Source organism: Pedococcus sp. P3_C7 (assembly GCF_056402615.1).
On record NZ_JBFUHC010000006.1, the window covers coordinates 396,722 to 452,353 of the forward strand.

At 71.2% G+C, this 55,632-nt stretch carries 54 protein-coding genes and 1 pseudogene (2 of these 55 only partly in view); 22 read left to right on the forward strand and 33 right to left on the reverse strand.

What is annotated here, in order from left to right; genetic code table 11:
• The 8 genes from AC1DS4_RS10195 to AC1DS4_RS10230 form a co-directional block, all read right to left on the reverse strand.
• On the reverse strand, positions 1-171 hold the 5' portion of the coding sequence (locus AC1DS4_RS10195) for a hypothetical protein (protein ID WP_477615690.1). 24 nt of this gene lie to the left of the window's left edge; only the first 171 of its 195 coding nucleotides appear in the window; its start codon is at positions 169-171; the stop codon falls past the left edge of the window.
• Between the two features lie 5 nt (positions 172-176).
• On the reverse strand, positions 177-770 hold the full coding sequence (locus tag AC1DS4_RS10200; protein ID WP_477632399.1) for an HhH-GPD-type base excision DNA repair protein: 594 nt from the start codon (positions 768-770) through the stop codon (positions 177-179).
• A gap of 25 nt (positions 771-795) precedes the next feature.
• Positions 796-2,277 (reverse strand): alkaline phosphatase family protein, encoded by a 1,482-nt coding sequence (locus AC1DS4_RS10205; RefSeq protein ID WP_477632398.1) that lies wholly within the window; start codon positions 2,275-2,277, stop codon positions 796-798.
• A gap of 150 nt (positions 2,278-2,427) precedes the next feature.
• Positions 2,428-2,559 carry a hypothetical protein gene (locus tag AC1DS4_RS10210; protein ID WP_477615687.1) on the reverse strand — a complete coding sequence of 44 codons (132 nt, stop codon included), beginning with the start codon at positions 2,557-2,559 and terminating at the stop codon, positions 2,428-2,430.
• 68 nt (positions 2,560-2,627) lie between these two features.
• The gene (locus AC1DS4_RS10215) at positions 2,628-2,915 is read right to left on the reverse strand and encodes a WhiB family transcriptional regulator (protein ID WP_477615686.1); all 288 of its coding nucleotides are present in this window, start codon (positions 2,913-2,915) and stop codon (positions 2,628-2,630) included.
• A 264-nt stretch (positions 2,916-3,179) separates the two neighbouring features.
• Positions 3,180-3,419 (reverse strand): hypothetical protein, encoded by a 240-nt coding sequence (locus tag AC1DS4_RS10220; RefSeq protein ID WP_477615685.1) that lies wholly within the window; start codon positions 3,417-3,419, stop codon positions 3,180-3,182.
• Between the two features lie 148 nt (positions 3,420-3,567).
• On the reverse strand, positions 3,568-5,775 hold the full coding sequence (locus AC1DS4_RS10225; RefSeq protein WP_477632397.1) for an ATP-dependent DNA helicase UvrD2: 2,208 nt from the start codon (positions 5,773-5,775) through the stop codon (positions 3,568-3,570).
• 36 nt (positions 5,776-5,811) lie between these two features.
• Positions 5,812-6,297 (reverse strand): PPOX class F420-dependent oxidoreductase, encoded by a 486-nt coding sequence (locus AC1DS4_RS10230; RefSeq protein WP_477632396.1) that lies wholly within the window; start codon positions 6,295-6,297, stop codon positions 5,812-5,814.
• Positions 6,298-6,433: 136 nt separating this feature from the next.
• On the opposite strand from AC1DS4_RS10230, the gene AC1DS4_RS10235 reads away from it, so the two are divergent.
• Positions 6,434-6,703 (forward strand): glutaredoxin domain-containing protein, encoded by a 270-nt coding sequence (locus AC1DS4_RS10235; RefSeq protein ID WP_477615682.1) that lies wholly within the window; start codon positions 6,434-6,436, stop codon positions 6,701-6,703.
• Between the two features lie 24 nt (positions 6,704-6,727).
• Here AC1DS4_RS10235 and nudC read toward each other — a convergent pair whose 3' ends face one another.
• The gene (gene nudC, locus AC1DS4_RS10240) at positions 6,728-7,690 is read right to left on the reverse strand and encodes an NAD(+) diphosphatase (RefSeq protein ID WP_477632395.1); all 963 of its coding nucleotides are present in this window, start codon (positions 7,688-7,690) and stop codon (positions 6,728-6,730) included.
• A 41-nt stretch (positions 7,691-7,731) separates the two neighbouring features.
• Here nudC and AC1DS4_RS10245 point away from each other — a divergent pair, with 41 nt between their 5' ends.
• On the forward strand, positions 7,732-9,078 hold the full coding sequence (locus tag AC1DS4_RS10245) for a phosphotransferase (protein WP_477632394.1): 1,347 nt from the start codon (positions 7,732-7,734) through the stop codon (positions 9,076-9,078).
• Here the strand turns inward: AC1DS4_RS10245 and AC1DS4_RS10250 are convergent.
• The 4 genes from AC1DS4_RS10250 to moeB are packed head-to-tail and all read right to left on the reverse strand — an operon-like array spanning position 9,075 to position 17,389.
• Positions 9,075-12,524, reverse strand: coding sequence for an ATP-dependent helicase (locus AC1DS4_RS10250; protein WP_477632393.1), 3,450 nt, complete (start codon positions 12,522-12,524; stop codon positions 9,075-9,077). The genes AC1DS4_RS10245 and AC1DS4_RS10250 overlap by 4 nt on opposite strands.
• Positions 12,524-15,733, reverse strand: a complete 3,210-nt coding sequence (locus AC1DS4_RS10255; protein WP_477632392.1) for an ATP-dependent helicase — start codon at positions 15,731-15,733, stop codon at positions 12,524-12,526. The genes AC1DS4_RS10250 and AC1DS4_RS10255 overlap by 1 nt, the downstream gene beginning before the upstream one ends.
• 56 nt (positions 15,734-15,789) lie before the next feature.
• The gene (locus AC1DS4_RS10260; protein ID WP_477632391.1) at positions 15,790-16,152 is read right to left on the reverse strand and encodes an MGMT family protein; all 363 of its coding nucleotides are present in this window, start codon (positions 16,150-16,152) and stop codon (positions 15,790-15,792) included.
• A 10-nt stretch (positions 16,153-16,162) separates the two neighbouring features.
• A complete protein-coding gene (gene moeB, locus AC1DS4_RS10265) occupies positions 16,163-17,389 on the reverse strand; it encodes a molybdopterin-synthase adenylyltransferase MoeB (protein WP_477632390.1) in 1,227 nt (408 codons plus the stop codon).
• A gap of 91 nt (positions 17,390-17,480) precedes the next feature.
• Between moeB and AC1DS4_RS10270 the strand changes: the two genes are divergently transcribed.
• The 3 genes from AC1DS4_RS10270 (at position 17,481) to AC1DS4_RS10280 (ending at position 18,864) form a co-directional block, all read left to right on the forward strand.
• On the forward strand, positions 17,481-18,122 hold the full coding sequence (locus tag AC1DS4_RS10270) for a TetR/AcrR family transcriptional regulator (RefSeq protein ID WP_477615675.1): 642 nt from the start codon (positions 17,481-17,483) through the stop codon (positions 18,120-18,122).
• A 79-nt stretch (positions 18,123-18,201) separates the two neighbouring features.
• Positions 18,202-18,423 carry a DUF3107 domain-containing protein gene (locus AC1DS4_RS10275; protein ID WP_477615674.1) on the forward strand — a complete coding sequence of 74 codons (222 nt, stop codon included), beginning with the start codon at positions 18,202-18,204 and terminating at the stop codon, positions 18,421-18,423.
• 174 nt (positions 18,424-18,597) lie between these two features.
• Positions 18,598-18,864 carry a GlsB/YeaQ/YmgE family stress response membrane protein gene (locus tag AC1DS4_RS10280; protein ID WP_477615673.1) on the forward strand — a complete coding sequence of 89 codons (267 nt, stop codon included), beginning with the start codon at positions 18,598-18,600 and terminating at the stop codon, positions 18,862-18,864.
• 64 nt (positions 18,865-18,928) lie between these two features.
• Here the strand turns inward: AC1DS4_RS10280 and AC1DS4_RS10285 are convergent, their stop codons facing one another.
• Positions 18,929-19,621 carry a ferritin-like fold-containing protein gene (locus AC1DS4_RS10285; protein WP_477615672.1) on the reverse strand — a complete coding sequence of 231 codons (693 nt, stop codon included), beginning with the start codon at positions 19,619-19,621 and terminating at the stop codon, positions 18,929-18,931.
• Positions 19,622-19,829: 208 nt separating this feature from the next.
• On the opposite strand from AC1DS4_RS10285, the gene AC1DS4_RS10290 reads away from it, so the two are divergent.
• On the forward strand, positions 19,830-21,464 hold the full coding sequence (locus AC1DS4_RS10290; protein ID WP_477624177.1) for a DEAD/DEAH box helicase: 1,635 nt from the start codon (positions 19,830-19,832) through the stop codon (positions 21,462-21,464).
• A 113-nt stretch (positions 21,465-21,577) separates the two neighbouring features.
• On the opposite strand, the pseudogene AC1DS4_RS10295 reads toward AC1DS4_RS10290, so the two are convergent.
• The 7 genes and pseudogenes from AC1DS4_RS10295 to AC1DS4_RS10325 form a co-directional block, all read right to left on the reverse strand.
• Positions 21,578-22,018: pseudogene (locus tag AC1DS4_RS10295) on the reverse strand (GNAT family N-acetyltransferase); the annotation flags it as partial.
• 25 nt (positions 22,019-22,043) lie between these two features.
• Entirely contained in the window at positions 22,044-23,090 is a 1,047-nt protein-coding gene (locus AC1DS4_RS10300; protein ID WP_477624175.1) for an NAD(P)-dependent alcohol dehydrogenase, read from the reverse strand.
• Positions 23,091-23,191: 101 nt separating this feature from the next.
• Complete coding sequence (locus AC1DS4_RS10305; RefSeq protein ID WP_477624174.1) at positions 23,192-23,932, reverse strand: ParA family protein; 741 nt, start codon at positions 23,930-23,932, stop codon at positions 23,192-23,194.
• A gap of 99 nt (positions 23,933-24,031) precedes the next feature.
• Positions 24,032-24,892 (reverse strand): RecB family exonuclease, encoded by an 861-nt coding sequence (locus AC1DS4_RS10310; protein ID WP_477624173.1) that lies wholly within the window; start codon positions 24,890-24,892, stop codon positions 24,032-24,034.
• A 10-nt stretch (positions 24,893-24,902) separates the two neighbouring features.
• A complete protein-coding gene (locus AC1DS4_RS10315) occupies positions 24,903-25,520 on the reverse strand; it encodes a MarC family protein (RefSeq protein ID WP_477615666.1) in 618 nt (205 codons plus the stop codon).
• A complete protein-coding gene (locus tag AC1DS4_RS10320) occupies positions 25,517-26,377 on the reverse strand; it encodes a PHP domain-containing protein (RefSeq protein ID WP_477624172.1) in 861 nt (286 codons plus the stop codon). Before AC1DS4_RS10320 ends, AC1DS4_RS10315 begins: the two co-directional genes overlap by 4 nt.
• Positions 26,378-26,426: 49 nt before the next feature.
• Entirely contained in the window at positions 26,427-26,801 is a 375-nt protein-coding gene (locus AC1DS4_RS10325; protein WP_477624171.1) for a YciI family protein, read from the reverse strand.
• A 182-nt stretch (positions 26,802-26,983) separates the two neighbouring features.
• On the opposite strand from AC1DS4_RS10325, the gene AC1DS4_RS10330 reads away from it, so the two are divergent.
• Positions 26,984-27,502: a MaoC family dehydratase gene (locus AC1DS4_RS10330; RefSeq protein ID WP_477624170.1), complete on the forward strand. Its 519-nt coding sequence runs from the start codon at positions 26,984-26,986 to the stop codon at positions 27,500-27,502.
• A gap of 46 nt (positions 27,503-27,548) precedes the next feature.
• Here AC1DS4_RS10330 and AC1DS4_RS10335 read toward each other — a convergent pair whose 3' ends face one another.
• Positions 27,549-28,088, reverse strand: a complete 540-nt coding sequence (locus AC1DS4_RS10335) for a MarR family winged helix-turn-helix transcriptional regulator (protein WP_477624169.1) — start codon at positions 28,086-28,088, stop codon at positions 27,549-27,551.
• A 197-nt stretch (positions 28,089-28,285) separates the two neighbouring features.
• Here AC1DS4_RS10335 and glpK point away from each other — a divergent pair, with 197 nt between their 5' ends.
• From glpK to AC1DS4_RS10375, 8 genes are all read left to right on the forward strand, one after another.
• Positions 28,286-29,809 carry a glycerol kinase GlpK gene (glpK, locus tag AC1DS4_RS10340; RefSeq protein WP_477624168.1) on the forward strand — a complete coding sequence of 508 codons (1,524 nt, stop codon included), beginning with the start codon at positions 28,286-28,288 and terminating at the stop codon, positions 29,807-29,809.
• Complete coding sequence (locus tag AC1DS4_RS10345) at positions 29,793-31,532, forward strand: glycerol-3-phosphate dehydrogenase/oxidase (protein ID WP_477632389.1); 1,740 nt, start codon at positions 29,793-29,795, stop codon at positions 31,530-31,532. Before glpK ends, AC1DS4_RS10345 begins: the two co-directional genes overlap by 17 nt.
• 94 nt (positions 31,533-31,626) lie before the next feature.
• Entirely contained in the window at positions 31,627-33,042 is a 1,416-nt protein-coding gene (locus AC1DS4_RS10350; protein ID WP_477646032.1) for a cryptochrome/photolyase family protein, read from the forward strand.
• Positions 33,039-33,797: a CPBP family intramembrane glutamic endopeptidase gene (locus AC1DS4_RS10355; protein ID WP_477632387.1), complete on the forward strand. Its 759-nt coding sequence runs from the start codon at positions 33,039-33,041 to the stop codon at positions 33,795-33,797. The genes AC1DS4_RS10350 and AC1DS4_RS10355 overlap by 4 nt, the downstream gene beginning before the upstream one ends.
• 4 nt (positions 33,798-33,801) lie before the next feature.
• Positions 33,802-34,842, forward strand: a complete 1,041-nt coding sequence (locus tag AC1DS4_RS10360; protein ID WP_477632386.1) for an NAD(P)H-binding protein — start codon at positions 33,802-33,804, stop codon at positions 34,840-34,842.
• A complete protein-coding gene (locus AC1DS4_RS10365; RefSeq protein ID WP_477615656.1) occupies positions 34,842-35,270 on the forward strand; it encodes an SRPBCC family protein in 429 nt (142 codons plus the stop codon). Before AC1DS4_RS10360 ends, AC1DS4_RS10365 begins: the two co-directional genes overlap by 1 nt.
• Before the next feature lie 24 nt (positions 35,271-35,294).
• Entirely contained in the window at positions 35,295-36,278 is a 984-nt protein-coding gene (locus tag AC1DS4_RS10370) for a DNA topoisomerase IB (protein WP_477632385.1), read from the forward strand.
• Positions 36,279-36,379: 101 nt separating this feature from the next.
• Positions 36,380-37,870: an aminopeptidase P family protein gene (locus AC1DS4_RS10375; RefSeq protein WP_477624161.1), complete on the forward strand. Its 1,491-nt coding sequence runs from the start codon at positions 36,380-36,382 to the stop codon at positions 37,868-37,870.
• Positions 37,871-37,888: 18 nt separating this feature from the next.
• On the opposite strand, the gene AC1DS4_RS10380 is transcribed toward AC1DS4_RS10375, so the two are convergent.
• Both AC1DS4_RS10380 and AC1DS4_RS10385 read right to left on the reverse strand, forming a co-directional pair.
• Positions 37,889-38,632, reverse strand: coding sequence for a PIG-L deacetylase family protein (locus AC1DS4_RS10380; protein ID WP_477624160.1), 744 nt, complete (start codon positions 38,630-38,632; stop codon positions 37,889-37,891).
• A gap of 50 nt (positions 38,633-38,682) precedes the next feature.
• A complete protein-coding gene (locus tag AC1DS4_RS10385) occupies positions 38,683-39,351 on the reverse strand; it encodes a Crp/Fnr family transcriptional regulator (RefSeq protein ID WP_477624159.1) in 669 nt (222 codons plus the stop codon).
• Positions 39,352-39,552: 201 nt separating this feature from the next.
• Here AC1DS4_RS10385 and AC1DS4_RS10390 point away from each other — a divergent pair, with 201 nt between their 5' ends.
• Positions 39,553-39,738 carry a hypothetical protein gene (locus tag AC1DS4_RS10390; protein WP_477615651.1) on the forward strand — a complete coding sequence of 62 codons (186 nt, stop codon included), beginning with the start codon at positions 39,553-39,555 and terminating at the stop codon, positions 39,736-39,738.
• Positions 39,739-39,883: 145 nt separating this feature from the next.
• Here AC1DS4_RS10390 and AC1DS4_RS10395 read toward each other — a convergent pair whose 3' ends face one another.
• From AC1DS4_RS10395 to AC1DS4_RS10420, 6 genes are all read right to left on the reverse strand, one after another.
• Complete coding sequence (locus tag AC1DS4_RS10395) at positions 39,884-41,464, reverse strand: peptide ligase PGM1-related protein (RefSeq protein ID WP_477624158.1); 1,581 nt, start codon at positions 41,462-41,464, stop codon at positions 39,884-39,886.
• Positions 41,461-42,591, reverse strand: coding sequence for a response regulator (locus AC1DS4_RS10400; protein WP_477624157.1), 1,131 nt, complete (start codon positions 42,589-42,591; stop codon positions 41,461-41,463). The genes AC1DS4_RS10395 and AC1DS4_RS10400 overlap by 4 nt, the downstream gene beginning before the upstream one ends.
• Entirely contained in the window at positions 42,584-42,979 is a 396-nt protein-coding gene (locus tag AC1DS4_RS10405) for a response regulator (protein ID WP_477624156.1), read from the reverse strand. The genes AC1DS4_RS10400 and AC1DS4_RS10405 overlap by 8 nt, the downstream gene beginning before the upstream one ends.
• A complete protein-coding gene (locus AC1DS4_RS10410; protein ID WP_477632384.1) occupies positions 42,976-45,684 on the reverse strand; it encodes a response regulator in 2,709 nt (902 codons plus the stop codon). The genes AC1DS4_RS10405 and AC1DS4_RS10410 overlap by 4 nt, the downstream gene beginning before the upstream one ends.
• Before the next feature lie 138 nt (positions 45,685-45,822).
• The gene (locus AC1DS4_RS10415; RefSeq protein ID WP_477615646.1) at positions 45,823-46,404 is read right to left on the reverse strand and encodes a YflT domain-containing protein; all 582 of its coding nucleotides are present in this window, start codon (positions 46,402-46,404) and stop codon (positions 45,823-45,825) included.
• A 12-nt stretch (positions 46,405-46,416) separates the two neighbouring features.
• Entirely contained in the window at positions 46,417-47,601 is a 1,185-nt protein-coding gene (locus AC1DS4_RS10420) for an acyl-CoA dehydrogenase family protein (RefSeq protein ID WP_477646033.1), read from the reverse strand.
• 395 nt (positions 47,602-47,996) lie between these two features.
• Between AC1DS4_RS10420 and AC1DS4_RS10425 the strand changes: the two genes are divergently transcribed.
• Together AC1DS4_RS10425 and AC1DS4_RS10430 are read left to right on the forward strand one after the other, a co-directional pair.
• Positions 47,997-48,833 (forward strand): serine protein kinase RIO, encoded by an 837-nt coding sequence (locus tag AC1DS4_RS10425; RefSeq protein WP_477632383.1) that lies wholly within the window; start codon positions 47,997-47,999, stop codon positions 48,831-48,833.
• 52 nt (positions 48,834-48,885) lie between these two features.
• Complete coding sequence (locus tag AC1DS4_RS10430; RefSeq protein WP_477632382.1) at positions 48,886-49,674, forward strand: alpha/beta fold hydrolase; 789 nt, start codon at positions 48,886-48,888, stop codon at positions 49,672-49,674.
• Here the strand turns inward: AC1DS4_RS10430 and AC1DS4_RS10435 are convergent.
• The 3 genes from AC1DS4_RS10435 to AC1DS4_RS10445 all read right to left on the reverse strand — a co-directional run bounded on the left by AC1DS4_RS10435 (position 49,668) and on the right by AC1DS4_RS10445 (position 52,778).
• A complete protein-coding gene (locus tag AC1DS4_RS10435) occupies positions 49,668-50,549 on the reverse strand; it encodes a L,D-transpeptidase family protein (protein ID WP_477624151.1) in 882 nt (293 codons plus the stop codon). The two genes, AC1DS4_RS10430 and AC1DS4_RS10435, sit on opposite strands and share 7 nt — an antisense overlap.
• 233 nt (positions 50,550-50,782) lie before the next feature.
• Positions 50,783-51,685: an HpcH/HpaI aldolase/citrate lyase family protein gene (locus tag AC1DS4_RS10440; protein ID WP_477624150.1), complete on the reverse strand. Its 903-nt coding sequence runs from the start codon at positions 51,683-51,685 to the stop codon at positions 50,783-50,785.
• Position 51,686: 1 nt separating this feature from the next.
• A complete protein-coding gene (locus tag AC1DS4_RS10445; protein WP_477632381.1) occupies positions 51,687-52,778 on the reverse strand; it encodes an HpcH/HpaI aldolase/citrate lyase family protein in 1,092 nt (363 codons plus the stop codon).
• A 51-nt stretch (positions 52,779-52,829) separates the two neighbouring features.
• Between AC1DS4_RS10445 and AC1DS4_RS10450 the strand changes: the two genes are divergently transcribed.
• The 4 genes in view from AC1DS4_RS10450 to AC1DS4_RS10465 are tightly spaced (at most 22 nt apart) and all read left to right on the forward strand, a layout consistent with a single transcriptional unit that may run on beyond the window.
• Positions 52,830-53,411, forward strand: coding sequence for a hypothetical protein (locus AC1DS4_RS10450; RefSeq protein WP_477632380.1), 582 nt, complete (start codon positions 52,830-52,832; stop codon positions 53,409-53,411).
• Positions 53,412-53,433: 22 nt separating this feature from the next.
• Positions 53,434-54,708: a magnesium transporter MgtE N-terminal domain-containing protein gene (locus tag AC1DS4_RS10455; protein WP_477615638.1), complete on the forward strand. Its 1,275-nt coding sequence runs from the start codon at positions 53,434-53,436 to the stop codon at positions 54,706-54,708.
• Complete coding sequence (locus tag AC1DS4_RS10460) at positions 54,701-55,270, forward strand: DUF1003 domain-containing protein (protein WP_477615637.1); 570 nt, start codon at positions 54,701-54,703, stop codon at positions 55,268-55,270. Before AC1DS4_RS10455 ends, AC1DS4_RS10460 begins: the two co-directional genes overlap by 8 nt.
• A 9-nt stretch (positions 55,271-55,279) precedes the next feature.
• Positions 55,280-55,632, forward strand: partial view of an Mrp/NBP35 family ATP-binding protein gene (locus AC1DS4_RS10465; protein ID WP_477615636.1) — the start only. 805 nt of this gene lie beyond the right edge of the window; 353 of the gene's 1,158 nt are visible here — the first part of the coding sequence; it begins with the start codon at positions 55,280-55,282; its stop codon lies off the right edge, out of view.

Genomic DNA, 55,632 nt, shown 5'->3' on the forward strand with positions numbered 1-55,632 from the left:
GCCCTCGATGCTGCGCAGGTGCTCGCGACTGCAACGGTCGCAGGTCCAGGTGTCCCTGCCGTTCTCGACGCCGCGGGTCCAGGTGATCGCGGCCAGCGACGCGTCAGGCGCCACCGTGCCGCAGGTCGCGCAGACCGGTGGCTGCAGGGTCGGTCCCGCGGACTCGGCCACGGCTACTACTTCTTCGTGACGGTGGCGGCTTTGGCCTTGGCCGCTGCCTTGGCGGCCTGCTTGAACTCGCGCACCTTGGCCAGGGACGACGCGTCGACGACGTCGGCCACCGACCGGTAGGAGCCGTCCTCGGCGTACGGGCCGATCGCCTCCTGCCAGCCCGCCGGTCGCACGTCGAGCTGCTTGGCCACCAGTGCCGCAAAGATGCGGGCCTTCTGGTCGCCGAAACCGGGCAGCGCCTTGAGCCGGTCCAGCAGGTCGCGGGCATCCTTTGCGTCGGTCCAGATCGTCTCGGCGCGGCCGTCGTACTGGTCGCGCACGACGGTCGCCAGCTGCTGGACACGCCCCGCCATCGACCGGCCGTAGCGGTGGATGGCAGGCGGCGTCGCGCACAGGTCGGCGAAGGCCTCGGCCTCGGCCGCTGCGATCGCATCGGGCGCCAGCGTGCCGAACCGGTCGAGGATCTTCCACGGCCCCCGGAACGCGTGCTCCATCGGGTACTGCTGGTCGAGCAGCATGCCGATCAGCAGGGCGAAGGGGTCGTTGCTCAGCACCTCGTCAGCGGCCTCGTCCTGGGCGATCCGGATCTGCGTAGCCATGCGCGCCAGCCTAACTGGGCGATGCTCAGAGGAGATAGACGAAGCCGGGGCCCTCGTCCCGATAGGGGATGCCGAGCGCGTCCAGCGCGGGTTTCCACGAACCGGTGACGCTCTGGTCAGCCCCTTCGAACCCATGGTCGGCCGTCAACAGGAAGGTCACCTCAGCGAGTACCCCCAAGGACTCCAGGTGGTCGAGGAACGCCACCAGCCGGGCATCGCTCTGCCGCAACGAGTCGCGCGCCATCTGCGAGCGCGGGCCGCCCGCGTGGTGCCCTGCGTCGGTCACGACGTGCGCCCACCAGGTCAGGGTCGGCGCCCCTTCGGCGTCCTCCCAGAGCTGGAGCATCTGTTGCAGCCCCATGTCGTCGACCTGCACCCCCCAGCGGAAGTAGGCGTCCTCGAGGTCCTCGGCGCGCTGCACGAACGGCGAAGCATCCGGGTCCGGAAGGAGGTCGCCCATGCCGTTCGTCGCCGCCTCGAACCCGCCCGCCGCCCGCAACAACGCCATCGTGCCGTAGTCGGCTCCCCGGTCGATCGCCTCGTCCACACTCGCCGTTCGCGGCGAGTCCCCTTGCTGCACATGGTCGTTCACCATCTCGAACACCGTGCGCACACCCGGGCGCAGCCACTCTGCACTGCGGTGCCAGGTCTCGGCATTGTTCGGCACGACCTGCTCGTCCAACGCTCGGTCGTAGTAGACGTTCCCCAGCACGCCGTGCCGCCCCGGTCCGACTCCGGTCAGGATCGACGTGTGGTTGGTGAGGGTCACGCTGGGGAACTCCGCCACCGCACCGCCCCGCAGTGCCAGTCCGCGAGACACAAGTCTGGCCACCCCGGGCAAGTCGCCGGCCTGGGCGAGCTGCAGCAGGTCGCCGCAGTGCGCACCGTCCCACAGGATCCCCACGACCCTGCGCCGCTGCCCTGCGGGCAGTGGTTCGAGGTATGCCGTGAGCGGCCGACCGTCCAGTGCCTCACCTCGGCCGTCGCGCAGGTCCGCCTCCGGCACCCCGGACATCACGGCCAGGGTCGGGGCCACGTCGACCAGCCGGGCGTGGTCGTCGACGAGACCGAGTCGTGCGACGCCTGGTCCGGACATGACCAACGGCGCTCGTGACTGGATCACGTCGAGCGAACCGTGCTCGCCGAGGTGGCCGCCCTCGTCGGGGAAGTAGTGCCTCGGTGAGTGCACGATCGCGACGTCGGGACTGCGGTCAGCGTCGCCGAACAACGACAGGATCCGTTGCGCGGCATACGGGTAGGCGTTGTCGGTGGACACCCGCGGACCGGCGGCCGCGATCTCCGCGTCGTAGGGCAGGAACGCCATCGGGTCCTCGCTCGCCACGGGATCGAGGCCCGCCAGCACCTCGTGGCTGCCGTCCTCGTGCAACCGCACCACTCCCAGGTGGTTGGCGGCGTGGGCGACCCCCTCGTCCACCCAGAGAACGAGGTCGACCACGGCGGACAGTTCGGGGGCGGTCAGCGCCGTGACGACGGCTTCGCGGGACATGCCCGGACGATAACGAGTCGAGAGTGCACGACACGCTGACGACGCGGGCCGGCCGTCAGCGTGTCGTGCACTCTCGACGGCCCCCGGACATGAAGAACCCGCCGGGACGACCTCCAGAGCGGAAGGTCCCGGCGGGTTCGGGCACGGGGGTCACCGGGCCAGCATGCGAGGCAGGGCGAGCAGCATGTCGTGCTGCGCCTGCGCCTCGAGCCGGCGCTGGTACTCCCGTTGACGGCGCTTTCGATGAGCGCGCGCCAGGTCGGCGTACAAGGCCTGGAACATGGTGAAGCTCCTGGTGGGTGAGAACTGGAAATGGGTGATGTGGTCGGCACCGTGCGTCGTGGACGACATCAGGCGGCGACCGGGTTCTTCCGCGGCCGGCCCCGCGGCCGCTTGCGTGCGACGACAGCTCCCTGGACGAAGAGCTCACCGCCCCACACGCCCCACGGCTCCGACCGCTCGAGGGCACCCGCAAGGCAGGCGGCCAGGGCCGGACACGTGTGGCACAGCGCCTTGGCGAACTCGACGTCGGCCGGGCTCTCGGCGAACCACATCTCGGCGTCGTTGTCTCGACACGGGATGCCGGCGCCAACGCTCGCGGCCTGCTCGTTCAGGTCGTGGAGTGCGCTCAGATGCATCGGGTGTCACCTCCCTCTCGTCGTCCCGCCACGGTGGTGGCGAGTTCTGGTTCCGTCTGGCCGGCTGGTCCCCGGTGGGGGGCCGACCCGTTCTCTTCGGTGTCGAACTTCATCTGGTGGTGCTTCTTCCTGCTTGCGGTGGTGCGGAAGAAATCTGTGCTGCTGCCTGACCGGCTGGGCGACCAGCCGTCGGGACAAACAGAAAGGCCGCGGATCCCGGATATCGGGTTCCGCGGCCTTGGAGAGGGCCTGCTGGCTGGTGGCCTAGACAGGTGGTTCTCCGAAGGGACGGAACTCGAGATCCTTGGTGGTGGCGCCGAAGCTGCCGACGTAGAACGTCGGAACCGGGGCATCGGTGATCACACGGGCGGCGACGGGCGCGGGCACAGTGGTCCCCTGGACCCATCCACGGTTGCCTGCGAGGAGGACACGGCCGACCTCGGGGCACACGGAACGGACGCGGGACATGTGAGTCGCGTCGATCGTCATCGTGATGTTCTCCATTGGGACCTTCCCTCCTTCGGCTGCTCGTGGACGCCGGCGCATCGCGCGCGACCCCCTGGGCTGGTGTGTTCATCCAGAGTAGGGGACGCCCTGCGGCGGCAGCAACGCATTTAACGAGATTTCCCGCAAAGAATTGGTGAACGAACGCCTAGTCGTCGGAATCCGTTGCGGTAGAACGACTTTCGAGCACGGATTCGACGTCTTCGCCACCGATGAGGGCCAGCACCTGCGCGCCGTAGAGTCCGAGCTTGCGGGCGCCGACACCCGAGATCTGGGTCAGCTCCCCCTCGGAGGTGGGCTCGCGCTCCGCGATCGCCGTGAGCGTGGCGTCAGTGAAGACGACGTATGCCGGCACGCTGGTCTCGCGCGCGACGGCCAGTCGCCAGGCACGCAGGCGCTCGAACGTCTCCTCGGAGTAGGTCGGTGGGCAGGTGTCACACCGGCCGGTCTTGCGCTGTGCGGCCGTCGTCAGCTCCGTGCCGCACGTGCGGCAGTGCACTGGGAGGGCGGCCTTGAGCTGCTTGCCCCGGCCTCCCCTGCCGGACCCGCCCGACCCGGACCCGCCGACCTTTCCGGAGCCCTTGGGGGTCGACCGGGCGCCGTCGCCGAGGATGCTCGCCGCGCCGTCGAGGAACCGGGACGGGCGGCGGCTTGCCCGGGCCCCCGGCGTCCGCGCGCCCGACCAGGACAGCCGCAGCTCGCGCCGGGCACGGGTCACCCCGACGTAGGTGAGGCGCCGCTCCTCCTCGATCGCCTCGGGGGTCTCGGCCATCATGATCGGCAGGTAGCCGTCGGAGACTCCCGCGAGGAAGACGACGTCCCACTCCAGCCCCTTCGCCGCGTGCAGGGAGGCCAGCGTGACGCCCTGGACAGCCGGCGCGTGCTGGGCAGAGGCGCGCTCGTCGAGCTCACGCACGAAGTCGGGCAGGCGGGCTTCGGGCGTCGCCACCACCAGGTCGTCGGACAGGGCGGCGAGCGCACTCAGGGACTCCCACCGCTCGCGGCCGGCGCCACCCGAAGCCGGCGCCTCCCGGGTCCAGCCAGCCCCGAGCAGCACGTCGCGGACCAGCTCGGGCAGCGGCTTCGACGCGTCGTCCGAGCGGGCCGCCCCGCGCAGCAGCAGGATCGCGTCGCGGACCTCCCTGCGCGAGAAGAACCGTTCCCCTCCCCGGACGAGGTAGGGGATCTCCTGCTCGGCCAGCGCTGACTCGAACGCCTCGGACTGCCCGTTGGTGCGAAAGAGCACGGCGATCTCGGCCGGGGACACTCCGTCGGCCACCCGCTTGGCGATCTCGCCGGCCACCGCCGCCGCCTCGGCCGGGTCGTCCGGATGGGAGCTCAGCACCGGTGTCGGGCCGTCGGCGCCCTGGGCCTGCAGCTGCACGGCGTTGCTCCGCATCGAGCCCGACGGCCCACGCACGACGAGGTTGGCCAGCCCCACGATCTGGGGGGTCGACCGGTAGTTGCGGACCAGTCGGACCACCTGGGCCTTGGGGTGCCGGGCCTGGAAGCCCAGCAGGTGCGCCGGGCTCGCCCCGGTGAAGGAGTAGATCGTCTGTGCCGGGTCGCCCACGACGCACAGGTCGTCGCGCTGTCCCACCCACAGGTCGAGGAGCCGTTGCTGCAGCGCGTTGACGTCCTGGTACTCGTCCACCACGAAGTGGCGGTACTGCGAGCGCACCGCACGGGCGATGTCCTCGCGCTCCGCGAGGATCCCGACCGTCAGCAGGAGCACGTCCTCGAAGTCGATCACGCCGCGCTGGGTCTTCACCTGCTCGTACGCCTCGAGCACCCGCGCCATCGCGGTCGCGTCCAGACCGGGAGGCTCGCGGCGCGCGGCCCGCGCCCCCGCGGCATACGTCTCCGGGGTGAGCATCGAGACCTTGGCCCACTCCACCTCGGCGGCGAGGTCGCGGATGGCGGTGCGGTCTCGGGCGAGGTCGAGCCGCAGCGACGCGGCGGCCTGGGCCACTGCCGCGGCCTTCTGGCTCATCACCTCGGGAGCTGCGCCGCCGATCGCCTGCGGCCAGAAGTAGTGCAGCTGCCGCAGGGCGGCCGCGTGGAAGGTGCGTGCCTGCACGCCGGCGACGCCGAGCGTCCGAAGACGGGTGCGCATCTCACCGGCTGCGCGCGCGGTGAAGGTCACCGCCAGCACGCGCTGGCCCTGGTAGGCGCCGGAGTGCACGCCGTAGGCGATGCGGTGGGTGATCGCCCGCGTCTTGCCCGTGCCGGCACCGGCCAGCACCACCATGGGCCCCAGGGGGTGCGCGGCCACCTCGCGCTGCTCGGGGTCGAGAGCGTCGAGGATGTCGTCTGCGGAGGCGTGCACGGGTATGCCGCGGGGCTGGATAGGCATCGGCGCGATCCTGTCATGGGCGACCGACGCCCGTCGTCACTGGATCAGGCCGTAGACCCGGGTCACGCGCAGCCGCAGGATCCGCCGGTGGTCCTGCACCATCGCGCGCCGGTAGTCGTCCCAGTCCGAGTGCTCCTCTCCCCGGATCGTGCGGAACAGCTCGACCAGCTCCTCCACGGTCTCGTCGTCCCGCGCCCTCGCCACGGGCGAGAACTCGACGTCACCCTCGAGCACGGCATACGACCAGCCGTCGGGTGAGGTGACCAGGAGCGAACCCCTCGGGTCGCGCAGCAGGTTGGCCACCTTGGCCCGGCCGTCGACCACGGACACCCGAACGGTGGGGTCGGTGGGGCTGGTGAGGTCAGCAGGGCTGGTGGGGCTAGTGGGGTGGGCCTGGTGCAGGGCGAAGTTGACCATCGAGAGCTGGGGCCGGCCGTCCCGCTTGAGGGCGGCGAGGGTGCCCAGGTTGCGCCCCGCAGCCAGGGCGAGCAGGGCGGGGTCGTGCGCGGAAGTCTGCGGCATGGGACATCATGGTCACAGAGATCACACTCCGGCACGGAAGGTCAGCGGCCCGGTCGGTGTTGACCAACGCGTAGACCCCCGGTCCGTACGACCGCCCCCACCTGCGACCCCACCTTCGAAAGAGACGACGCGACGCATGAGCGCCACCGCCCTGAAGTCCCCTGCCCCCGGCTCCGTGACGATGTTCAGCACGTCCTGGTGCGGGTACTGCAACCGCCTCAAGGCCCAGATGGGTCGCGAGGGCATTGCCTTCACCGAGGTGAACATCGAGGACGTGCCGGAGGCCGTGAAGTTCGTGATGGACGCCAACGACGGCAACCAGACGGTCCCCACGCTGCTCTTCCCGGACGGCTCCTCGGCAACCAACCCCTCGATCCACGAGGTCAAGAAGAAGCTCGCGTCCTGACGCGCTGAGCCCCCCGGACACCCCTCAGCCGGGTGTCACGTCCTCGAGGTCGTGGCCCAGCCAACGCTCGATGATCCGGCGGGCGATCGACAACCGGGTCGACGCGCTGACGTGACCCGCGGCCAGGATCTCGCGGTACTCGTCCCGGGTGAACCACCGGGCCTCGGCGATCTCGGACTCCTGCAGCCGCAGCTCGCTGGAGGCCGCGCGCGCGGTGAACCCCACCATGATCGAGTTCGGGAACGGCCACGGCTGGTCCCCCAGGTACTCGACGTCGCTGACCACCAGGCCGACCTCCTCGTACACCTCTCGCGCGACCGCCGCGGCCAGGCTCTCGCCCGGCTCGAGGAAGCCCGCCAGCACCGAGAACCGCCCTGTCCCCCAGCCCGCGCCCCGGGCCAGCAGGATCCGGTCGCGGTCGTCGATGACGGACATGATGACCGCGACATCGGTCCGCGGGTAGTGCTCGCTGCCGTCCCGCTCGCACCGGCGCAGCCACCCTCCCTGGACAGGCGCGGTCGGGGCGCCGCAGCGCGGACAGTGGGTGTGGGTGGCGTGCCAGTTCGCCAGCGCCAGCGCGGTGGCGAAGATCGTCGCGTCGCGGTCGGACAGGTCCGCGCCGACCTGACGCAGCGAGCGCCAGTGGTCGCCCTCACCCTCCGGCACCTCACCCTCCGCAGGGACCGGCTCCGCCACCGCGAGGTATGCCGTGCCCTCGCCGTCCTGCCCCAGGTAGAGGACCAGCGCGGCCGAGTCGGACGCGATGGGAGGTCGCAGCAGCAGTGCCGGATCGTCCGAGGCCGCGTCACCCGAGCCGACCACGGAGGTGACCACGGGGACCTTGTCGCCGCGGACCACGAGCACCCGGGTGGCGGGCTGGGCCAGCAGCTGTGGCACGAGGTCCGGATCAGCCCGGCGCTCCGCGTGACGGTCCAGGCCGGGACGGGCGAGCGAGACATTCGCGAGAGTTTCGGTCAGGAGGCCCACGCCTCCACCCTAGGCGCGCCCGCACGGCATACGGTGACGGTGTGGACCGCAGCCCCCTCTTCCTCGCCGCTCTCGCGAGTGCTGCCGTGCCGGGCCTCGACCCCGCGAGCGTCGAGGCCCTCCCGGGTGCGCACGAGCACCCCGAGCGCGCCAACAGCTACGACGTGGCGTTCGTGCAGGACACCCAGCACCGACGGTGGGTCGTGCGCGTTCCGCGCAGCCAGGCGGCCGCCGCCCAGATGGAGTCGACCTTCGGGCTGCTGGCCCTGCTGGCGCGACGGCTGCCGTTCAGCGTGCCGACGCCCAAGGGTTTCGCCGCGCTGAAGGAGGGCGGTCGGGCCGCGATCTACCCCTACCTGCCGGGGCAGAACATCGACTTCTCCCAGCTGTCGGGCGGTCCCGGGCTCGCCGCCGAGCTCGGGCGGGCCATCGCGGCCCTGCACAACGCTGACCACGGGCTGTTCGACGAAGCCGGGCTCCCGGCCTACGACGCCGACACCTACCGCACTCGGCGACTCAGCGAGCTGGACCGGGCGGCGGCCACCGGACACGTGCCGACGGGGCTCCTGGCGCGCTGGGAGAAGCTGCTGGAGGACGTCACCCTGTGGCGGTTCGCGCCGACCCCGACCCACGGGGACCTCACCGGCGACCAGGTGCTGGTGGTCTTCGACGACGAGGACGACGCCTCGACCGGCCGGGTCAAGGCGCTCACCGGCTGGGAGGACGCCAAGGTCGCGGATCCCGCGGACGACTTCTTCGCACTGGTCACCCAGGCGTCGCCGAGGGCCATGGAGACGTTGATGGAGGCCTATGCCCACGCCCGCGCCGAACGCCCTGACGTCCACCTGTTGACCCGGGCCCGGCTGTGCGCCCAGATGCGGACCCTGTCACAGCTCATGTCCGCCGTGACCGGAGGCGACCGGTTGGAGGTCGAGCGCCACGCCTCGGCGCTGCGCCGACTGGACGCGCGGGTGCATGCCGAGGAAGAGGAAGCCAACGACTACCGGCGCGCGGGTCTGACGCCTGCTCGGCCCAAGAGCCCGGTGCTCGTGCCGCCGACGGTCGTCGACGACGAGGACGACGAAGAGGACGACGTCGAGGTGATGTTCGGCCGGACCGCTGACCCTGACCCGGGCCCTGGAGACGGCGAGGACAGCCGCGACAGCGACGACGAAGCGCTGGCGGCGCCGGACGAGGAGGACAGCGATCTCGAGGACGACGGGTCGCCCCAGCTCGGGCTGGCCGAGAACGACGTCACGGCGGAGATCGACGTGTCCGAGCTGCGCGCTCCCGAGCCGATCGAGGGCGAGGACCCCGGACCGGAGTTCGAGCCCGGCTACAGCCCGCGGTCCTCGCAGCGCGGCCCAGTCGGGCACGCCGACTCCTAGTCGGGCACGCCCGCCAGCAGCTGTGCCAGGGCGTCGGCGTCGGGCAGGTCCGGCCAGACGGTCTCGCCCGTGGCGGCGTAGTAGAACGCCGCATCGACGGAGTCCAGCTCGAGGCCGCGAAGGCGCGCAAAGGCGACGCGGTAGGCCGCGAGCTGAAGGGCACGTGCCGCCCCGGAACCACCCCGCGGCGTGGCACCGGTCTTCCAGTCGACGATGGTGAAGCCACCGCTCGGCCGGGGGAAGACCGCGTCGATGCGGCCCCGGACCGCGATCCCGTCGATGACCGTTTCGACCGCGATCTCGATCTCGGCCGGGGTGCGGTGTGCCCAGTCGCTGGCGAGGAACCGCTCCTTCATCAGGGGAAGGTCGTCATCATCACCGGGGTCGTCGTCGGCGCTGCCGGGCAGGTCGAGGATGTCGACCATCGCGGCTTGGGCGAAGTGCTGCTCCACCCAGGCGTGGAAGGCCGTCCCGCGGCGAGCGGCCAGCGCCGGGGGTTCGGGCATGGGGCGTCGCAGGGCCGACGCGAAGCGGGCAGGATCCTGGGCCAGTGCCACCACGGCCGACGCGGAGAGGTGCCGCGGCATGAGGACGGTGACGTCGCCACGGTGGGCCAGCCGGCGGCGTTCTTCGAGCAGGAGGTCGAGCTCCTCGAGCACCGGCAGCGCGGCGCCGGGCATCGGCAGGATCCCTTGCTCGGCGGCCTCACCGGGTTGGCTCGACCCCTCGGCGTGCGCCTGTACGGCGGACCGGACGGCAGCCGCACCGGTCGCCAGGGCGGCACGGCGCTGGGCGAGCGGGTCGGCCGGCCACTGGACGGACACCGCCTCGGCCGCCGACGGGTTCACCGCCTCGTCGGGCAGCGCGGGGTCAGGAAGGTCGACCCACGCCAGGCGCTCGACGGGCAGGACCTGCTCGGCCGCCACGACCTCGGTGAGGAACCGCGAAGTGACCTTGGGGGTCTTGCCGTCGGTCCAGACCGGCGCCGTCAGCAGCATGTCTGACCGGGCCCGGGTGAAGGCGACGTAGGCCAGCCGACGTTCCTCGTCGACACCGTGGTCTCCCCCGGCGCGCAGGAAGTCCTCGACCCGCGTGTCCATGTCCTTCCAGTCCGAGGCTGCCTGCCAGTCGAGCAGGGGGAGCCCGTCACGGTCGCCACGCAGGGCGTAGGGGATGCCGCCGTCGGACAACCCACCGATCCACCCGCGCTGCTTGGGCGGCGACATCCGCCACTGCTCGCCGTCGGAGCGACTGGCCGCCGAGGACAGCGCCGGGAACGAGCCCTCCACGAGCCCGGGGACAGCGACTGCGTCCCACTCCAGGCCCTTCGCCGCGTGCACCGTCAGGATCTGGACCGCGTCGGAGGAGGCCTCGATGTAGCCCTTGTCGAGCCCTCGCTCCTCCTTGAGGGCGGCGGCCAGCCAGGCGAGGAACCCGCCGAGATTGGGTCGGTCAGCGCTGACGGTGAAGGTCGCTGCGACGTCGGCGAAGGCGTCGAGGTGGGCGCGAGCGGCGGCCGGCGTGTAGCCCTCTCGAGCCAGCACCTCGATGTCGAGTCCCAGGGCGCGTTCCGCCTCTCCCACGAGATCGGCCAGCGGCAGGGCCGACAGGGACCGAAGCCGGCGGATCGCCTGCTGCAGCCCGCGCAGCCGACCCAGCCCCACCTCGCTGACGCCCTTGCCGTCCCAGCTGGTCCAGCCCGGACGGGGCGGGTCGTCGACGGCCTCGACGATGCTGACCCGGTCGGAGCTGTCGGGCGCCTGGTCACGGGTCGTGCGAGCGGCTGGCCCCGCCACCGCCCCTTCGGCGTCGTCGTCCTGTGGCGCGTCGCGGTCGTCGACACCCAGCCTCAGGTCCTGCTGGTGACGGGCCCACGCCATCAGCCCGTCCAGGTCGGCCGCCCCCAGACGACACAGAGGGCCGGTGAGCAGCCGCATGAGCTGGTCCCCCCGACTCGGGTCGTTGACGACGTGCAGCAGGGCGGTGATGTCCTCGACCTCGGGGGTGAGCAGCAGCCCGCCGAGGCCGACGACCTCGTGGGGGATCCCCCGGGAGTCGAGCGCGTCGATCAGGGCAGCGAACTGGGACCGCTTGCGGCACAACACCGCGGACGACGTGGCCCCGGCCGCTCGACGGTCCTGCAGCCACGTGGCAACCAGGGCAGCCTCGTCGCCCGCCGTCTCGACACGGGCAGCCACCACCCGTCCGGGCCCTGCGCCCGCACGCGAGACGAGCTCGTCGACGGGGACCTTGGACCCCGCCCGCAGGGGACCGGCCACCGCGTTGGCCACCCGGAGCACCCCCACGTCGTTGCGCCAGCTGGTCGCCAGGGGCAGGACCGGAGCCAGCCCGCCGTCGGGGCCGAACGCGCTGCGGAACTCGCTCAGGGTGGTCGCGCTGGCCCCTCGCCAGCCGTAGATCGACTGGTGCGGGTCGCCCACGGCGGTCACCGGCGACGGCTCCCCCGGCGCGACGAACAGCGACCGCAGCAGCTCGAGCTGGGCGGCCGAGGTGTCCTGGAACTCGTCGAGCAGGACAGCGCCGAAGCGCTGCCGCTCGATGGCGCCGATGTCGGGGAAGGTCATGGCCAGTCGGGCGGCCAGCGCCATCTGGTCGGCGAAGTCCATCGCGTCACGAGTGCGCTTGAGCGCGAGGTAGCGCTCGACCATCGGCAGCACGCCGGCCCGCGCCCGCAGCTGCTCGCGCATCTTCTTGACCTCGCCGGGCAGGTCCTTGCCACGTGCCCCGGCGTGCGGGGGCAGCGCGGCCAGTGCATCGAGGACCCGGTCGAGGTATGCCGCGACGTCACCGACGCCGACCAGGTGTTCGGCCATCTCGCCGGCCAGGTCGACGACCGCTGCCGTCACGGTGGACTCGGCGAACTGCACGTCGTCCATCGGCCCGTCGTAGGCGGCGACGACCTCGGACGCGTACTGCCACGCGGCGGCCTCGGACAGCAACCGTGACTCGGACTCGTAGCCCAGCCGCAGCGCGTGCTCGCGCACCAGCCGCCCTGCATAGGAGTGGTAGGTCGACACGGTCGGCGTCCCGCCCAGGACCTCGGCCCCCGTCTCGGCGTCGTCGGTGCGAGGGTGCCACACGTCTCGCTGCTGGAGCAGCCGCAGGCGGGCGCCGATGCGCTCGGACAGCTCGGTCGCGGCCTTGCGGGTGAAGGTGAGGCCGAGTACCTGGTCGGGCTCGACGAAGCCGTTGGCGACCAGCCACACGACGCGGCCGGTCATCGTCTCGGTCTTGCCCGACCCGGCTCCGGCCACGACGAGCAGCGGCGACATCGGCGCCTCGATCACCTCGACCTGCTGAGCCGTGGGCTCAGGTTGGCCGAGAGCATGGGCAATCTCCTTGGCGGACAACAGATCTCGCCCCATCGGCACCTGCGCTGCCAGGTCCTGCGCTGCCAGGTCCTGCGTTGTCGGGTTGTGCGCCATCAGAGCACCCGTCCCTCGGGCTGCGCCGGGCAGGAGGCCCTGAGCTGGCACAGCTTGCACCAGTCCCCGACCGTCGCCTTGAAGGTCGAGCCGGCCATCCCCTCGGCCGTCGACGTCACGAGGTCGGCGGCCCACTGCGGATCCGCGTCGTCGCGGAGCGGGCCCTGCGTCTGCAGGGTCGTCTTGACCAACGCGGCCTTGCCGACCTGGAGCAGGGCGGCGCCGGCAGACCGGTCGCCCAGCCCGCCGAACGCGCCGCTCTCGACGCCGAGCTGGTAGGCACCGAGCTGCGGGTGACGCGCGAGCTCCTCGGCGCGGGGCTTGCTGCTGCCCGTCTTGTAGTCCACGACGCGCAGCGCCGTGCCGTCCGGCGTCCTCTCGATGCGGTCGACCTTGCCGCTGAGGACGGCCCTGCCGAGGACGACCTTCATGTCGATCTCGGCACCGAGCCGCACCCAGCCACCCGCTCGCGCCTCGTCGAAGTAGGTCGCCAGCCTGCGGACCATGCCGTGCGCCTCCAGGCGCTTGCGGTCGGCGACCCAGCCGGCCGGCATACCCAGGCGGCCCCAGCGGGCATCCACCTCGGCGACCAGGGTGTCGGCATCGACGTCACCCAGCTCGGCGGCGATGTCGTGGACGAGCGTGCCGATGTCGGCGGCGCCGACGGACGGCCCGTCCCCGCCGACGGAGCCGAGCAGCCAGCGCAGCCCGCAGTTGCCGAACGACTCGACCTTGCTCGGCGAGACCCTGACCTCCTCGTCGTCGGACCGCAGTGGACGGTCGTCGGACACCTCGCGCAGCGCCCACCACTGGCCGGGGTCGGCCCCCGGCACACCCTCGCGGGTGAGCCGGGACAGCGCGGCCACCGCAGTGGCGCGCACCGCAGGGTCCTCCGAGACGAGCTGGCGGCGCAGCTCACCCACAAGGGTGGGCAGGGTCATCGTGCGTGCGACCTCGGCGAACCGTCGATCTCCTTGAATGGCAATGGTTTCCGGGTCGACGACGTCGAGGTAGACCGAGGGCTGCTCGTCGTCGGACCGCACCGCGGTCACGATGACGCGATCGCTCGCCCGGGTGAGCGCGACGAGGAACGACCTCGTCTCGTCGTAGCGGACGGCCGCCTGCGCCGCCCGGAACGTCGTCGCCCGCCCCGCCACCACGTCGACCAGGTGCTCCGAACCCAGCAGCGAACCCCGCAGCCGCAGGTCTGGCCAGACGCCTTCCTGCACCCCCGCCACGACCACGAGGTGCCACTGACGCCCGGCAGCCGCCTGGGGTGTCGTGACGGTGACGGACTCGCCCACCGGAGACCGGGCGACCAGGGTGTCGCCCGGGATGTCCTGGCTGCCGATGTGCGTGAGGAACTCCTCGGGTCCGGCCTGCGGAAGCCGGTCGACGAACTTCGCCGCTGCGTCGAACAGCCCCACGACGGCGTCGAGGTCACGGTCCGCCCGCGCAGCGCCCGCACCACCGCCGAGGGCGGTCGCCTGCCACTCGGCTCCGAGCCCGGTCGCGGCCCACATCGCCCAGAGCACCGACTCCGCGCTGACGCCGGCCTCCCAGCGCCAGACCGCGCCGTCCCCCTCGCCCTCCAGGACGCCCGGCGCCGCCTTGATCCCGGCGGCGATCGTCGCGGCGACCCGCCGAGCAGGGTTGGCCTCCGGCCCGAGCTCGATCAGGGCACCGGGCATGACGAGGGCTTCGGCGAGCAGCTCGTCACTCGTGCGCCCCCCGCCGTTCTCGAGCTCGAACCTGCGCAGTGCCCGGCGGAGCCGTCGCAGCCCGACCGCGTCGGCACCACCGATGGGGGACAAGAGGGTGTCGACGGCTACCTCGGGGTGGAGCGCCTCGGTGGCACCGCGGGCCAGGTCGAGGACCACGTCGAGCAGCGCCAGCAACGGCCGGACTGCCACCTCGTCGCGCACGGGCAGGTCGGTGGCCGTCCCGGCGACGGGCACCCCTGCCGCCATCAGCACCCGGCGCAGAGTCGCGGTGCGCCCCTGGCCGCGGACGATGACGGCCATCTCCGACCACGGGATGCCGAACCTCAGGTGCGACTCGCGCAGCTCGGCGGCGACGTAGCTGGCCTCCTGGCTCACGGCGCGCAGCAACCGCACGTCGACCTGGCCACCGGGACGCCCCGCAGCGGCGCCGCGCTGGAGGCCACCCCCGAGGGCGCCGATCTTGGGGGCAACCCTGGCCGCCGCGTCGACGACCGCCTGCGGGAGCCGGTATGCCGTGGGCAGCACCAGCGTGCGGGGCCCACCCGAGCGTGCGTCGAACCCGGTCGCACCCACCGTGTGCTCCGCTGTCGCGGCCAGCTGCGTCCAGCCGTCGCTGAGGTGGCGCGGGTCCGCCCCGCGGAAGGTCTGCACCGCAGCGTCGGGGTCGCCGAGCAGGATCAGGTCGAGGCCCGGGGTCGCCATGGTGCGCAGCAGGCGGGCTGCGGCCGACGTGAGCTCCTGGGCGTCGTCGACCACCACCAGGCGCAGCCCGTCGACGAGCCGCGCCCGGGCCGCCGGGTCCTCCTCGAGCAGGTCAGCCGCGGCCCCGAGGATCCACGCCGGGTCGTAGGCACCCGGTGCGGACAGCGCGGTGACCTCGTCGTACTCGGCCAGCACCTCCGCCGCGGCGACCCACTCCGGCCGGTCGTGCTCGCGCCCGAGCCGGACGAGGTCGGCCGGCTCGAGGTCGTGCTCGACCGCGCGCATCAGCAGGTCGCGCAGCTCACCCCTGAAGCCGCGGGTGCCCAACGCCAGGTGGACCCGCTCGGGCCACGCCGGGCCGGTGCCCTCCTCCACGTGGCCGGCCAGCAGCTCGCGCAGGATGACGTCCTGCTCGGGTCCGCTCAGCAACCGGGGCGTGGGATCCCCTCGCAAGGCGGCCGCCTGGCGCAGGATGCCGAAACCGAGGGCCTGGTGCGTCCTGGCGAGCGGCTCCGTCGACGTGCCGCCGAGCCGGGCCGTCACCCGCTCGCGCAGGCTGCCGGCCGCGACCCGCGAGGACGTGAGGATGAGGCACTGGTCGGGCGTCGCCTCACCCGACTCGACCCGGGCGACGACGGCCTCGATCGCCGTGGTCGTCTTGCCCGTGCCCGGACCTCCGAGCACGCGCAGCACACCACCGCGGTGAGCCAGGGCAGCCAGCTGGACGTCGTCGAGCGGGGGCGCCTCGGCCACCACGCTCGGAGCGCGGCGCAAGGTCAGCATCCGCTCATCCCACCATCCGCGACCGACAGTCGACCGGCCGCCACGCCCTGCGGAGCTCAGGAGACCGGCGGCGGGACAGGGACCTTCGCCTCCAGCCACCGGGCCCGCGCCAGGTCGACCCGTCGCCCCTCGACCTGACCGCGGACGAGAGGGGTGCCCTCCTCGCGGTAGTGCGCCAGCGCCTCGGCCTCGAGGCCTTGCGGAAAGTAGCCGCCGGACCGGATCACCCGCCACCAGGGCACGTCCGAGCCGTATCTCGCCATGACGGTTCCGACACCGCGGGGGCCGCCACGCCCGAGCAGCTCCGCGATGTCGCCGTACGTCATCACCTTGCCCTCGGGAATCGTGTCCACCACCTCGAGCACGTCGTCGGCGAAGTCGCTCGGGGCACCACCGACCCGCCCTGGCTGCGTGACCATCCCAGTCTCTTCAGTAGACCGGCAGGCTCGGGTCGACGTCCTTCACCCAGGCCAGCACGCCCCCGGTCAGGTTGGCGACGTCGCCACGGCCCCTCGCGGCGAGCAGCCCGGCAGCCTCCGCTGACCGCACCCCGGACTTGCACATGACCACGACCGGTATGCCGGGTGGCAGCTCGTCGGCGGCCGTCCCGTCGCGGAACCGGTCGAGGTGCAGGGCCCGGGCGCCGGGGATCGACACGACCGCACGCTCCCCCGGTTCGCGGACGTCGACCAGCTCGAAGTCCCGGTCCCCGCTGTCCCGCTCCGCCAGCATGGCGGCCAGCTCCGTCGCCGACACCTCGGCGAACGCGGCAGCCGGCGCGCGGCTGCCATCGCCCTCAGCCTGGACGGACCCGGACACGGAAGCACCCGGCATACCGCAGAACTGCTCGTAGTCCACGAGCGAGGTCACGGTCGGCGACCCGCCGCACACGGGGCAGTCGGGGTCGGCGCGGACGGTGAGCGAGTCCCAGGTCTGGCGAAGGGCATCGTGCACCAGCAGGCGTCCCACGAGCGGATCACCTTGTCCCACAATGAGTTTCACTGCCTCGGCCACCTGGACGGACCCGATCGCCGCGCACAGCACGCCGAGCACACCGCCCGTCGCGCAGGAGGGAACGGCATCGGGCGGCGGGGGCTCGGGGAACACGCAGCGGTAACAGGGGCCCCGGCCGGCGAACCAGACCGACACCTGGCCGTCGAAGCGGTAGATCGAACCCCACACGTGCGGCATACCGAGCAAGACGCACGCGTCGTTGACGAGGTAGCGGGTCGGGAAGTTGTCGGCCCCGTCGAGGACGACGTCGTAGTCGGCCAGGATCTCGAGCGCGTTCTCGGAGGTGAGCCGCACGTCGTGGCGGACGACGGTGACGAGCGGGTTGATGGCCGCCACCGTCTCGGCCGCGGACTCGGTCTTGGGACGACCGACGTCGGCGACCCCGTGCACGACCTGCCGCTGGAGGTTGGAGGCGTCCACGACGTCGTCGTCGACCACCCCGATGGTGCCCACTCCAGCGGCCGCGAGGTACATCAGCGCGGGCGACCCGAGGCCCCCGGCACCGACGACCAGCACGCGGGCGTTGGCCAGCCTTCGCTGACCCTCCAGGCCGACCTCGGGGAGCAGGATGTGGCGGGCGTAGCGGGCCTTCTGCTCGGTCGTCAGCTCCGGTCCGGGCGCAACCAGCGGTGGGATGGCCATGTGATGCAGGTTACCCACCCGTACGATGTTCACGACACCGCAGTCAGGCCGCACCACCGCCGAACGCTGCACCATCGAACAGAAGGTCCCCATGTCCCTTCGAGCAGTTCCAGGCACCGACAACGCCCGGGGCCAACGCCTCCCACGCTCCGCCCGCCGCGCCCAGCTCCTCGAAGCGGCCCAGGCCGCCTTCGTGGAGTCCGGCTACCACGCGGCCGCGATGGACGACATCGCCGATCGCGCCGGCGTCTCCAAGCCGGTGCTCTACCAGCACTTCCCCGGCAAGCTCGAGCTCTACCTCGCCCTGCTCGACAAGCACAGCGAGGCGCTCGAACAGCTCGTCCGCGAGGCCCTCGCCTCCACCCAGGACAACCGGGAACGGGTCTACGCCACCATCGCGGCCTACTTCGACTTCGTCTCCCGTGACGGGGCGGCCTTCCGGCTGATCTTCGAGTCCGACCTCACGAACGAGTCCGCGGTCCGCAACCGCCTCGACGCCGTCGGCCTGGTCTGCGCCGAAGCCGTGGCCGAGGTCATCGCCGAGGACACCGGGCTGACCGACGAGGACGCCTCGCTGCTGGGTATGGCGCTCACCGGGATCGCGCAGGTCAGCGCCCGCCACTGGCTCGCCCAGGGGTCCGACGTCCCCAAGGAGGAGGCCGCCCTCCTCATGGGTGCGCTCGCCTGGCGAGGCCTCGGGTCGTTCCCCAAGGTGGGCGGGGAAGGTTCCTGACACACCGCTCGTTAGCCTTGTCGAGAGTTCCGCACGCGCTCGTATGCCGCGTGCCCACCCAACCCTGAAGGGAACCACCGTGGAGGTCCGCATCGGCGTCCAGAACGTCTCGCGCGAGGTCGTCTTCGAGTCGACCGAGAACGCAGCCGACATCGCTGCCGCCGTGAGCAAGTCGCTCGAGAAGGGCACCGTCCTCACACTCGTCGACGACAAGGGGCGCCAGCTCCTCGTCCCGGCCGCGGTCCTCGGCTACGTCCAGATCGGCGAGTCCGACAAGCGCGGCGTCGGCTTCGGCGTCTGACCCTCCCCTGGCAGGCCCCTCTCGCGGCCCTGACCTGCACCGATACCGGGCAGATCGTGTCCGCACCGTGACGCAACACGCCGTTGGAGTATGTGCGGTTTGGCGCGATTCATGGTGGGGTAATGACGCAATGCGATCGGTCAGCCGCTCGCTCACACGAAAGTGAGGCAGCACATGGAGATCATCGGTGTCATCATCGCGGGTGCCATCATCGGCGCCCTCGCCAAGCTAGTCATGCCGGGTCGCCAGGCCGGCGGGATCATCGTCACGATCGTCCTCGGCATCATCGGCGTCATCATCGGTTACTACCTCGCAGCGGCGCTGGGGGTCGAGGCCACCAAGGGCGTCGACTGGCTCCGCTGGATCATCAGCATCATCGTCGCGGTGGTGCTCATCGCCATCTACGGTGCGGTCACCGGGCGAAGGAACACCACGGTCTGAGACCACCCGCCTCACCCGAAAGGGCCCGGACCGCAACGGACCGGGCCCTTTCGCATGCCCGCCCTCAGGCGGCGAGGCCGAGACGACCCATCCGGCGGGTGTGCTCGTCAGTGAGGCGGGCGAACATCCGGCCGAGCTCGGCCAGGTCGGCGCTCGGGCGATCGGGACCGCCGATGCCACCCACCATGAGCGAGGCCAAGGCGTCGCGCTCGACGGCCACCTGCTGGGCCTGGGAGAGCGCCTCCCCCACGAGCCTGCGGCCCCACAGCGCCAGGCGCCCGGCGATCTTGGGATCCGCCTTGATCGCCTCGCGCACCACCTTGACGACGAACTCGGCCTGCCCCACGTCCTCCATGGCCGAGTGCACCAGCGCCTGCGTCGAGGGGTCGACGTACGCGGCGATCTCGCGGTAGAAGTCGGTGGCGATGCCGTCGCCGACATAGGCCTTGACCAGGCCCTCGTGCCAGCTGCTCGGCTTGGTGCGCTCGTGGAACGCGTCGATCGGGGCGATGAACGGCGCCATCGCGACCTCGGGGTCGATCCCCATCTCGTCCAGTCGGGCGACGAGGATCTCGTAGTGCCGGAACTCGGCCACCGCCAGCCCGGCCACGGCAGCCTTGAGCGGCTGGGTCGGCGACAACTCGCTGTCCCCGGCAAGTCGGGTGAACGCAGTGAGCTCGCCGTACGCAAGCACTCCGAGGAGGTCGGCGACTGCGTCGCGGTACTGCGGATCGGCCAGCCAGTCGTCCTTGGTCATGCCCGTCACCCTAACGTCGGGGCCCTCGGTGACCCTCGCCGATGCGGGGATGTCGGGGCCGCACCGCTAGACTCAGGTGGTCAAAGGTGCCCGGTCGGCACGAATCAGCCGCGGACACGGTCCGCGCTACCCATGACGAAGACCTCCGATCGGCCCGCTGTGCGAGCGCCACCCCGACTGTGGGGGCGCCCCCGATCGAGAGAACTCCATGACTGAGACCACCTCGGGCACCCACGCGCCCGACGCCGAGCTGTCCGATGCCACCACGCCGGACACCACCGCCGACGCTCCCGTCGCCGCACCGGCCGACCCGACGTTCGCCGACTTCGACGTCCACCCCGACATCGTCGCCTCGCTGGGCGACGCCGGCATCGTGACGCCCTTCCCCATCCAGGCGATGACCCTCCCGGTCGCGCTCAGTGGGCACGACATCATCGGCCAGGCCAAGACCGGCACGGGCAAGACCCTCGGCTTCGGCGTCCCGATGCTCAACCGCACCGTCGCTCGCGGCGACGCGGCCTGGGACACCTTCCCGCACGCCGGCAAGCCGCAGGCCCTCGCCGTCGCCCCGACGCGCGAGCTCGCCGTCCAGGTCGCCGCAGACCTCGAGCGCGCCGGCAAGCGGCGCGGCATCCGCGTGCTCACCGTCTACGGCGGCCGCGCCTACGAACCCCAGATCGAGGCGCTGAAGAACGGCGTCGAGATCGTGGTCGGCACGCCCGGTCGCCTCATCGACCTGGCCAAGCAGGGCCACCTCGACCTCTCGCAGACCAAGTCGGTCGTGCTCGACGAGGCCGACGAGATGCTCGACCTCGGGTTCCTCCCCGACGTGGAGAAGCTGCTCGCGATGACCTCGCCGGCCCGTCAGACGATGCTCTTCTCGGCGACCATGCCCGGCGCCGTCGTCGCCCTCGCCCGTCGCTACATGCGTCAGCCGACGCACATCCGCGCGATGGGTGACGACCAGGAGAACGCCCACACGGTCAAGGCCGTCGAGCAGTTCGTCTACCGCGCCCACGCGATGGACAAGGTCGAGATGCTGGCCCGCATGCTCCAGGCCGACGGCCGAGGCCTGACCATCATCTTCAGCCGCACCAAGCGCACGGCCGCCAAGGTGGCCGACGACCTCACCGAGCGCGGGTTCGCCGCCGCGGCCATCCACGGTGACCTCGGTCAGGGCGCGCGCGAGCAGGCCCTGCGCGCGTTCCGCAACGGCAAGGTCGACATCCTCGTCGCCACCGACGTCGCGGCCCGCGGCATCGACGTCGACAACGTCACCCACGTCATCAACTACCAGTGCCCCGAGGACGAGAAGACCTACCTGCACCGCATCGGTCGCACCGCCCGCGCCGGCAACACCGGCATCGCGGTGACCTTCGTCGACTGGGACGACCTGCCGCGCTGGGGCATGATCAACAAGACCCTCGACCTCGGCATCCCCGAGCCCGAGGAGACCTACTCCTCCTCCGACCACTTCTACGAGCAGCTCGACATCCCGCGCACGGCCAAGGGCCGCCTGCCCAGGGCCGCGCAGAAGCTCGCGGGCCTGGGCGCCGAGGTGCTCGAGGACCTCGGCGAGACGGGCAAGTCCGGTGGGCGTCGCCCCGGCGCCGGCCCGAGCCGCGACGGTGGCGGCCGTGGCCGTGGCCGTGACGGCGGCAGCCGCGACGGCGCTGGCCGTGGCGGTCGTGACGGCAACCGTGATGGCGGCGGCCGTGGTGGCGAACGTCGCGCGGAGAGCGCACCGGCCGAGGGCGGCGAGGCTGCGGCCAAGCCGCGCCGCAACCGCAACCGTCGCCGCACTCGTGGTGGCGCCGGCGCGGGCGAGGCCACCCAGGCCTGACGCCCCCACCCACTGACAGACCAGGTATGCCGCGCGGCGCCCGCCGCGCGGCATACCTGTGTGTCAGGCCGGGCGGTCGAGGCGCAGGATGTAGTGCAGCGGGTCGCCAGAGCTCGCCACGAGGCGACGTTGGCCGCCACGACCGACACGAGAACCGTTGGTGCGTCAGGGAACTCGTCGAACGACCGGGCGACGAACGCAGCGATCATCGCCGTGCCAAGCCCCTGGCCGTATGCCGCGGGGTCACCCAGCAGGTAGTCGATCGTCAGTGCGCCCTCGGGGACCGCGACGAGCGAGGAGAAGTCCGCGAGGTTCTCGGCGTAGTCACTGACCCGGGAACGCTGCACCAGCCCGACCGGTCGACCGTCCACGACGGCCAGCCAGTCCTGGTTCGGTTCCGTGCCGTCGACCGAGGGCCCGAAGTCACGCTCGACCGCGCCCCGCGACCACTCGTGGTTCCACCACCGGGCCACGGGCGGGGCGGCCAGCCACCGGGAGAGCAGCGCGAAGTCGGCGCGCGTCACGCGCCGGAACTCCACGGCATACCCGCTCATCGGTGGCTCGGCCGCGCCGAGGGCCTCAGGCGCCGATCGTCGCGGTGTCGATGACGAAGCGGTAGCGCACGTCGGAGCCGACGACGCGGTCGTAGGCCTCGTTGACCTGGTCGGCGCTGATCGTCTCGATCTCGGTCGCGATGCCGTGCTCGGCTGCGAAGTCGAGCATCTCCTGGGTCTGCGGGATGCCGCCGATGTTGGAGCCGGCGAGGACCTTGCTGCCGCCGAGGAGGGAGAACGCCTGGAACGTGCTCGGCTCGCTCGGCGCCCCGACGTTGACCATCGCACCGTTGGGTCGCAGCAGGGACAGGTACCGGTCGAACGGCAGGTCGGCGCTGACGGTGTTGAGAATCAGGTCGAACTGGCCGCGCAAGTCCTCGAAGGTCGCGTCGTCCTTGGTGGCCCGGTGCTCCACGGCGCCGAAGGCCTTGCTGTCAGCCTCCTTGGCGGTCGTCTGGCTGAGCACGGTGACCTCGGCCCCGAGGGCGGCGGCGAACTTCACGCCGAGGTGGCCCAGGCCGCCCAGGCCGACGACGGCGACCTTGGTGCCAGGGCCGGCCCCCCAGCGCTTCAGCGGGTTGTAGGTCGTGATGCCCGCACAGAGCAGCGGTGCGGCGACGTCGAGCTCGAGGGCGTCGGGGATGCGGACGGCGAACCGCTCGCTGACGACGACCTGCTGGCTGTAGCCGCCCATCGTCTCCTCGCCGTCGTAACCCTTGCCGTTGTAGGTCATGACGGCACCCGCGACGCAGAACTGCTCCTGGCCGTCCTTGCAGTACTCGCACTCGCCACAGGAGTCGACCATGCAGCCGACGCCGACGCGGTCACCCACCTTGTGGCGGGTCACCCCGTCACCCACGGCGGAGACGACCCCGGCGATCTCGTGGCCGGGAACCATGGGGAAGATGGCGCTCCCCCACTCCTCGCGGACCTGGTGGATGTCGCTGTGGCAGACGCCGGCAAAGGCGATGTCGATGGCGATGTCGTCGTCACGCAGCTCGCGGCGCTCGATCGTCGTCGACGTCAGCGGGGCGCCTGCGGAGGCGGTGGACAGTGCAGCGGTGCGGGACATGATGCTCCTCGGGGGTCGGGTTCAGTCACCGTCCAGTGACAAGTCGGCTCGGCGCATCGCTATTCCGCCGCCGCGGGCCGGATCGCCCAGTGGGCGCCGGGTCAGATCTTCTTCGCGAGCGCTGCGGCGACGTCCCGGTAGGCCTTGGCGCCCTTGGAGGTGCGGGAGGTGGCCAGGATCGACCGCCCGACGGCCGGCGCCTCCGCGAAGCGCACCGTCTTGGGGATCGGCGGGTCCAGCACCGGCAGGTCGTAGCGCTGACCGACGTCGGCGAGCACCTCGCGGGCGTGGTTGCTGCGACCGTCGAACAGGGTGGGCAGGATGCCCCACACCTCGAGGTCCTTGTTGAGGATCTTCTGCACGTCGGTCACCGTGTCGAGGAGCTGGCCGACGCCGCGGTGGCTGAGCATCTCGCAGGGCATCGGGATGATCAGGCCCTGGCTGGCGGTGAGGGCGTTGAGGGTCAGGACGCCCAGGCTCGGCGAACAGTCGAGCATGATCACGTCGTACTCGCTGCGCACCTCCTCCAGCACCGTCCGCAGGATGTACTCGCGGCCGGGGCGGGGCAGCAGCTGGGCCTCGGCGCCCGCGAGGTCGATGACGCTGGGCACCAGGTCGACGCCGTCATCACAGGTGACGCGCACGTCGGCGATGCTGGCCCGCCCGAGCAGCACCTCGTTGATCGAGCTCTCGACCTCGTCCGGGTCCACACCGAGGCTGAACGTCAGGCAGGCCTGGGCATCGAGGTCGACGAGCAGCACCCGCTTGCCCTGCTCGGCGAAGGCAGCACCGAGGGAGGCCACGGACGTCGTCTTCGCGACGCCGCCCTTCTGGTTGGCCACCGAGACGATGGTGGCCGGTTTCGCGGATGTCCTGGCCACCAGTGGCTGCCCTTCTGCTGTGATTGCCTCGAGAGTTGCGCGTGCCGGTGGCCAAGTCTGTCAGGTGCGGACCGCGGGCTGCTCCAGGGCCGCCCAGTCGGACTTCTCCGGACCGAAGGCCTGACCCGCGGGGCAGTGGGCGCGGAAGTCGCACCACTGGCAGAGGGGACCGACGTTGGCCGGGAAGCGGCCCGAGTCGATGCCGAACTCGGCGTAGTCCTCCTCGGCCCTGCGCGCGTCCTGCGCGATCGACTCGGCCTCGGCGATCTTGCGCCTGAGCGACTCACCGGTGTGCTCGTGGGTGGCGACGGCGCCGGTCGGGAGGTGGTGCAGCTCGACCCGGACGCACTTGCGTCGGAACATCTTCCACGCGGCAGCGGCATAGAGCGCCAGGGGCAACGACGTGCGGGCGTCGTCGTCGGTCGGCTCCGAGCGGCTGGTCTTGTAGTCGACGACCGCCAGCTCACCGCCACGGTCGTCGAGCCGGTCGATGCGGCCCTGAAGGGTGAACACCTCGGTCTTGAGGGAGACCGTGCGCTCGATGCCGAGCGGCTGGTGGGCCGGGTCGACCTCGTCGAGGTAGTCGACGACCTGCTGCTGGGCCCGCTCGCGCCACTCGCGCGACTGGTCGGCATCGCGGAAACCGAGGTCGATCCAGGACGTCCGGACGAGCTCGGCGCCCGCAGCCGGGGTGCGCTGCTCGGCCGGCAGGTCCCACCAGTCGCGGAGCGCGTTGTGCACAGCCACACCGAACGAGGTGTGCGCACGCTGCGGACGCGAGGCCGGCGCCGGACGGTCGAGGTACTGCATGCGGTAGCGCCGTGGGCAGTCGACCCACGCCAGCAGCTTGCTGGGGCTCGCCCGGAACAGGCGCCGCGGCATACCCCCGAACTCCTGCTGCACGAACTCCCCCACGCTCACCTCGCCCACGTTAGGGGGTGCCGCTGACAAAGGCTCGGATGCTGTCGGCCACCATCTGCACGGCGATCGCCGAGAGGAGCAGTCCGGCGATCCGGGTCACCAGCACGGTGCCGCTGTCCTTGAGCACCCGGTGCACCTGGCTGGCGAAGCGGAAGAAGAGCCAGACGACGAACATCGTGGCGACCAGTCCGGCTGCGACGGCGACGTAGTCGCTGACCGCGTCGGCCCGCTTGACCTGGAGCATCGTCGCGACGATCGCACCGGGACCGGCCAGCAGTGGGGTGCCGAGCGGCACGAGCGCGACGTTGACCCCGGCGTCGGCGTGCTGCTCCTGCTCAGACCCCGTCAGCAGCTGCAGGGCCACGAGCAGCAGGAGGAGCCCGCCGGCTCCCTGGAGGGCCGGCAGCGAGATGTGGAGGTAGGTGAGGATCTGCTGGCCGAACACGGCGAACAGGACGATCACGCCGAGCGCCACGAGCGAGGCGCGGCGGGCGGCTGCGACCTTCTGCTTCTGGGTCAGCGAACCCGTGAGCGCCAGGAAGATCGGGAGCGCGCCGGGCGGATCCATGATGACCAGCAGGGTCACGAAGACCGAGCCGAACGTCTGGAGGTTGATGATGTCGTTCACGTTCGTCCTGCCCTGACCACGTCGGTGCTGCTGGTTGCCTGCTGCTCGATCTGGGCGAGGACGTCGGCCGACGTCGTGTTCTCGCCGAGGCGGTTCTCCTTGCCCACGCCGTGGTAGTCGCTCGACCCGGTGACGAAGAGCCGCAGGCGCGCCGCGAGCTCCTCCGCGTGGCGCACCTCGCCCGGCCGGTGGTCGCGGTGGTACGCCTCGAGCCCCGCGAGCCCGGCCGCGCTCATCTCCTCGATGACCGCGTCGTCGACGGTCCAGCCGCGACCGTTGGCGAACGGGTGCGCCATCACCGGCACCCCGCCAGCCTCGCGGACGAGCTGCACCGCAAGCACCGGGTCGGGTGCGTAGTGCGAGGTGTAGTAGCGGCTGCCGTTGCGCAGGACGTCGGCGAACGCCTCGTCCCGGGTGCGCACGTAGCCGCTGGCCACCAGGGCGTCGGCGATGTGGGGACGCCCCATCGTCGTGCCCTCGCCCGCCTGCGCCCGCACCTCCTCGATCGTGACCGGTATGCCGTCGGCGGCCATCAGCTCGACCATCCGGTCGATCCGGGTCACCCTCGACTCCCGCGCCCGCTCCAGCTCGCGGAGCAGGCCCGGGGCCTGCGGGTCGACGAGGTAGCCGAGCAGGTGGACGCTGACGCCCCGGCGTGAGCAGGAGACCTCGACGCCACGCACCAGGTCCACGCCCACCTCGTGGGCGGCGGCCACGGCAGCCGGCCACCCGGCATACGTGTCGTGGTCGGTGAGGGCCACCACCTCGAGACCGGCGCGCGCCGCCTGGGCGACCACCACGTCGGAGGGTTCGGTGCCGTCGCTCGCGGTGGAGTGGGTGTGGAGGTCGATCGGCACGTGCCCAAGGGTAGGGCCCGGCAGGGATGCCTCGGGACAGCCGTCCCGGTCACTCCGCGACGGGGCGGAGCTCGACGGTCTCGCCGGGACCGGAGAACTTCTGCGCGACCTCCTCGGCCCGTTGCTGGGTGGGGACGTCGATCAGGAAGAAGCCGGCGAAGTGCTCGGTGGTCTCGGCGTAGGGACCGTCCGTGATCTTGCGGCGGCCGCCCGACCAGCGGAACAGCCTCGCGTCGTGGGGGCTGCCGAGGGCTTGGCCGCCCACGAGCTCGCCGCGATCGGACAGGTCCTCCAGCACCGCCTCGAAGTCGGACTGGAGGGCCGCGCGCTCCTCGGCCGACAACGCCTGGTGCTCGGGGATGAAGTCGCTGGTCGGGTGCCCCCAGGGCTGGGGGTTGGAGTGGATGAGGATGACGTACTTCATGGTTGCTGCTCCCTGGTCGGCGTGGGTTGGCCGTGCGGCCCTGTCACCACCCTGACGGGCGGGCGCTGGTCCTCTCGATCTTTGCGACGAAAACTTTCGCCCAGGCTCGACCACGCCGGCTGTGAGGGAACGCACGCGGCATACCGGTGTCCTTGTCCGGCTGCCATCGGCAAGATGGGCCCATGCAATTCGGACGCAGCTACGAGGAGTTCGAGGTCGGTGCGGTCTACAAGCACTGGCCCGGCAAGACGGTGACCGAGTACGACGACCACCTGTTCTGCCTGCTCACCATGAACCACCACCCCCTCCACCTCGACGCGAACTATGCGGAGAACACCACGCAGTTCAAGCGCAACGTGGTGGTGGGCAACTACATCTACTCGTTGCTGCTCGGCATGTCCGTGCCCGACGTCTCCGGCAAGGCCATCGCCAACCTCGAGATCGAGTCGCTGCGCCACGTCGCGCCGACGTTCCACGGTGACACGATCTACGGCCAGACCGAGGTGCTCGACAAGTGGGAGAGCACGTCCAAGGACGACCGCGGTGTCGTGTACGTCGAGACCAAGGGCTACAACCAGGACGGCACGCTCGTGTGCATCTTCCGCCGCAAGGTGATGGTGCCCAAGAACTCCTACCTGGAGGCGCGCGGCGGCGAACAGCCCGGTCGACCGACGCTCACCGAGCCCGAGCCCAAGGCCTGACCCCGCGCCACCTGACCCCGCGCCACCTGACCCGGCGCGGCACGGCTCACCACCGATTCCACGGATGGCGGCCACGGTCGACGTCGGCGACGCGGGCCAGGTCTTCGGTGAGGTCGGCCAACCTCCCTTCGGTGACGTCCTCGGCCACGACGTGGAGGGCGTCGTCGATCGCCCTCCGTGCGCACTCGTGCAGCCGACGACCTTCCTCGGTTGTCGACACCGTCACCGTCCGCTGATCGAGATAGCCGGTGGTCTTGTCGACCAAGCCCTGACCTGCAAGGTTTCCGACCGCCTGGCTGACCGACTGCGGCGCTATCTTGAGCCGGTCGGCGAGATTGGCGATGGGACGGGGGTTGGCCGCCAAGCCCAGGATGTCGAGCCCGGTCAGCGACACGTGCGACATGCCCTGGGCGTTCAACGTGCTGCGCACCAGCCCGTCGACCGCTCGCGACGCCAGGCGGAGGACGGACGGCAGGTCGACGACGGCTTCTTCCCTGGCCAGCGCCGCGGCCCGCTCTTCTGCCGCGAGCTCCCGGCGCTCAGCCCGCTCGTCCGCCTCGGACCAGAAGCCCTCGTTCTCGCTCACCGCGACAGTCTCTCTGCAGAACGTGAAACGAGCCTTCAGATATCCACAGGCTCGTTTCGCGTTCTGAATCGCCAACCGCCGCGCCCGCCGGTTTCCCGGCGCCAGGCGCGTGCCGGACCGGATCCAGAGGCGTGATCCCGAACACCCACGATCGGGTATGCCGGGCGGCTGGCAGAGCGCCGCACTAGGGTCGCGGCATGGCCGATTTCGTTGGCGCGGTTGACCAGGGGACGACGAGCACGCGATTCATGGTGTTCGACCATGACGGTGCCGAGGTCGGTCGGCACCAGCTCGAGCACGAGCAGGTCATGCCGCGGGCGGGCTGGGTCGAGCACAACCCGCTCGAGATCTGGGAGCGCACCCAGACCGTGATCGGTTCGACGCTGTCGCACCTCAACCTCCAGGCCGGCGACCTGTCCGCGCTCGGCATCACCAACCAGCGCGAAACCACCGTCGTGTGGAACCGCCGCACGGGACGGCCCCTGCACAACGCGATCGTCTGGCAGGACACGCGCACCGACCGGATCGCCCGCGCGCTCGACCAGTCCGGCCAGGGCGACGTGATTCGCGAACGCGCCGGCATCCCTCCCGCTGCCTACTTCTCGGCGGGCAAGGTCCAGTGGATCCTCGACAACGTCGACGGTGCCCGTGCGGTCGCCGAGAGCGGCGACGCGATCTTCGGCACGATCGACACCTGGCTGCTCTGGAACCTCACGGGGGGAACCGACGGGGGCGTGCACGTCACCGATGTGACCAACGCGAGCCGCACCATGCTGATGGACCTCAAGACCCTCGACTGGGACGACGAGCTGCTCGGCTTCTTCGGCATCCCGCACACGATGCTCCCGACGATCCGGCCCAGCTCCGACCCCGATTTCTACGGCCACACCCTCGCGAACGGCCCGCTCGGCGGCGAGGTCCCGCTCGCCGGCGACCTCGGAGACCAGCAGGCCGCGACCGTGGGCCAGGTCTGCTTCGCGCCCGGCGAGGGCAAGAACACCTACGGCACGGGCAACTTCATGATCCTCAACACCGGCGAGGAGATCGTCCGCAGCGAGTCGGGACTGCTGACCACGCTCTGCTACCAGCTGGGCGACGCCAAGCCGGTCTATGCGCTGGAGGGTTCCATCGCCGTCACCGGGTCGGCCGTCCAGTGGCTGCGCGACCAGCTCGGCATCATCTCTGGCGCGGCCGACATCGAGCGGCTCGCCAACCAGGTCAAGGACACCGGTGGCCTCTACTTCGTTCCCGCGTTCTCCGGCCTGTTCGCGCCCTACTGGCGTCCCGACGCCCGCGGCGCCATCGTCGGGATGAGTCGGTTCAACACCAACGCCCACCTGGCGCGGGCCACCCTCGAAGCCATCTGCTACCAGACCCGCGACGTCTCGGACGCGATGACCAAGGACTCCGGCGTCGAGCTCGAGGTGCTCAAGGTCGACGGCGGGGTCACGGCCAACAACCTCTGTATGCAGCTGCAGTCCGACATCCTCGGCGTCCCCGTGTCCCGGCCCGTGGTCGCGGAGACGACCGCGCTCGGTGCGGCCTACGCTGCAGGTCTGGCCACCGGCTTCTGGTCAGGCACCGACGAGCTCCGCGCCAACTGGCAGGAGTCCCAGCGGTGGTCACCGACCTGGTCGGACCAGCAGCGCGCCGACGGGTACGCCGGGTGGCGCAAAGCCGTGGAACGCACCCTGGACTGGGTGGATGTCGACGAGGGGTAGCACGATGGGACTGGCAGGCACGAACACCGCGCTCTCACCGCAGGGGCGCGAGCACGCCATCGACGTGCTCGGCAGTGGCGAGGAGCTCGACCTGCTCGTCATCGGCGCCGGCGTGGTCGGGAGCGGCACGGCCCTCGATGCCGTGACGCGGGGGCTGTCGACCGGCCTGATCGAGCAGCGCGACTTCGCCAGCGGCACCTCCTCACGGTCCAGCAAGCTGATCCATGGCGGTCTGCGCTACCTCGAGATGCTCGACTTCGCCCTCGTCAGGGAGGCCCTGCACGAGCGCGGCCTCCTGCTCACCCGCCTCGCGCCCCACCTCGTCCGTCCCGTCCCGTTCCTCTACCCGCTGACGCACCACGTGTGGGAGCGCGCCTACGTCGGATCCGGGATCGCGCTCTACGACGCCATGTCGATGAGCTCCGGCGGTGGCTCGGCCCTCCCCCACCACCGGCACCTCACGCGGCGCCAGGCGCTGCGACTGATGCCCAGCCTCAAGAGCAGCGCCCTCACGGGTGCGGTCCAGTACTACGACGCCCAGGTGGACGACGCCCGCCACACGATGGAGCTCGCACGTACCGCCGCCAGCTATGGAGCCCACATCGCGAACCGCGTTGCTGCCATTGGTTTCCTGCGTCAGGGCGAGCGCGTCACGGGCGTGCGCGCCATCGACAAGCTGACCGATCGCGAGTTCGAGATCAACGCCAAACAGATCGTCAACGCGACGGGGGTCTGGACCGACGACACCCAGGCGATGGTCGGCGAGCGGGGACAGTTCCACGTCCGGGCCTCCAAGGGCATCCACCTCGTGGTGCCCCGCGACCGCATCCACTCCTCCACCGGGCTGATCCTGCGCACCGAGAAGTCGGTGCTGTTCGTCATCCCCTGGGGCCGCCACTGGATCCTGGGCACCACCGACACCGACTGGGCCCTGGACAAGGCCCACCCCGCGGCCACGCGCGCTGACATCGACTACATCCTCGACCACGTGAACCGCGTGCTCGCGACGCCACTGACCCACGAGGACGTCGAGGGCGTCTACGCGGGCCTGCGACCACTCCTCGCCGGCGAGTCCGAGTCGACGAGCAAGCTCTCGCGCGAGCACGTCGTCACCCACAGCGCCCCGGGCTTGGTCGTCGTCGCCGGCGGCAAGTACACGACCTACCGCGTCATGGCCAAGGACGCCGTCGACGAGGCGGCCCAGGCCATCGCCGGCCGGATCGCCGACTCCACGACCGACACCATCCCCCTGCTCGGCGGCGTCGGCTACCAGGCCGCGTGGAACCAACGCCAGTCGCTGGCCCGTGCCTCTGGCCTGCACGTCGCGCGGGTCGAGCACCTGCTGCGTCGCTACGGCTCGCTCACCCAGGAGATCCTCGACCTCCTCGCCGAGCGACCCGAGCTCAAGGAGCCACTGGACGGTGCCGAGGACCACCTCAAGGCCGAGGTCGTCTACGCGGCCTCGCACGAGGGCGCCCTGCACCTCACCGACATCCTGACCCGGCGCACCCGCATCTCGATCGAGGCCTGGGACCGGGGCGTCTCCGCCGCGCCGGCCGCCGCGGCTCTCGTCGCTCCCGTCCTCGGCTGGGACGAGGCGCGCACGAAGGAGGAGGTCGACATCTACCTGGGCCGGGTCGCGGCCGAGCGAGTCAGCCAGACGATGCCCGACGACGCCTCGGCCGACGAGGCGCGTCGCAGCGGCCCCGACGGCACCCTCTGACCTTCAACACACATTGAACATCGCAGGTCAGCGGGTTACCGTGAGCCGTCCCGGGTCTCCCTGAGCCTTTCCAGCCCCATGAAGGAGCGTCCGCGTGTCCCCCTCGAGCATCCTGTGGTTGCGCCGGGACCTGCGTAGGGGCGATCTCCCGGCACTGGGCGCAGCCCACGAGGCCGCCCAGGACGCCGCCCCTGCCGCGGCGGGTGGTGGCGGGCAGGGCGAGGTGGCCGTCGTGTTCGTCCTCGACCCGGCCCTGTGGCGAGGCGCAGGAAACGCGCGCCGCGCCTGGCTGGCCGAGAGCATCACAGCGGTCGACGCGGCATACGAGGGGCGGCTCTGTGTGCGGGAGGGCAATCCCGCGACGGTGCTCCCGCAGCTGGCGCAGGAGGTCGGCGCCGGTTCCGTGCACGTCTCCCGCGAGACCACGCCCGCGGGTCAGCGCCGTGACCGCAAGGTCGCTGCCGCCCTCGCCGAGACGGGCGTCGACTGGGTCGAGACCGGTTCCCCGTATGCCGTGGGGCCGGGTTCGGTGGTCAACGCCGAGGGGGCGCCCTACAAGGTCTTCACGCCGTTCTCGCGCGCGTGGCGCGACCACGGGTGGCCCGCGCCGGCGATCGAGCCGAAGGGGCTGCGGTTGGCGCGGGTGCGCTCCGACCAGTCAGGGCTGAGCACCCTGCAGAAGGCGCGGGCGGCCGCGGACCTCCCGAGCCTGCCCGAGGCGGGGGCGGGCGCCGCGCTGCGACGGTGGGCGGACTTCCGCGACGGCGCCCTCGCCGACTACGCCACCGACCGTGACCGCGCGGACCTCGACGGGGTCTCGAGGCTGTCGCCCTACCTCAAGGTAGGGGCGGTCCACCCCCGCACGTTGCTGGCGGACCTGGCAGACGGGCGCCGTCACCTCGGCGACGGAGCCGAGCGGTTCGCCACCGAGCTGGCGTGGCGCGAGTTCTACGCGGACGTGCTGTGGCACCACCCGTCCTCGACGTGGCACGACCTGCGCACACCCCTGTCGGGGATGGACTACGACGAGGCGGGTGACGCGGTCGACGCGTGGCGCCAGGGACGCACCGGATACCCCGTCGTGGACGCGGCAATGCGCCAGCTGCTCCAGGAGGGCTGGATGCACAACCGGATGAGGATGGTCACCGCCAGCTTCCTCACCAAGGACCTCCACGTCTGGTGGCCGATCGGGGCGAGGCACTTCCTGGACCACCTCATCGACGGCGACATCGCGTCGAACAACCACGGCTGGCAGTGGGTGGCCGGCACGGGCACGGACGCCTCCCCGTACTTCCGCGTGTTCAACCCGGTGACGCAGGGTCTGCGCTTCGACCCCCACGGTGACTACGTCCGGCGCTACGTGCCCGAGCTCGCGCACCTCTCGGGCAAGGCCGCCCACGAGCCCTGGAAGAGCGCCGACGGCTTCGCCCGCGGTTATCCCGAGCGCATCGTCGACCATGCCGAGGAACGCCGCGAGGCACTGCGACGCTACGACGCGGCACGCGCATGACCGGCCCCGCGACCCCACACCCGGCTCAGGGACTCAACCCCGTCCGGGAGGTGCGTGACTTCATCCGGGCCGCGCTGGTGCAGCCGGTTGCCCGTGACCACACCGAGAGCGACCAGGCCTTCCGTCGCCGTCGCCTGGTCGCGTTGGTCACCCTCGTGGTCGGCGCCGTCGTCCTCGGTTTCGCACTGCGGATCCGGCCCGGCGACCCGCTGTTCTACGTCGCGACGCTCGGCCTCGCTGGCGTCTGGACCGCTGGTGCGCTCGTGTCCGGGCCCCTCCACCTGGGGCGAGCGCACACCCGCGCCGGAGGGGAGGACGCCCGGCCCATCGTCCAGTCCCTCGCCCTCGGGGCGCTGCTGCTCGTCCTGTTCCTGGCCGGCGCCGCGGTCGTCGCCCACGTCCCGGTCCTGCGCAACCCGGTGGAGCACCTGCTCGACCATGCACGCCTTGGGTCCCTGGCCCTCGTCACCCTGCTCACCGCGGTCAACGGCGTCGCCGAGGAGCTCTACTTCCGCGGCGCCCTCTACTCCGCCGTCGGACGGCGCCACGCGGTGGCGATCACCACGGTCGTCTACGCGCTGACCACGGCCGGGGCCGGCATACCGCTGCTCGTCCTCGCGGCCGCCCTCCTCGGCCTCGTCACCGCACTCCAGCGGCGGGTGACCGGCGGCATCCTCGGCCCGATGATCACGCACCTGACGTGGTCGCTGGGGATGCTCTTCCTCCTACCCGTCGTCCTGTCCACCGGAAGCTGATCCCATGACCTCCCCTGCACCCCGCACCGCCCTCGTCACCGGCGCCACCGGCTACATCGGCGGGGTGCTCGTCCCTGCCCTGCTCGACGCCGGCTGGTCGGTGCGGGTCCTGACCCGCAGCAGGGCGGGCCTCGAGCGCCATGGGTGGCGCGACGACGTGGAAGTGGTCGAAGGCGACGCGACCTCACCCGACGACCTGGCGCGGGCGCTCGACGGAGCCGAGGTGGCCTACTACCTGCTGCACTCGATGGACGGCCAAGGCAGCTTCGTCCAGCGCGACCGCACGATGGCCCAGGGATTCGCGGCGGCGGCGGCCGACGCCGGCACGGGCCGGATCGTCTACCTCAGCGGGCTGCACCCCCAGGGCGACCTGTCCGAGCACCTGGCCTCGCGCGTCGAGGTCGGCGAGATCTTCCTCGACGCACCCGTGCCGGCGGCGGTGCTGCAGGCCGGGGTCGTGCTCGGCGACGGCTCCGCGTCCTTCGACATGCTGCGTCACCTCACGGAACGACTGCCGGCGATGGTGGCCCCCCGGTGGGTCGACAACAACATCCAGCCGATCGCCGTCGACGACGTCGTCCACTACCTCGTGGGAGCAGCCGACCTGCCGTCCGAGACCAACCGGACGTTCGACATCGGCGGCCCGGAGGTCCTGACCTACGCCGAGATGATGCAGCGCTATGCCCTGGTCGCGGGCATCGGGCGCCGGCTCATCGTCTCGGTCCCGGTCCTCACTCCGCGGCTGGCCGGGCTGTGGGTCGGCCTCGTCACGCCGATCTCGGCCGGCATCGCACGCCCCCTCGTGGGCAGCCTGGTCCACGACGCGGTCTGCCACGAGGACGACGTGCAGTCGGCCATCGGCCCTCCGCCCGGCGGACAGACCGGCTACGACGCGGCCGTGCGCGCGGCCCTGCGCTCGGTGGACCCCCTGCGTTGGCGGCACACAGTCCGGCGCACGGCAGCCTCGGTCGGCGCCGCAGCACTCGTCCTGGGCACGACCGCCCTCACCACCCGCCGTGCCCGTCGCAACCACAGGAGCTCCTGATGCCCACCGTCCAGCGCACCGTCGCCACGTCCGCCACCCCCGCACAGGTCCTGCCCTACCTGCTCGACTTCGAGAACGCCGTCGAGTGGGACGCCGGCACGGTCAGGTGCGAGCTGCTCTCCGGTGACGGGTCACCGGGCACCGTCTGGCACAACGTGTCGAGGTTCGCCGGCCGGACCGTCGACCTCGACTACACCCTTGAGAGCGTCTCCGACCACGGGTTCGTCATCGTGGGGCGCAACGAGACCACGACCAGCCGCGACACCATCACGGTGGCGCCTGACGGCTCCGGGTCGTCGGTGGACTACCAGGCCGAGTTCTCCTTCACCGGGCTGGGCCGGTGGCTCTGGCCGGTGGCGATGCCGCTCCTCACCAAGCTCGGCAACGACACCGCCGGCACCCTGAAGTCGGCCCTGGACAGGCTGTAGGCCGCGATGCCCAGGCTCCGGAAGGTGTCACCCCAGTCGAGGGGGTGGACGCGGCGACGTGCCGGCAAGGGTTTCGTCTACCTGGACGAGAACGGCGAACGGCTGGGTGGCGCCGACGTGGAGCGGATCCGCTCCTTGGCCATCCCGCCGGCGTGGGAGAACGTCTGGATCTGCCCGCTGCCCCAAGGACACATCCAGGCAGTGGGCACCGACGTCGCGGGACGGCGGCAGTACCTCTACCACCCCGTGTGGCGGCTCAAGCAGGACCAGACCAAGTTCGACCGGGTGCTGGCCGCGGCGGCCAAGCTGCCCGCGGCCCGACGCCGGATCCTCAACGACCTCACGCTCGAGGGCATGCCCCGCCCCAGGGCAGCCGCCACCGCCGTCCGACTGCTCGACCTCGGCTACTTCCGCATCGGCAACGACGCCTACACCCAGGACAACGGCTCGTTCGGCCTCACCACGCTCGAGCGCCAGCACGTCCGCCGCCGGGGTGAGGTCATCGTCTTCACCTTCGTCGGCAAGTCGGGGATCGAGCACACCATCGAGATCGACGACGCCGCCGCCATCGCCGCACTCGACCGGATGCGCCGCCGCAAGTCGGCGAGCAAGCGGCTGCTGGCCTACCAGGACGCCCGGCGCTGGGCCGACCTCGACTCGACCGTGGTCAACGCCTACCTGGCCGACCTGCTCGGTGGTGAGCTGACGGCCAAGGACTTTCGCACGTGGCACGCCACCGTCCTCGCCGCCCTCGCCCTCGGCGCCAGCGACGAGCCGGGTGACACCAAGGCTTCGCGCAAGCGGGCCATCAAGGCCGCCGTCGACGAGGTCGCGGGCTACCTCGGCAACACCCCGACCATTGCGAAGAACTCCTACATCGACCCGCGCGTGCTCGACCGCTACGAGTCGGGCTCCACCGTCGACGTCGACCCGTCCCGCTACCGCACCCCCGAGCGCCGCCAGGCAGCGATCGAGAAGGCCGTGCTCACGCTCCTCTCCGACGCCTGAGCGGCGAGCGCCGACGCTCGCCGAGGCGCTTCGAAGCGCCGCCCGAGGTGCCGCGACCGGGCAGGCTGCGACGCGGCATACGCGCGTGGCACGATGGCGGGGTGAGCGAAGAGCAGAAGAACGCCGAGAACCGCGCCCGCCCCACCACCGACGAGTTCCGTGCGTTCGTCGCGGAGGACTGGGCGCCACGTCGCCCCGGCCCCAGCGCCCTGAGCGAGGCCGCGAGGTATGCCGCGGCGCGCCGTGACGCCGTCAGCGCGGCGTTCGCCGGCGACCGGCTGGTCATCCCCGCCGGTGGCCTCAAGGTGCGCAGCAACGACACCGACTACGTGTTCCGGCCGCACACCGCGTTCGCCCACCTCACCGGGCTCGGCGGCGACCGGGAACCCGACGCCGTGCTCGTCCTGGAGCCCCGCGACGACGGCACCCACGAGGCGATCCTGTACTTCCGCCCGCTCGCCGGCCGCGACACCGACGAGTTCTTCGCCGACACCCGCTACGGCGAGTTCTGGGTCGGCGCGCGACCGACCATCGAGGACATCGAGGTCGAGCTCGGGCTGACCGGACGCCACATCGACGAGCTCGCCGACGCGGTCGTCAAGGACTCGGGCGAGGTGACGGTGCGCCTGGTGCGCGACGCCGACCGCGACCTGACCCGTGAGCTCGACGCGGCCCGCACCGCCGAGGCGACCGAGCAGGACGATCTCACCGAGGCCGACGACGAGCTCGCCCACTTCCTCTCCCGCCTGCGCCTCACCAAGGACGAGTGGGAGGTCGAGGAGATGCGCAAGGCGGTCGAGGCGACCCACCACGGGTTCGAGGCCGTCATCGCCGACCTGCCCGAAGCCCTGGCGAAGGGCCGCGGCGAGCGCTGGGTCGAGGGCGTCTTCGGCCTCACCGCACGGCACGAGGGCAACGGTGTCGGCTACGACTCGATCTGCGCTGCCGGCGACCACGCCACCACGCTGCACTGGATCAAGAACACCGGTGAGCTGCACGAGGGCGACCTCATCCTGCTCGACGCCGGCGTCGAGGTGGAGTCCCTCTTCACCGCCGACATCACCCGCACGCTCCCCGCCAGCGGCACCTTCACCGAGGCGCAGCGCGAGGTCTACGACGCGGTGTATGCCGCGCAGGAGGCCGGGCTCGCGGCGGTGAAGCCGGGGAACAAGTTCTCGGACGTCCACGCCGCGGCGATCCGGGTCATCGCGGAGCACCTGCACGCGTGGGACCTGCTGCCCGACGGTGTCTCGGTCGAGGACACGCTCGACAAGGACCACGGCCAGTACCACCGGCGCTGGATGGTGCACGGCACCAGCCACCACCTGGGCCTCGACGTCCACGACTGCGCGCTGGCCACCCGCGAGGAGTACATGGACGCCGACCTGGAGCCCGGCATGGTCCTGACGGTCGAGCCCGGCCTCTACTTCAAGGCCGACGACCTCAAGGTGCCGGAGCGGTTCCGCGGCATCGGCGTGCGGATCGAGGACGACGTGCTCGTCACTGCCGACGGCTGCGAGAACCTCTCGGCCGCCATGCCACGCACGTCGACCGACGTGGAGACGTGGATCCGCGAGGTCCAGTCCCGCTGAGCTGCAAGCGCCGAGGACTCAGCGGCGCTCGACGACGTCCAGCGTGAGGGCCCTGTCGACGCCTGCGGCCTGACCACCCCAGCCCAGGATCATGCCGATCAGCTCGGCCGGCTTGGGGAACGCCTCAGGCAGAGCCGAGTTGTAGGCCTGGTGCGCCTCGAGCGAGGCCACCGCCTGGTCGAAGTGGTCGCCCACGTCGACGTAGTGCGTGGCCGTCGGTGAGCCGGCGAAGCAGAGCCGCTTGGCGTTCCACGGCTCGAAGCCCTCGTCGACCAGCTCGGGGAAGATCCACCGGTTGCCCGCGTCGGCGACCGCATCGACCGTCGCCAGCCCGACGGCCCGGTGGTCGGCCTGGTTGAGCATGCCCTGGACGAACCGGTCGCCGTAGTGCCCGGTGATGACGACGTCCGGCTTGCGACGACGGATCTCGCGGGAGATGTCCCGCCGCAGGGCCAGGCCGTACTCGACGTTGCCATCCCGGTGGGTGCCGAAGTCGACCTCGGTCACGCCGACGATGGCGGCGCCGTCGCGCTCCTCCTGTTCGCGCACGCCGGCCGCCTCGTCCGGGTGCATCGTGTCGATCCCCGCCTCGCCGCGGGTCAGCAGGAAGTACGTCACCGTCTTGCCCACCGCGGTCCACTTCGCCACGGCGGCGGCGGTGCCGTACTCGATGTCGTCGGGGTGCGCGACGACGCACAGCACCGACGAGAAGTCGTCGCCGAACTCGGCGAGAGTGGGCTTGTCCCCAGCAGGCTCAGTCATGGACAGAGGGTATGCCGCCGGGCCGAGTTCGCGCCTCCCTCACCGGCGGGTCAGCTCCCGGCGGTCGCGCGGCGGTGCAGCCCGTGGCGGTCCTGCACGTCGACGCCCCCGCGGCGAAGCGTGACGAGCCCGTCGGCCACCAACGCCTGGAGCACCCTGTTGGTCGTCGCCCGGGAGGCACCGCAGAGTTCACCGATCTCGGTCTGGGTCAAGGGAATCCGGACCGGTTGCCCGTTCCCGAGCGAGCCGTACTGCGCGCAGAGGCCGTCGAGGCGACGCAGCACGCGCTGCTCGGCGGGCAGGTACAACGCCTCGACGAGGTGGTCGGACAACCGCAGGACCCGCTCTGCCAGCACGTCGACGAGAAGTCTCTCGACGCCCGGGTGCGCTGCACGCAGCCGCTCGAACTCGGCATACCGGAGGGTGAGGGTCACCGCCGGCTCCAGGGCCGCGACGGTGGACGTGCGCCGCGCCTGTGGCGAGAGCATCGCCATCTCGCCGAACGCCTCTCCCGGCCCCATCACGGCGAAGGTCGCGTTGTCACCGGCTGCCGTGGTGCGCCGCGCGACGAGGCGACCCTCCGCGACGAAGTGGAGGGACTCCGCGAGGTCGCCCTCGTGGAAGACGACCTCACCCGAGCGGTAGCGGTGCCGCTGGGTGCCCGCGATGACGAGCCGGCGCTCCTGCTCCGACAGACCCCCCAGCAGCCGCCACTCCATGCGTTCAGTGCAGCACGGGTCGGCCCGCCGTGTCACCGCCGGCACCGTGTCACGGCGGCTCTGTGTCACGGCGGCTCTGTGTCACCGGCGGCACACAGCGGGCGTGTCGGCGCCCACAGACCGTCCGGCTCGCCGACGGGAGGGTTGAGGTGTCCCGCAGGGGGCGGCCGGCCCACCGGCCACGACACGAGGGAGCACCCCATGAGCACCATCGCCCGCCACCGTCCCGACATCGCCCACCACCACCCCACCGTGCGACAGGTCGGCGCCAAGTGGGTGTGGGAGTGCCGCTGTGGTGGCGCTTCCTGTCGCACCGCGACCGAACGGACCAGCTGGCGCCAGGTCGTCATCGAGGCCCTGCTGCACGCCACGGCCATCGCGCCGTGACCCCATGAGCGCCCCCTGACCGCCCCCAGGGGAAATGCCGGGGCGGTCAGGAGGGCACAGTGCCCCGAGGGACGGGGTCAGGAGGGGACGGGGGTCAGGAGGGGACGGGGGTCAGGAGGGGACGGGGGTCAGGAGGGGACGGGGGTCAGGAGGGGACGGGGTCGGCCCGCAGGGCGGCGCGGGCCTCCTCGAGCAGGGCGCCCTCGGCGGCGGCGTAGAGCTGGTCCGCCGCCGCGGGCGACTCCCCGATCGCCGTCATCCCCACCCGTCCGTAGGCCGTCAGGGCACTCATCATGTGGAAGACGACGCCGGTCTGCCGGGCCTGATCGAAGTGCAGGCCGGCCCGGGCGACGAGGTCGAACAGGTCCTCGACCCGCAGCCCGCGCAGGCTCGGGTCCTGCAGGTGGTCCGTGGCCACGAGGTGTCGCTCCTCGCCGTTGGGCGTGACGAACCGCCCCTCCTCGGCGTCGTACCGGCCGTCGGTGAGGAACTGGAGGGTCAGGAACGGGTGGGTCGTCCCGCCCTTGCGCAGGTTCACCTCGATGGCGTGCGCCGTCCACGAGTCGCCCTCGCGCACCGTCACGAAGTCGAGGGCGAACCGTCCCAGCACGCCCTTCTCGGCCAACAGGTCCCCGACCCGCTGGGCGTCGCGAGTGATGAGCCCGGCGTACTCCGGGTCTGCGGGGAAGCGACAGCCGAGGTAGGACTGCCCGCTCGGGCCACCGAGGATCTGGTCGTGGGTGGACAGCAGCTCGACCTCACCGAGAGGGGTGACCCTGAGCTGGACGCTCGGGCTGCGGATCTCGTCGCCGGCGATGCGCTCCTCGACGATCCCGCCGCGCTCGAGGAGCTTGGCGAGGTAGGTGTCCACCGAGATCCGCGTGTCCTCCAGCTCCATCTCGTCGATGCGGCGAGCCAGCTCCGCGGACTCGTCCGCGGCACCCACTGGGGGGAGCTCGTCGAGTCGCACGAGGGCGTTGCCCGCGCCGGAGACACCCTCGTTGAGCTTCACCATCGCACCGCTCGCGTTCGGTCGGTCGTGGCGCAGGGACTGCAGGGCCGCTTCGAGGTCCGCCCGTGAGTGCAGGTCCTCGTACCCCGCGGGATAGGACACACCGGCCTCGCCGAAGAGGCGGCGACACCCCGTCTTGGTCCCGAGGGGGAAGAGCCGAGGATCCGCGCCATACATGGGGATCCCCAGGACGAGCGCCAGGTCACGTTCGAGCTCGGTCGTGTTGTAGGGGATGAGGTGCGAGCGCAACCGGTTCGGGACGAGCGCCCTGATCTGCGCGAGCACGCGGGGCCGGGCCAGGAGCTTCTCGGTCAGCGGCTCAGGGCCGGTGTCGCCGATGGAGACCAGGGACAGCCGTGCCCTGGCGTGGCTCGGGATCACGCCCGGCAGCAGCGACAGGTAGTACTCCACGACCATCGGGTTGATCGGCATCGAGGTGACATAGACCATGCGCAGTCGCGGCTGGCGCAGCAGCAGGAGGAGGAACAGGAAGCGCTCCTCCAGGGCCTGGTTCATGCCGCCCGAGCTCGCGACGACCCGGTCCACCGTCATCGAGGGGATGACCACCACGGACTCGTCCGCCGCGTTGGTCCCGATCGCCCGCCAGACCTCGGGCATCCGGGCCTGGAGGGCGTCGAAGGCGGCGTTCCGGGCCGCGTCGTCGAGGTCGTCGAGGGTGCGACCGGACATCGTGCCCTCCGCTGTGGTCGTCATTGCACTACCTCCGCATTCGTCAGTCCGAGGATCTCGTGGGCGTCCACGGGTCGGCTGAAGCCCCGCAGCGCCAGTGGCCCCACACTCCGGCTCGTCGCCGTGGCCCCGGCGCCTGTCAGCACCCGCTGGGTCACCAGGATCTGGCCGGCGGCCGCTTCCGAGCACAGCCGTGCGGCAAGGTTGGTCACCGTCCCGATGGCCGCGTAGTCGTACCGCCCGGGAAAGCCCACGCGGCCGAGGGTCGCGTACCCCTGCGCGATTCCCACCCCGAAGCCGAGGTCGTGACCGCGGCTTCGCCAGGCCTGCGCCAGCTCGGTCACCCGCTCCCGCATGGCAACGGCCATCCGCACGGCACGCTCCGGGGCATCCGGGCAGGGAACGGGATCGTTGAAGAAGACCAGCAACCCGTCACCGGCGAAGTGCTCGAGAGTCCCTTCGTACGCGAAGACGAGCTCCCCCAGGGCCAGGTGGTACTCCCTCAGGACGGCCATCGTCTCCTCGGGTTCGGCCGTCTCCGCGAACGGTGTGAAGCCGCGCAGGTCCGTGAACACCGCCGTGATCTCACATCGGTGGCTCTGGAGGAACGACTCGTCGCCGCTGTCGACGACCAGCCCTGCGATCTGTGGCGACAGGAACCGGCGCAGTCGTCCGAACCGCTCCAAGGTCTCGACCTGGGCGCTCACGCGGGCCTCCAGCTCGCGGTTCCAGGACGCGAGCGCCTCCGCCTGGGCGGTCACGGTGTCGTGGTAGCGCTTGACCCGGACCAGGGAGCGCACCCGCGCCAGCAGCTCGGGCTGGTCCAGGGGTTTGGTGATGAAGTCGTCGGCGCCGGCCTCGAGTGCACGCAACCGCTCCGCGTCGCCACTGGCCGTGACCATCACGACGGGGAGGAAGGACGTGGCCGGGTCCGAGCGGATGCGCCGACACGTCTCGTAGCCGTCGATGCCCGGCATCATCACGTCGAGCAGGATCACGTCCGGCAGGTGGGCGGCGATCAGCTCCAACGCCTCCTCGCCGGAGCTGGCACCCACCACGGTGTACCCACGGGGCGAGAGCACCGCGTCCATGAGGCGCAGGTTCTGGGGGAGGTCGTCGACGACCAGGACCGTGCCGGCCACTTCAGTCACGAAGACCCCCCGACCGACCGGCGCGCAGGTGGCTGCGCACCTGGTCGGGGAAGTCACGGACGTTGATCGGCTTCTCGAGGTAGCCGTCGAAGCCCGTCGACAGGGCGTGCTCGCGATCCGCCCGCATCGCGAAGGCAGTGAGCGCCACGACGGGAATGGCCGCAGTGCGGGGGTCGTCCCGCAGCCGGACCAGTGCCGCGTGACCACTGATCCCGGGCAGCTGGAGGTCCATCAGGATGAGGTCCGGCAGGGTCCGGGTCGCTTCGATGACCGCCTCCTCGCCCGTCGTGGCGACGGTCACCGTGAACCCGGCGTACTCCAGGACATCGCGCGCCAGCTTCAGGTTGCGCGGGTTGTCCTCGACGAGCAGCACGGTTCCCTCGCTCATCCCGCCGCCTCCGTCGCGCCCGCCGCTTCCGTCACGCCCGCGGTGCCGCCGCGCGTGGTGGCTACCTGGGCCAGCCGTCGGGCCAGCACCCCGAGGTCGAGCTGGCTCTTGGAGGCCACGAACTCGATCCGCCCCTGCAACCGCGCCCGGTCATCCTGCGTGAGCGACTTGGCCGTCAGGACCACCACCGGCACTGCGGCGGTCGTGGGGTCGGCACGCAGCGCGTCGATGACGGCGAACCCGTCGGTGTCGGGCATGAGCAGGTCGACCAGGACCACGCTCGGCGCGAGGGCCGCAATGGACCTCAGTGCCTCGGCCCCGCGGGTGAACGTCGCGACCCGCCAGCCCTGGGGCTCGAGCGTCGCGCGCACGATCTCCAGTGCCCGCGGGTCGTCGTCGATGACGACCAGCGTGCGCTCCTCCCTCCCGGCGCCCGCACCCGCACCCGCATGGTCCGCGTGGTCGGCGACCGCGCGCCATACCGCTCCCAGCAGCACCTCGCGGGCGACCGGCTTCAGGAGGTAGTCGGACGCGCCGAGGGCGAAGCCGCGACCGCGGTCCGGCAGGACGGAGACGACGACCACCGGAGTGCCCGCGAGCTCCGGGTCGGCCTTGATCTGGCCCAGGACGTCCCAGCCGTCCATGCCGGGCAGCCGGATGTCGAGGACCACTGCTGTCGGCCGCAGCGCCCGGATCGCCTCGAGACCTTCCTCGCCGCTTCGCACCGGCACCGGCCGCAGGCCCGCCGCGGTGAGATGGACGCCGACCAGCTCGGACGCGCTCGGGTCGTCCTCGATCACCACGACCGTCGGCCGGGTGTCGTCCACGGCTGGGAGGGTCCAAGCCTGCTGCGCCTCGTGCGGCGCGGCCGCCGGCTGCGGCAGGGCGAAGCCGAAGGTGCTGCCGACCCCCACCTCGCTGGTGAGCCAGACCCGGCCGCCGTGCAGCTCGACGATGCGACGCGTGAGGGTGAGGCCGAGGCCGGTGCCTTCGGTCACCGAGGGGGTGCGGGGACCCTGCTGGAACGAGTCGAAGATCCGCTCCCGGTCGCCCTCCGCGATCCCGATGCCGGTGTCCGTCACGGTCACGGTCAGCTCGTCCCCCTCGCGCGACGCCGACACGGTCACGGTGCCACCCTCGGGCGTGAACTTCACGCCGTTGCCAACGAGGTTGAGCAGCACCTGCTTGAACCGCAGCTGGTCGGCGGTGACGTGGGACAGGCCCGCAGCGATGTCGGGGCGCAGGTCGATGCCGCCCCGTCCGGCTCGTTCGCGCAGCAACGACAGGACCTGGTTGACCGCGTCGGCGATCGGGAAGGTGGTGAGCTCCAGCTCCATGTGGCCGGACTCGACCTTGGACAGGTCGAGGACGTCGTTGAGCAGGTCGAGCAGGTGGCGGCCAGCGCCGAGGATGTCCTGCAGGTAGTCCTCCTGCCGCTCGTTGAGGTCCCCGAACATCCGCTCGAGCAGGACCTCCGAGAACCCGATGACGGCGTTGAGCGGCGTCCGGAGCTCGTGCGACATGCTCGCCAGGAACTCGGACTTGTGCTCGCTCGTGACCGCCAGCTCGGCCCGCTGGCGCTCCAGCTCGCGGTAGAGCCGGGCGTTGATCAGGGCCACCGCAGACTGGCTCGCGAAGGCCGCCAGCATGTCGCACGTCTCGTCCGTGAAGGCACCGGTGGTCTTGCGGCGCACGACCAGCACACCGACGATCCGGTCGGGCCGCGCCATGGGGATGGCCACGAGCGAGCGCCACCCGTTGTCGTGGAGGACCTTGAGGTGCGCATCCAGCTCGACATCACCCAGGTCGGGGACCTGGATCGGGTTGCCGGACAGGGCCGCTCGGCCGACGAGCGTCTCGTCGACGTGGATCCGGGTCTCCTTCAGTGCCTGGATCACCTCCGGGCCGGTCCCGTAGGCAGTCCGGACGCGGAACAAGCCCGAGTCCTCGTCGAACTCCATGAGGGAGCCGCCGTCGGCCTCGGAGAGCTCGACGGCGTGGAGCACGATGGTGCCGAGCACCTCGTCCGGGTCCAGGGTCGAGCTGATCGCCTGGCCGATCTCCGCGAGCGCCTCGAGCTGGTCCACCTTGCGCGCGAGCTCGGCCCGCCCGGCCTGGAGCTCCTGCACCAGGCGGACCCCGTTGATGGCCAGCGCCGCCTGACCGGCGAACGCCGTGACGATGGACAGCTCCCGCTCGGCGAACGGGCTGACCTCGTTGCGCCACAGCACCATCGCCCCGACGACCTCGTCGTCCACGATCAGGGGGGCGCCCATGGTCGTCCGGAAACCCGCGACCCGCTGCAGGTCGAGGCGCCCGTACTCCGGGTCCGCCACGACGTCCTCGATCTGCTGGGCCCTGCGGTCCAGCGCAACCCGACCCATCAGCGTGGCCCGGTCCAGCGGCAGCGGGTGCTCGGCGATGTAGGCGATGGCCTCGTCGCTGATGCCCACCGCCTTGATCAGCTGGAAGATGCGGTCGTCGTCGAGGAGGCAGAGCTGCGCGGCGTCGGAGCGGCACAGGCGCCGGGCGCTGTCGACGATCGTGGCGAGCACCGTCTCGGGGTCCCCTGCGGATCGTCCGACCGCCGAGAGCACCTCGTTGACCGCCGCGAGCCGCTCGTGCGTCTCGCGCAGCCGGTCCGCCAGCGTGGCCGCGTCGACCGACTGCACGGGGTCGACGGGGACGTCGGCTGACCGGGCCATGGGGGTCTCCCGTCGAGAGCCGGGCTGCGAGACAGCGGTGCGGATGCCTCTAGCAGTGTGCTCCCCGCAGCGCGGACTTGCCTACGGTTGATTGCGTATGCCGTGCGCCCCGATGACGTATGCCGGCCGTGCCGCGGGTCAGGCGGAGGGCGGCGGCGGTTGCTGGCCCGCAGCACGCTGACGCTCGGCCTCGCGCGCCGCGTCGACCTGGGCCTGTGCCGCGGCCATCGGGTCCATCGTCGTCAGCAGCTCACGCGCCTGGGCAGCGAACTTGTGCTCCACCAGCACCTCGTACTGGGTCGCGACGACCTGCATGACAGAGGTGAAGTCGCGGTTGCCGCCGGTCAGGGCGTAGCCAATCAGGGCCCACACGAGCCCGAACACCGCTCCGAAGGCCACCGTCAGCAGCACGCCCACCAGGCCTGCGCCGCCGCTGGTATCGAGCAACGAGAAGATCAGCCCGACGAACAGACCCAGCCACGCGCCGGAGACCAGGCCGCCGATGGCGACCCGCTGCCGGGTCAGCCGGCCGGTCACCCGTTCGAGCTGCTTGAGGTCGGTGCCCACGATGAGGACGTTCTGCACCGGGAACTCGTGGTCCGACAGGTAGTCCACGGCCTTCTGCGCCTTGGCGTAGGTGTCGTAGCGGCCCAGGGACATCGGGTACTCCAGCGCCAGGACCGCGCGGGACCTCGCCATGGCATTCGGCTGCGTGCTCATGGCACCAGTGTGTCAAAGCCGGCTGGGAGTGCGCTGATCGGCACCCGATCGCGACGTGGGTATCTCGCCGATCAGCAGCATGGGGGCCTCGCGGTAGAGGCGCTCGATCTCGTACTCCTTGGAGTAGCCGTAGCCGCCGTGGATGCGGAAGCTCTGCTCCACCACGTCGGCGCAGTTCTCGGCGGCGAGGTACTTGGCCATGCCGGCCTCGAGGTCGTTGCGCGCGCCGGAGTCCTTGAGCCGGGCCGCCTTGACCATCATCTGGTGACTGGCCTCGACCTTGGTCGCCATGTCGGCGAGGCGGAACAGGATCCCCTGGTGCTCGGCGATCTTCTTGCCGAACGTCTCGCGCTGCTGGGCGTAGGAGATGCCGAGCTCGAACGCCCGCATCGAGACGCCACAGGCGCGGGCTGCGACGTTCACGCGACCCACCTCGACGCCGTCCATCATCTGGTAGAAGCCCTTGCCCGGCTCACCACCGAGGATCTGGGCGCTGGTGGTCCGGTGGCCGTCGAGGACCATCTCGGTCGTGTCGACGCCCTTGTAGCCCATCTTGTCGATCTTGCCTGGGATGGTGACGCCCTGCGCCGTCTCGCCGAACCCGGCGGTCTTGTCGATCAGGAAGGTCGTCATGTTCTTGTAGACCGAGTCGGCGCCGAGGTCCGTCTTCACAAGCACCGCAACGAGATTCGCGCTGCCGCCGTTGGTGAGCCACATCTTCTGGCCGGTGATGGACCAGTTGTCGGTGTCGCCGTCACGGACAGCCTTGGTCTTGATGGCCGACACGTCCGAGCCCAGCCCCGGCTCGCTCATCGAGAACGCGCCGCGGATCTCGCCCGTCGCCATCTTGGGCAGGTAGCGCTGCTTCTGCTCGTCGGTGCCGTGCTGCAGCAGCATGTAGGCGACGATGAAGTGGGTGTTGACGATGCCGCTCACCGACATCCAGCCGCGAGCGATCTCCTCGACGACCAGGGCGTAGGTCAGCAGCGACTCCCCCAGGCCGCCGTACTCCTCGGGGATCATCAGCCCGAAGATCCCCATCTCCTTCATGCCCTCGACGATCTCGGTGGGGTACTCGTCCTTGTGCTCGAGCTCCTGCGCCACGGGGATGATCTGCTCGTTGACGAACTCGCGCACGAGCTTCACGAGCTCGGTCTGCTCCTCGGTCAGGCCATCGGTCTGCTGGAGTCGGGACATGTGGTTCGCCACCTTGCGATTTCGTGACCGGGTCGTCGCGGTCAGCGGGAAATGGACCTCCCGCGAGTATGCCGAGTGCCCCAGTCCCAGCACAGGTTCCCGCCATGTGAGCCTCCCCACCCAGACCCCACCTTTATCGGGTTTAGGGACTTGTGTCGGCTTCACCCTGGAACGGTTCCGGGGTGAAGCATCCCTTTGTCCCTAGACCCGATAAAGGTGGGGCGCGGTTAATTCGGTGGCGGGAGGGGCGCCGCGTCTGTCACGCTCTCCGGGTATGCCGCGCGGCACAGAGCCGCGCGCACGACTCCCTCTCGAGGGGGAATGGAGGCACGAGATGTCCACGACGGTCCTGGGCGCATCCCGTGCCCTTTCCCTTCTTTGTCTGGAGTCCACCCATGCAGTTCCAGGAGCACATCTCCTTTTCGTTTGACAGCCTTCCCGACGCACCCCCCGAGGGTGAGCGCTGGTCGAGCTGGGACGGTGCCACGCACGGTCCGCAACCCCGGCCCGACTGGGTCATCACCGCACTCGGCGCCGTCGAGTCCGACCTCGGCGTCCTCAAGACGGGCAAGGAGGCCGACGTCCACATCGTCCGGCGCTGGATGCCGGACGGCACCACCACGCCTGCCGTCGACTCGTTCCTCGCCGCCAAGCGCTACCGCACCGGTGAGCACCGGATGTTCCACCGGGACGCCGGCTACCACGAGGGCCGCAGGGTCCGTCGCAGCCGCGAGATGCGAGCGATGGCTCGTCGCACGGAGTTCGGCAAGGAGCTGCTCTCAGGGCAGTGGGCGGTCGCGGAGTTCGAGGCCCTGGGCACGCTGTGGGGCATGGGGCTACCCGTGCCCTACCCCGTCCAGCTGAGCGACCGCGAGATGCTCATGGAGTTCATCGGCAGCGACGGCGAGGCCGCCCCCCGTCTCTCCCAGACCCGGCCCGAGCCGGGGCTGCTCGCCGACCTGTTCGAGCAGCTTCGGAGCTCGATGGTCGTCCTGGCGCAGCGCGGATGGACCCACGGTGACCTGTCGCCCTACAACGTCCTGCTCCACGGCGAGCGCCTCGTCATCATCGACTGGCCGCAGATCGTCGACATCATCGGCAACCCGCGCGGATTCGAGTTCCTCGAGCGTGACGTCGCGAACATGTGCCGGTGGTTCGTCGCCAAGGGTCTCGAGGTCGACGAGGGCGAGCTGCTCGGCGACCTCGTCGCGGAGGCGACGTCGCGCTGGTAGCCCGCAACGTGGCATACCGAGGTCTGGCCGTTCTCGCCCCTAGGGTGAAGTCATGGCCACCATCACCCGCCGCACCCTCCTCGGCGGGGTGGCCGGTGCGGCTGCCCTGGGTGTCGCGGGGTGTGGCCCGTCCGCGGTCGAGGTCCGCTCCGGGTCGCTGACGAGCAAACACTGGCCCGGCCGAGACATCACCTGGCGGATCGCCCAGCAGACCGAGGGTGACGCCGGCCAGAGGCCGGTCGTGGTCGTGCTGCACGGCAAGGGCGGCGACGCGAGCCACGCGTTCCGGATCATGAACCTCCAGGACCACGTGATCTCCACGCGGCTGACGCTCGCCTCCGTCGACGGCGGCGACTACTACTGGCACGCGCGCCGCGCGGGCGTCGACACCGGGGCCATGGTGATCGAGGACTTCCTGCCCCTCGTCCAGCGCGAGACGGGGTATGCCGGGAAGGTCGCCTTCCTCGGCTGGTCGATGGGCGGCTACGGGTCGCTGCTGCTCGCCAGCCAGCTCGGCCCGAAGCGGGTCGCCGCCGTCGTCGCGGAGAGCGCCGCGCTGTGGACCGCCCCGGGGCTCAGTGCCGCGGGCGCCTTCGACGACGCGGAGGACTTCGGGGCCCACGACGTCTTCGACCCCAGCCGCACCCAGGTCCTGCGCCAGATCCCGGTGCGGCTCGACTGCGGCCGCTCAGACCCGTTCGTGCCGGGCAACAGGGCGTTCGCGACGGCACTCCCCTCGGCGAAGCTGACCCTCGACGAGGGCGCACACACGGCTGACTACTGGACGAGCCATGGCGGTGCCCAGCTGCGCTGGGTCCGCGACCAGTTCGACCGTCAGTAGACGGTGACGGAGCTGCCGAGCGGCATCAGGTTGGCGGCCCAGATCATGTCCATCGCGGGGTTGCTCACCCGCGCGCACCCGTGCGAGGCCGGGTAGCCGGGCACGTTGCCCGCCCCGTGGACGGCGATACCGCCGTTGAAGTACCGCGGACGCCACAGGTCACCGAGCGGACCCTTGTCGAGGTGGTTGACCGCCCGGTACGCGCTGTAGCTGCCGGCCGGCGTGGTGGCGACCCGGGTCGTGCCCTGGCTGGTGTACGGCTGACCGCTGCCGGTGCTGGTGTTGAGGATCAGGGTGACCCTGCCGCCCCGCACGACGAGCAGCAGCTGGCGGGCCTTGTCGATCTCGATGCCGGTGCCACCGGTGCGGGACTGCGGGCGGACGCCGTTCTGGAGGGCACGTCGCGTCGAGGGACCGAAGACGCCGTCACGGCCCAGGCCGGCCGCCTTCTGCAGGGCCATCACCGCCTGGGAGGTGAGTCCGCCGTAGGACCCGTCGGCCGAGCCGTTCCAGTAGCCGAGGGCCGACAGCTGCTGCTGGACCTGCTTGACGTACGGACCCGAGTCGCCCGCGTGGAGGGTGTCACCCGCCGTGGGGATCGGCCTCGGGGTCGGCTTGGGCGAGGGCTTGGGGGTCGGCTTGGGCGCGGGTGTGGTGGTCGACGGCGCCGGGCTCGTGGACGTGACCGTGTCGCTGGGCGCTGGGTCCACGACAGGGGACGAGGGGTCCGGCACGGGGGTCGTGCCCTGCGCAGCCGACGGCGTCGCCGAGGTGTTCTGCCCGAACGTGATCCCGCCACAGGCGCTCAACGCGAGCACCCCGGCCAGCACGGCTGCTGCCAGAGCGGTGCGGGCTCCCACGTCCTTGCGATCCATCGACTCCCCTTCCCTGGCCGGCAGACCGCTGTCCGCTGGCAACGCCTTGTTAGTCATGGTGACGCACGCGAGGGCGATCCGGTTGTCCCCCGCGCCGAATCGTGACCGTCGAAACCGTGGGCGGCACATGGCGCGGTCGCCCTCCCCCGAGGACGACCGCACTCACCTAGACGCCGCCGAGAGCGCAAAGGTTGCCTCGGCCCGCCCACCTTTTGTCCCGCCGATCGAGCGGCTCAGGTCTGGTCGGCCAGCGCCGCGATGGCCTTGTCGATGGCCAGCACCCGCTGGGCCGTCTCGACGTGCAGGCTCTCGATCAGCCGGCCGCCGAGTGTCGCGACCCCACGTCCCTCCGCCTGCGCCGACTCGAACGCAGCGATCACCGCGCGTGCGTCCTCCACGGCTGCGGGACTCGGCGCGAACGCCGCGTTGCACGGGTCGACCTGGCCGGGGTGGATGAGGGTCTTGCCGTCGAACCCCATCTCACGTCCCTGCCCTGCCTCCGCGAGGAAGCCGTCGGCGTCCTTGACGTCGTTGTAGACCCCGTCGAGCACGGCGACACCGGCAGCCCGCGCGGCGAGCAGGACCAGCTGCAGGCTGACCGAGATGGCCGCGCGCCCCGGGGCGAACGAGGCCCCCAGCTCCTTGTAGAGGTCGTTGGTGCCGAGGACCAGGCAGGCGAGGCGGTCTGACGCCCGGGCGATCTCCTCCGCGTGCAGCACAGCCGCGGGCGTCTCGACCATCGCCCACAAGCGGGTGCGCTCGGGAGCCCCAGCCGCTTCCATGGCCGCCACCAGGGCGCGCACCTCGTCGGCCGAGCCGACCTTGGGGACGACGATCCCGTCCGGACCCGCCGCACACGCGGCGCCCAGGTCGGCGTCGTGCCACCGCGTGCCGAGGCCGTTGACGCGGATCGTCAGCTCGCGGCGGCCGTACTCGCCCGACCGCACCGCGGCGCAGGCGTTCTCGCGCGCCTGCTCCTTGGCGTCCGGCGCCACCGCATCCTCGAGGTCGAGGATCAGGGCATCGACCGGGAGGGTCTTCGCCTTCTCCAGGGCCCGCTCGTTGGACGAGGGCATGTAGAGGACCGAACGACGTGGCCGGTATGCCGGGGCGCCGGCTTCGCGTGTCTTCGCCACGTCAGGCACCGGCACCTTCGCCGGGAGCCGGCTCAGCGGCATACAGGGCGGCGAGCTGCGGGTCGGTGGCCGCGAGGCGCTCGGCGAGCTCGAGCATCACCTGGCACTGCTTGAGCGACGCGTCGTCCTCCATCTTGCCGTCGAGCATCACGGCGCCCGTGCCGTCGCCCATCGCCTCGACGACCCGGCGCGCGTGCGCGACGTCCTCGGCCGAGGGGCTGAAGACCCGCTTGGCGATCTCGATCTGCACGGGGTGCAGCGACCACGTGCCCACGCAGCCGAGCAGGAAGGCGTTGCGGAACTGGTCCTCGCAGGCCACGACGTCCTTGATGTCCCCGAACGGGCCGTAGTACGGGAAGATCCCGTGCATCGCGCAGGCATCGACCATGCGGGCGATCGTGTAGTGCCACAGGTCCTGCTGGTAGGTGGCGCGGGGCGCGTTGACCGCGTCCTCCACGCCGTCCGGAGGGTCCTGGCGGACGAGGTACCCGGGGTGGCCCCCACCGACCCGGGTGGTCTTCATGCGGCGGTCCGCGGCGAGGTCGGCCGGACCGAGCGACAGCCCCTGCATGCGAGGACTCGCGCCGGCGATGGCCTCGACGTTGGCCACGCCGCGCGCCGTCTCGAGGATGGCGTGCACGAGGATCGGCCGCTGCAGCCCAGCGCGCGCCTCGAGCTGGGCGAGCAGCCGGTCGACGTACTGGATGTCCTCCGGCCCCTGCACCTTGGGGACCATGATGACGTCGAGCTTGTCGCCGATCTCGGTGACGAGCGTGGTGAGGTCGTCGAGCACCCACGGGCTGTCGAGGGAGTTGACCCGGGTCCACAGCTGGGTCGCGTCGCCGAAGTCGGTGGCCTTGGCGATGGCCACCAGACCAGCGCGGGCCGCCTCCTTCTGGTCCGCCTTGACGGCGTCCTCGAGGTTGCCCAGCAGCACGTCGACCGTGCCGACCATCGCCGGGACCTTGGCGGCCATCTTGTCGTTGCTCGGGTCGAAGAAGTGGATCACTCGTGAGGGGCGGGAGGGCACCTGGGTGAGGGGCGCCGGAGCACCCACCGCGAGAGGGGCGAAGAAGTCCTTGGGGCTGCGCACGCGGCGACGCTAGCAGCGACAGTCACGTGGCGGTTATGACACAGTTCACGTGTGACCGAGCCCGCGCGAGAGCCCGCTGCCGACGCTCCCGCAGCCCCGGCGCCGCTGAACGTCACCGCGCTGTTCGCAGAAGCCGCCACCAAGTCCGGGCTGATGTGGGTTCAGCCACCGGACGACCGCGCGTGGCCGTTCTGGCACGCCTGGTCGGACGAGACCGTGTATGCCGTGTCGGGCCCGGGCGAGCAGACCCTGCCCTGGCTGCCCGAGCAGGTCCGGCTGATCCTGCGCAGCAAGGACACCGGCGGTCGGTTGCTGACCGTGCAGGCGACGGTCCACGAGGTCGGGCCCGCCGACGAGCGCTGGGCCTCGGCCACCGAGGCCCTCAAGGCAGGCCGCCTCAACACCCGCAACGACGGTCCGACCGACGACGTCGTCGACCGGTGGGCCCGCGAGTGCACCGTGCGTGCCCTGCAGCCCTTCGGCGCCCCCCTCGAGGCACCCGGTTCGTACCCCACGACCTCGGGTGCGGCGCCGGTGCCGCCGAGCGAGGCGACGACGGCGACCTGGCGTCCCTGGCACTGGCGCGGACGACCGCGCCGACGGCGCGGCAACCGCCTCCCCGACGACGGCTGATCGGACGGATAACCTTGGCCGCGTGAGCACTCCGTCGCGCGTCTTCGTCGGCCGCCTGACCAGCCTGAGCGTGTTCGACCCGCTCGGTGACCAGGTTGGGCGGGTTCGCGACGTCGTCGTGACGTTCGGGGCCTCCCGTCGCCGCCCCCGCATCATCGGCCTGGTGGTCGAGGTGCCGGGCAGGCGTCGCGTCTTCGTGCCGATGACCCGGGTGACCTCCGTCGACGGTGGCCAGGTCATCACCACCGGTCTGGTCAACATGCGTCGCTTCGAGCAGCGCACCAACGAGGTGCTCGTGATGGCCGAGATCCTCGAGCGGCCGGTCACGGTCAACGACCCCGAGGGTGCCTATGAGGCCACCGTCGAGGACGTCGCGATCGAACAGGAGCGAAGCCGCGACTGGGCCATGTCGAAGGTCTACGTGCGCCAAGGTGCCGCCCGCGGCTCGCTCGGCGCGTTCCGGCGTCGCCGCGGCGCCACGGTGCTCGTCCCCGTCGAGGACGTCACCGGCATCCACCAGTCCACGGCCGGACAGTCGGCGGCGATGCTGCTCGAGACCTATGACGACCTGAAGTCCGCCGACCTCGCCGACGTCATCCACGACCTGTCGCCCAAGCGTCGCGCGGAGGTGGCCGAGGCGATGGCCGACGACAAGCTCGCGGACGTCCTCGAGGAGCTGCCCGAGGACGACCAGGTCGAGATCCTCGAGACGCTGCCCGTGGGACGCGCCGCCGACGTCCTCGAGGCGATGGAGCCCGACGACGCCACCGACCTGCTCCACAACCTCACGGCGGAGAAGCAGGAGGAGCTGCTCCAGCTCATGGAGCCCGACGAGGCCGCCGACCTGCGCCGGCTGCTGACCTACGACGAGGAGTCCGCGGGCGGCATGATGACGACCGAGCCGGTCATCCTCGGCCCGGAGGCCTCGATCGCCGAGGCGCTGGCCGTCGTGCGTCGCGTCGAGCTGTCTCCCGCGCTGGCCTCGACCGTCTACGTCTGCCGGACGCCGCACGAGACTCCCACCGGCAAGTACCTCGGCATGGTGCACATCCAGCGGCTGCTGCGCGAACCGCCGCACGGCGCGGTGGGCAGCATCCTCGACAAGGAGATCGAACCGCTGCGGGCGGATGCTCCGCTCGGCAAGGTCACCCGCATGCTGGCGACCTACAACCTGGTCGGCGTCCCGGTGGTCGACAGCGACGGCCGGCTCATCGGCGCCGTCACGGTCGACGACGTGCTCGACCACATCCTCCCCGACGACTGGCGCGAGGAACGCCACGAGGTGACCCATGGCTGAGCGCGACCGGAGGATGGCCTCCAGCCGACTGGACCAGCCCCGCGAGACCCGCCGGGCGCTGCTGCCGCGACCCGCCATGAACCAGGAGACGTTCGGGCGATGGAGTGAGCAGTTCGCTCGATTCATGGGCACCGCCCAGTTCCTGCTCGCTATGACGGTGTTCGTCGCCTTCTGGCTGACCTGGAACCTCGTCTCGCCCAAGGACTGGCGCTTCGACAACTACCCGTTCATCTTCCTCACGCTGATGCTCAGCCTCCAGGCCTCGTATGCCGCGCCGCTGATCCTGCTCGCGCAGAACCGTCAGGCCGACCGCGACCGCGTCGCCCTGGAGCAGGACCGTGCCCGCGACGAGCGCAACCTCGCCGACACCGAGTACCTCACCCGCGAGGTGGCGTCGCTGCGGCACGCCATGGGCGACGCCGCCACCCGCGACTTCCTCCGGTCCGAGCTGCGGGGCCTGCTCGAGGAGCTCGAGGACCGTGGGCTGGAGGTCCGGCGACGTGAGCCAGATGACAGCGTGAGCGGACCCACCGGTTCTTCGAAGGACCAGGGCGCGACCTAGCATGGGTGCATGTCCCCCAGCCCGACCGACGCTCCCGCCACGGTGACCGACGACGCCCTGCACCAGGCGCTCACGACCGTCATCGACCCGGAGATCCGCAAGCCGGTCACCGAGCTCGGCATGGTCGAGAGCGTGACGGTCGACGAGACCGGCCGCGTGGCCGTGACCATCCTGCTCACCGTCTCGGGCTGCCCCATGAAGGACACCCTCACCAAGGACACCACCGCCGCCCTGGCCAAGGTGCCCGGCGTGACCGCCGTCGACGTCACCCTCGGGGTGATGAGCGACGAGCAGCGCGTAGCCCTGCGCACCCAGCTGCGTGGCGGCAACGCCGAGCGCGAGATCCCCTTCGCCAAGCCCGG

Excerpts from the sequence above, each read along its gene's own strand:
- AC1DS4_RS10200 (WP_477632399.1), bottom strand. The coding sequence starts at position 770 with ATGGCTACGCAGATCCGGATCGCCCAGGACGAGGCCGCTGACGAGGTG.
- AC1DS4_RS10205 (WP_477632398.1), bottom strand. The coding sequence starts at position 2,277 with ATGTCCCGCGAAGCCGTCGTCACGGCGCTGACCGCCCCCGAACTGTCC.
- AC1DS4_RS10210 (WP_477615687.1), bottom strand. The coding sequence starts at position 2,559 with ATGTTCCAGGCCTTGTACGCCGACCTGGCGCGCGCTCATCGAAAGCGC.
- AC1DS4_RS10215 (WP_477615686.1), bottom strand. The coding sequence starts at position 2,915 with ATGCATCTGAGCGCACTCCACGACCTGAACGAGCAGGCCGCGAGCGTT.
- AC1DS4_RS10220 (WP_477615685.1), bottom strand. The coding sequence starts at position 3,419 with ATGGAGAACATCACGATGACGATCGACGCGACTCACATGTCCCGCGTC.
- AC1DS4_RS10225 (WP_477632397.1), bottom strand. The coding sequence starts at position 5,775 with ATGCCTATCCAGCCCCGCGGCATACCCGTGCACGCCTCCGCAGACGAC.
- AC1DS4_RS10230 (WP_477632396.1), bottom strand. The coding sequence starts at position 6,297 with ATGCCGCAGACTTCCGCGCACGACCCCGCCCTGCTCGCCCTGGCTGCG.
- AC1DS4_RS10235 (WP_477615682.1), top strand. The coding sequence starts at position 6,434 with ATGAGCGCCACCGCCCTGAAGTCCCCTGCCCCCGGCTCCGTGACGATG.
- AC1DS4_RS10250 (WP_477632393.1), bottom strand. The coding sequence starts at position 12,524 with ATGGCGCACAACCCGACAACGCAGGACCTGGCAGCGCAGGACCTGGCA.
- AC1DS4_RS10255 (WP_477632392.1), bottom strand. The coding sequence starts at position 15,733 with ATGCTGACCTTGCGCCGCGCTCCGAGCGTGGTGGCCGAGGCGCCCCCG.
- AC1DS4_RS10260 (WP_477632391.1), bottom strand. The coding sequence starts at position 16,152 with ATGGTCACGCAGCCAGGGCGGGTCGGTGGTGCCCCGAGCGACTTCGCC.
- moeB (WP_477632390.1), bottom strand. The coding sequence starts at position 17,389 with ATGGCCATCCCACCGCTGGTTGCGCCCGGACCGGAGCTGACGACCGAG.
- AC1DS4_RS10270 (WP_477615675.1), top strand. The coding sequence starts at position 17,481 with ATGTCCCTTCGAGCAGTTCCAGGCACCGACAACGCCCGGGGCCAACGC.
- AC1DS4_RS10280 (WP_477615673.1), top strand. The coding sequence starts at position 18,598 with ATGGAGATCATCGGTGTCATCATCGCGGGTGCCATCATCGGCGCCCTC.
- AC1DS4_RS10285 (WP_477615672.1), bottom strand. The coding sequence starts at position 19,621 with ATGACCAAGGACGACTGGCTGGCCGATCCGCAGTACCGCGACGCAGTC.
- AC1DS4_RS10290 (WP_477624177.1), top strand. The coding sequence starts at position 19,830 with ATGACTGAGACCACCTCGGGCACCCACGCGCCCGACGCCGAGCTGTCC.
- AC1DS4_RS10300 (WP_477624175.1), bottom strand. The coding sequence starts at position 23,090 with ATGTCCCGCACCGCTGCACTGTCCACCGCCTCCGCAGGCGCCCCGCTG.
- AC1DS4_RS10325 (WP_477624171.1), bottom strand. The coding sequence starts at position 26,801 with ATGAAGTACGTCATCCTCATCCACTCCAACCCCCAGCCCTGGGGGCAC.
- AC1DS4_RS10330 (WP_477624170.1), top strand. The coding sequence starts at position 26,984 with ATGCAATTCGGACGCAGCTACGAGGAGTTCGAGGTCGGTGCGGTCTAC.
- glpK (WP_477624168.1), top strand. The coding sequence starts at position 28,286 with ATGGCCGATTTCGTTGGCGCGGTTGACCAGGGGACGACGAGCACGCGA.
- AC1DS4_RS10345 (WP_477632389.1), top strand. The coding sequence starts at position 29,793 with ATGTCGACGAGGGGTAGCACGATGGGACTGGCAGGCACGAACACCGCG.
- AC1DS4_RS10355 (WP_477632387.1), top strand. The coding sequence starts at position 33,039 with ATGACCGGCCCCGCGACCCCACACCCGGCTCAGGGACTCAACCCCGTC.
- AC1DS4_RS10360 (WP_477632386.1), top strand. The coding sequence starts at position 33,802 with ATGACCTCCCCTGCACCCCGCACCGCCCTCGTCACCGGCGCCACCGGC.
- AC1DS4_RS10365 (WP_477615656.1), top strand. The coding sequence starts at position 34,842 with ATGCCCACCGTCCAGCGCACCGTCGCCACGTCCGCCACCCCCGCACAG.
- AC1DS4_RS10380 (WP_477624160.1), bottom strand. The coding sequence starts at position 38,632 with ATGACTGAGCCTGCTGGGGACAAGCCCACTCTCGCCGAGTTCGGCGAC.
- AC1DS4_RS10385 (WP_477624159.1), bottom strand. The coding sequence starts at position 39,351 with ATGGAGTGGCGGCTGCTGGGGGGTCTGTCGGAGCAGGAGCGCCGGCTC.
- AC1DS4_RS10390 (WP_477615651.1), top strand. The coding sequence starts at position 39,553 with ATGAGCACCATCGCCCGCCACCGTCCCGACATCGCCCACCACCACCCC.
- AC1DS4_RS10395 (WP_477624158.1), bottom strand. The coding sequence starts at position 41,464 with ATGACGACCACAGCGGAGGGCACGATGTCCGGTCGCACCCTCGACGAC.
- AC1DS4_RS10405 (WP_477624156.1), bottom strand. The coding sequence starts at position 42,979 with ATGAGCGAGGGAACCGTGCTGCTCGTCGAGGACAACCCGCGCAACCTG.
- AC1DS4_RS10410 (WP_477632384.1), bottom strand. The coding sequence starts at position 45,684 with ATGGCCCGGTCAGCCGACGTCCCCGTCGACCCCGTGCAGTCGGTCGAC.
- AC1DS4_RS10415 (WP_477615646.1), bottom strand. The coding sequence starts at position 46,404 with ATGAGCACGCAGCCGAATGCCATGGCGAGGTCCCGCGCGGTCCTGGCG.
- AC1DS4_RS10420 (WP_477646033.1), bottom strand. The coding sequence starts at position 47,601 with ATGTCCCGACTCCAGCAGACCGATGGCCTGACCGAGGAGCAGACCGAG.
- AC1DS4_RS10425 (WP_477632383.1), top strand. The coding sequence starts at position 47,997 with ATGCAGTTCCAGGAGCACATCTCCTTTTCGTTTGACAGCCTTCCCGAC.
- AC1DS4_RS10430 (WP_477632382.1), top strand. The coding sequence starts at position 48,886 with ATGGCCACCATCACCCGCCGCACCCTCCTCGGCGGGGTGGCCGGTGCG.
- AC1DS4_RS10435 (WP_477624151.1), bottom strand. The coding sequence starts at position 50,549 with ATGGATCGCAAGGACGTGGGAGCCCGCACCGCTCTGGCAGCAGCCGTG.
- AC1DS4_RS10460 (WP_477615637.1), top strand. The coding sequence starts at position 54,701 with ATGGCTGAGCGCGACCGGAGGATGGCCTCCAGCCGACTGGACCAGCCC.